Origin of the sequence: Streptomyces sp. NPDC006487 (genome assembly GCF_042870555.1) — a bacterium.
GTDB lineage: Bacteria > Actinomycetota > Actinomycetes > Streptomycetales > Streptomycetaceae > Streptomyces.
Genome location: NZ_JBIAHN010000025.1, coordinates 1 through 55,930, shown reverse-complemented (window position 1 = coordinate 55,930; position 55,930 = coordinate 1). Strand labels below are relative to the sequence as shown.

The following is a 55,930-nucleotide window of genomic DNA, read 5'->3' as shown; positions in this document are numbered from 1 at the left end:
GCGCACCGAGCTGGGCCGCCTGGTCCGCACCCTGAACGGGGACGGCCCCCTCCCGCCGCTGCGCCCCGCCTGGTGACGCGAACGCCGGAGGGGCCGGGCAGCCTTTCGGCTGCCCGGCCCCTCCTGTGTTCCGTCCGACGGGTTCAGACGCCCGCGTACGAGTGCTTTCCGCTCAGCAGGATGTTCACGCCGTAGTAGTTCCAGATCCAGCAGGCGAACGCGAAGAGCGCGAGGTACGCGGCCTTGCGGCCCTTCCAGCCGGCGGTGGCACGGGCGTGCAGGTAGCAGGCGTACGCCACCCAGGTCACGAAGGACCAGACCTCCTTGGGGTCCCAGCCCCAGTAGCGGCCCCACGCGTCGCCGGCCCAGATCGCGCCCGCGATGATCGTGAAGGTCCACAGCGGGAAGACGGCCGCGTTGATGCGGTACGAGAACTTGTCGAGCGAGGCCGCCGACGGGAAGCGCTCCCAGACCGAGGTGGCGAACTTGCCCGGCTTGCCGCCGCGCGCGAGCTTCGCCTCGTAGGAGTCGCGGAAGAGGTACATGACCGCGCCGGCCGCGCCGATGTAGAAGACGGCGCCGCAGATGATCGCGGTGGAGACGTGGATCAGCAGCCAGTACGACTTCAGCGCGGGGACCAGCTGGTCGCTGTCGGTGTAGAGCACCGTGGTGGCGATGCCCAGGTCGAGCAGGACCGTGGTGACCAGGAACAGTCCGAGCCAGCGGACGTTCTTCTTCAGCGCCAGGAGCAGCAGGTACGCGCCGACGGCCACCGTGGAGAAGGTGATCGAGAACTCGTACATGTTGCCCCAGGGGGCGCGCTCCACCGACATGGCGCGGGCGCCGACCCCGCCCGCCGCGAGCAGGAAGCCGAGGGTGGTCAGCGAGATCGCGATGCGCCCGTACAGGTCGCCCTGGACGGTGCCGCCGGCCGCGCCGGGGCCGTCCGGGACGTCACGGGTGCCGGCGGCGCTGCGCGTGACCACCTTGGGCTTGTCGAGGACGGCGGTACCGGCCTTGCCCCGCACCTGGACGGCGGGCGCGGCGGCCCCGGCCGCGGGGGCGTCCCCGGACCGGGTGAGCGCGGCGGCCGTACGGGCCACCTTGCTGCGGCTGCCGAAGATCCACTCGGCGATGTGGGCGAAGAAGGCGAGGGTGTAGACCGCCATGGACGCGTAGATCAGGTTGTTGCTGAGGTGAGCCAGACTCTCGTTGGCTGCGGCCGCGAGCTGCATCACGCGCGCTCCCCTTCGACTTCTTCGGCTTCTTCGGCAGGTACGGCAGGTTCGGATTCTGGTGCGGTATCGGCGGCGGCCGACGGGGGCGCCGCCGTGGGCGCCTGTTCGTGGAGCGCGCCGGCCAGGGCCGCCAGCTCCTCGGGGAGCTTGGCGGACTCGCTGCGGCCGAGGCCGGCCATCTCGACGACGGTCACGCCGTCCTTGCCGCGGAACGCACGCACCCAGATCCGGCGGCGCTGGATGAAGAGGGAGCCCGCGAGTCCGGCGATGGCGGCGACGGCGCCCGCGAGGGCGAGGCCGCTGCCGGGCTGGTGGGTGATCGAGAAGGTCGCCCAGCGCTCGATGCCCTCGAACTTCACGGTGCCCTGCCCGCCGGGCAGTTCCATGGTCTCCCCGGGCAGCATCCGCTTCGCGAGCGGCTGACCGTCCTCGGACTTGAACTGCTCCATCTTGGAGGTGTCCAGCTGGTACACGTTCTGCGGCAGGCCCGAGTCCACCCCGAGGCTGCCGTGCCACGCGTTCAACGCGAGCGCCGGGAAGTCCAGCTCCGGGAACTGCGAGAACATCGTGCCCTGGCCGGCGCCCGCGAAGGTCGGCACGAACATCGCGGCGAAACCGAGCTGTGTCGGCTTGCCGTCCTTGTCCTTGTAGCCGTCGGTGACCTTGACCGCGCCCGTGGAGGTCAGGTTGCCGTCCTGCGGCAGCATCGGCACGGCGTCCTTGTAGACCGTCTTGCCGGTGGAGTCGGTCACCGAGATGACCGGCGCGTAGCCGTGGCCGAGCAGGTAGACCTTGGAGCCGTCCACCTCCAGCGGCTTGTTGACCTGGATCTCGCGCTTCTCCGGCTTGCCGTGCGCGCCGTCGCTGAAGGTGACGTACGCCTTGAAGTCGCGCGGGGTGCCCTTCTGCGGGCCCGTGCGCTCGAAGGTGGCGTCGAACTTGTCCAGGGTGAAGGAGAAGGGCGGCAGGTCGTCGGGGTCGAAGAGGCCGCCGGCCTTGAAGTCGTCGTACTGGGTGAGCGTGTTCGAGAAGCCCTGCCCGCGCAGGACCAGCTTGCCGCCCTCGGACTTGAAGTACTGGCCCCAGGCGAAGGCGATCAGCATGACGATCAGCGCCACGTGGAAGATCAGGTTTCCGGCCTCGCGCAGGTAGCCCTTCTCGGCCGCGACCGATCCCGCGCCGGTCTCCGTCCGGAAACGGCGGCGGCCGAGCAGACCGTGCGCGGTGGCGAGCACCTCGTCCGGGGAGCCGTCCGTGCGCCACGTCGTGTACGCGGGCATCCGGTTCAGCCGCTTGGGCGCGGCCGGCGGCCGGCCGGTGAGCTGTCCGACGAACTGCCAGGAACGCGGCAGGATGCAGCCGATCAGCGAGATGAACAGCAGCAGGTAGATCGCGGAGAACCACACCGAGCTGTAGACGTCGAAGAGCTGGAGCTTCTCGGCGACTCCCACCCAGGAGGCGTGCTCCTTCTTCCAGGCGGCGACCTTCATCAGGTCGACCTGGTTCTGCGGGACCAGCGAGCCGGGGATGGACGCCAGCGACAGCATGAAGAGCAGGATCAGCGCCACCCGCATGGAGGTGAGCTGCCGCCAGAACCAGCGGGCCCAGCCGAGCACCCCGATGCCCACGGGGCCGCCGGGGGCGTCCTCCAGAGGGGCGGTGGACAGCTGCGCGCCGGCCGCGGCCTCGGCGGAGGCTTCCGCGGAGGATTCGGCCGAGACGTCGGCGGAAGCGGAATCCTCGGACTCCGGGGCATCGTGCGGCGCCTCGGTGGACGCCTTGTCGGTCGTACTCATGTCCGTGTAGTCCTCAGATCCCCACCGTGAAGCCGCTGGTCCAGCTCTGCATGTCGCTGACGATGCTGCTCCACAAACCTGTGACGAGCAGCAGGCCGGTCAGGATCAGCATGCCGCCGCCGATGCGCATCACCCACGCATAGTGCTTCTTCACCCAGCCGAAAGCGCCGAGCGCCTTGCGGAAGGCGAGGGCCGTGGCGATGAACGGCAGCCCCAGTCCCAGACAGAAGACCACGGTCAGCAGCGCGCCGCGGCCCGCCGTCGCCTGCTCGATGGAGAGGGTGCCGACGGCCGCGAGGGTCGGGCCCATGCAGGGGGTCCAGCCGAGGCCGAAGAGCACGCCGAGCACGGGCGCGCCGATCAGGCCCACCGCCGGCTTCTTGTGGAAGCGGAACTCCCGCATCGTCAGACCGGGGATCGCGCCCATGAAGAACAGGCCGAGCAGGATCACCAGCCCGCCGAGCACCTGGGAGATGACGTCCTTGTTGGCGTCCAGGGTCCGCCCGAAGTAGCCGAACAGTGCGCCGGTCGAGGTGAACACGGCCGTGAAGCCGAGGACGAACAGGGTCGCGCCGCCCAGCATCCGGCCGCGCCGGGCCTCGGCGAGGTCGGCTCCGCCGACGCCGGTCACGTAGGAGAGGTAACCGGGGACCAGCGGCAGCACGCAGGGCGAGAAGAAGGAGATCAGCCCGGCGAGCAGCGAGATCGGCAGGGCCAGGAGCAGGCCGCCGTTGAGGACGGTCGTGTTCACGCCGGTCGATTCGGCGGCGAGCACGGTCCCGGAGAGCGCGGAGAGCGCGGAGAGCTCGGTGACCACGAGGTCACTTCTCCGCGAGCAGCGGCTTGATCATCGCGCGCAGCTGCTGCTCGTTGACCGCTGCCAGGGTGCGGGCGGCGATCTTGCCCTCCTTGTCGAGGACGATCGTGGAGGGGATGGCCGCCGGGTTGAGCGATCCCTTGGGGAAGCGCAGGACCAGCTTGCCGTCCGGGTCGTAGAGGCTCGGGTAGGTGATCCCGTAGGTCTCTTCGAAGGAGGTGGCGTTCTGCTTGCTGGTGTCCCGGGTGTTGATGCCGACGAAGGCGACGTCCTCGCCCGCGTCCGCCATCTCCTTGGAGACCTTGGCGAAGTACTTGGCCTCGGCGCGGCACGGCGGGCACCAGGAGCCCCAGACGTTGAGGACGACGACCTTGCCCTTGAGGGTGGTCGTGTCCAGGGTTGCGCCGTCGACGGTTCCGCCGTCGAGCTTGGGGGCGTCGATGCGCTTGCCCCGGGCGACGGTGGAGACACCGCTGGAGCCCGTCACGTAGTTGCCTCCGGCGGAGCCGGAGGATTTGCTGCCGCCGTCCGCATCGCCGCACGCCGTGAGGGTGAGTGCGCCGGCGAGGGTCACCGCGGTCAGCAGGATGGCGCGGCCGCTGGTCGAGCGGCTGCGGCGGGGGGCGCGGCTAAGGCTCATGTGAAAAGTTTCGCATGTGCGGTTTGCGGATCTTCCGCGCCCCCCGGGGGGTCTGTTAAGCCGCTGGTCAGGTGCTGACCCGGGCCGGGTCAGACCGCCGCGAGATACGTGCCCCAGCCACCGGTCGGCGACTGACCGGGTCCCAGGGTGCGCAGCTTGGCCAGAACCTTGGGGTCCTGGACGTCCAGCCAGTCGGCGAACTGCCGGAAGGATACGAGACGTACGTCCTTTTTGTCCGCCATGCCCTTGAGGGATTCCTCGACGGCGTCCATGTAGATGCCGCCGTTCCATTCCTCGAAGTGGTTGCCGATGAACAGCGGAGCGCGGTTGGTCTCGTAGGCCCGCTTGAAGCCGCCGAGGTAGGCGGCGGTGGCCTGGGTGCGCCAGGCCGGGTAGTTGGACGGGACGCCCTTGGTGGTGCTCTTGGACTGGTTCGCGAGGATGTTGTAGTCCATCGACAGCACCTCGAAGGAGTGCCCGGGGAACGGGAGCGACTGCAGCGGCAGGTCCCACAGGCCCCCGCGCTTGACCGGCCACTGCTGGAGGCCGCCGGGCGAGCTGGAGTCGTAGCGCCAGCCCAGCTTCTGCGCGGTCGGCAGCAGGTTGTCCTGGCCGAGCAGGCAGGGGGTGCGGGCGCCGACCAGTTCCTTGCGGTAGTCGAAGGGCAGCGGTTCGAGGTCGGTCCAGCCGGTGTTGGTGCGCCAGTTGGTGACGAAGGACACGGCCTGGTCGATCTCGCTCCGCCAGTCCTCGGGGGTCCACTTGCCGACCGAGCCGGAGCCGCCGCAGAAGTGCCCGTTGAAGTGGGTGCCTATCTCGTGGCCGTCGAGCCAGGCCTCGCGCACGTACTTGAGGGTGTTGCGGACGTTCTCGTCCTTGAGGTAGCCGATGTCGGAGGCGCCGACGGGGTTGTTCGGGGGCTTGTAGAGGCTCTTCTTCGACTCGGGGAGCAGGTAGATGCCCGAGAGGAAGAAGGTCATCGCCGCGCCGTGGTCCTTGGCGAGCTTGAGGAACCGGGGGAAGAGGCCGTTGCCGATCTCGCCCGCGCCGTCCCAGCTGAACACCACGAACTGCGGCGGGGTCTCGCCCGGCCGGAGGGGTACGGGGGCGGCCGGCTGGTGCGGCTGCGGCCCGGTGTCGGCGGTGGATCCGTCGCCGATGGGCTTGACCACCGGGCCGGAGGGCGGGGCCGCGCCCGTCGGGTTGGCCGGGCCCGGATTGCCCGTACCGGACGGACCGCCGACGCTGCAGCCGGCGATGCCGGCCGCCGCGGCGGCTCCAAGTCCGAGTCCGAGCACTCCCCTTCGGCTGAAGCCGCGCATATCGCTCATGAAATGTCATACAAGCGGACATTTCAGCGAAGTCGAGAGAGGACACGGCCTCGTCCAGCAACTTGTATGAAATTAGGCAGAGTCTTGACCAAACGGGCACGGTCCGAGGGGTTGCGCCCTGCCCGCACGGCGCCGGACACACGGCACCGGGCCCGGCCCCGAGGGGCCGGGCCCGGTCGTCCGTACCGCCGACGCGGCCGGGGCTTACGCCCCGAACGCCTTGGACTTGCCCTTCACCGGCTTCGCCCCCGCGAGGAGGTGCGCCGGGACCAGGTCCCGGGCCGGCTCGCTGTAGCCCACCGACACCAGCCTGTCGCCCTGGTACGTGAACGAGGTCAGCGAGGCCAGCGTGCACTGGCGGCGGCGCGGGTCGTGCCACAGCCGCCGCTTCTCCGCGAAGCTCCGTACGATCCAGATCGGGAGCTGGTGGCTGACCGCCACCGCCTCGTGGCCGCGGGCCGCGTCACGGGCGGACTCGATCGCGCTCATCATCCGCACGACCTGCTCGACGTACGGCTCGCCCCAGGACGGCTTGAACGGGTTCGTCAGATGCTTCCAGTTCTCGGGCCTGCGCAGCGCGCCGTCCCCGACCCCGAAGGTCTTGCCCTCGAAGACGTTGCCCGCCTCGAGGAGGCGTCCGTCGGTCGCGAGGTCCAGCCCGTGCGACTTGGCGATCGGCGCGGCCGTCTCCTGGGCCCGCTCCAGCGGGGAGGCCACGACGTACGTCACGTCCCGGTTCTCCAGGTGCTCCGCGACCCGGTCCGCCATCTTGCGGCCCAGCTCGGAGAGGTGGTAGCCGGCGCGGCGGCCGTAGAGGACCCCGTCCGGGTTGTGCACCTCGCCGTGGCGGACCACGTGAACGACGGTGATCTCGTTGCCCTCGGCGGGGACGCCGCCTCCGGCACCCGTTGCGGCACTCGTTCCGGCGCTCATGCGGTGGCCTCCGCGGCGGCCCGGGCGGCGGCCGGCAGGGCGGCCGCGATGCGCTCGATCGCCTTGTCGTCGTGGGCGGTGGACACGAACCACGACTCGAACGCCGACGGCGGCAGGTAGACGCCCTGCGCCAGCATCGAGTGGAAGAAGCCGTTGAAGCGGAAGGCTTCCTGCTTCTTCGCGTCGTCGTAGTTGCGGACCTCGTCCTCGGTGAAGAACACCGAGAACATGTTGGAGGCCGTCTGCAGCCGGTGCGCGACGCCCTCCTTGGTGAGCGCCTCGGTGACCAGCCCCTGGATCTGGAGCGACACCGCGTCGACCTTCTCGTACGCCGCCCCGTCCAGCAGCCGCAGCTGCGCCAGACCGGCGGCCGTCGCGATCGGGTTGCCGGACAGCGTGCCCGCCTGGTAGACGGGACCCGCCGGCGCCAGGTGGCCCATGACGTCCGCACGGCCGCCGAACGCCGCGGCCGGGAAGCCGCCGCCCATGACCTTGCCGAAGGTCATCAGGTCGGGCTTGACCCCGTCGACGCCGTACCAGCCGGCGCGCGAGGTGCGGAAACCCGTCATGACCTCGTCGGAGATGTACAGGGCGCCGTTCGCCCGGCACAGGTCGGCGAGCCCCTGGTTGAAGCCCTCCCCCGGGGTCACGACGCCCATGTTGCCGGGCGCGGCCTCGGTGATCACACAGGCGATCTCGCCCGGGTGCGCGGCGAAGGCCGCCCGGACCGATTCCAGATCGTTGTAGGGGAGCACGATCGTGTCCCCGGCCTGCGCGCCCGTCACCCCGGGGGTGTCCGGCAGCGCGAAGGTCGCGAGCCCGGATCCGGCCGCGGCCAGCAGCGAGTCCACGTGCCCGTGGTAGCAGCCGGCGAACTTCACGATCTTGGCGCGGCCGGTGAACCCGCGGGCGAGACGGATCGCGGACATGGTCGCCTCGGTCCCGGAGGACACCAGGCGGACCTGCTCCACGGGCTCGATCCGCGCGACGATCTCCTCGGCGAGCGCGACCTCCCCCTCACCGGGGGTGCCGAAGGAGGTGCCGCGGACGACGGCGGCCTGGATGGCCTCCACCACGGCCGGGTGGGCGTGGCCGAGGATCATCGGCCCCCACGAGCAGACGAGGTCGACGTACTCGCGCCCGTCGGCATCGGTCAGGTACGGACCGGTACCGGACACCATGAACCTGGGCGTTCCGCCCACGGCGCGGAAGGCGCGCACGGGAGAGTTCACGCCGCCAGGCGTCACGAGGGACGCGCGGTCAAAGAGAGTCTGCGAGACTTTGGCTTCATACGGGTACGGGTAGCTCACACCAGCCATGGTCTCATCAGGCCGCGACTGACTTGCGGACGGGCGTTTCACCGCGCCGCCCCGGGGGAGGTCACTGCCATGATGATCAGGCTGCGTGGCGGGGGTCACGGGGCCGGGGCAGGCAAGACACGTCGGGTGGAGATATGCAACGCGGTGGTGGACCGGGCGAGGGCACGGACGGCCTGGACCCGCAGCGCGCCCGGGAACGTCGCCGCGGCAAGCACCGCCGTCGCGCCACGGACGCGGCAGAACACGTACCGGGCCCCACGCAGGACCCCGACGGCCTCCCCAGGGGCCGCGGCATGGGCGTGACGTACAAGTACTTCGGCGCCCCCGACGGGGCCACGGCCGCGCGCGTCCCGGTGACGATGCGGCCGGAGGAGCTCGGCGGCGACGAGCTCGGCATGGGCGGCATGTTCAGCAAGATCAAGCCGGAAACCGTCGCCGCGATGGTCCTGACCGGCATCGAGGGCATACCCCTGCACAAGGTGCCCCCGCTGGAACTGGTCGTCCTCCACCCCGACTACGCCGTCGTGAAACTCCCGATGACCGTCGTCGACCCGCTGCGCGGCATCGGCGAGGAATCCGTCGGCGCCGCCGCCTTCATCTGGTCCACGGTCCCCGACCGCGGCGGCCCCCGCGACGCCTTCAACGTCTACCAGCTGCTCCACGAATGGCAGGACTTCTCCCACCGCCTCCACGAGGCGGGGCACCAGCCGTACTGCCTCGTGTGGCCCTGATCCGGCCATTCACCCACTGCGGGCGGCCCGGTGGGCGGCCCTCGGCGAGGGCTTCCCGCCCGCGGCGCAGGTAATCGCCCGGGCCCGTACAACCCGGCGGGATCTTCGGGTGTCTCCCTTGCGAGCAACCGTCTTTCGCCTGGGGGATCCGTGCACCTGCCTGCTTCCGTCCGTTCCGCGCCCGGCCTGCGCCGCCGGGGCCTGTCCGCGCTGGCCGTCGCCGCCGTCGTGGCCGGCACCGTCCCGGCGCTGACCGGCACCGCCCACGCGGCGGACCTGCCGCCGTGGACCGGCTGGTCGAGCATTTCCAAACTGGGTTCCGAGTCGTACACGCAGGGACTCGTCCAGCGGGACGACAACTCCGCGGTGGTGCTCTACTACCAGTACGTCCTCGTCTCCGGAGCGCGGCGGCCCGTGCTCCATGCAGCCGTGCGCCCGGCCGGCCGCGACACCTGGGAGACCCCGAAGCAGCTGTCCTCGGCGGCCGAGGAGCGGGGACAGGCCACCCTCACCCTCGTGGGCGGTGACGTGGTCGCCACGTGGACCGAGTACCCGGACCACAGGGAGCCCGGAGACTGGGGCAAGGTGCCGACCCGGCTCGTCACCTCCACCCTGAAGAACGGCGCGTGGTCGGCGCCCACCATCCTCGTCGACCGGGACCGGGGGCACCTCCTGACGGAACCCGACCTGGCCGCCGGCGCCGACGGCACCCTCGCCCTCACCTGGCAGCAGCGCAAGGCGAACGGCACGGTGTGGTCCGTCTGGGCGGCCACCCGCACCCCCGACGGCACGTGGTCCGCCGCGGCCCAGGTGAGCAACGCCGCCGCGGACGGCGACACCGGGGCAGAACAGCCCGAGGCCACCGTCGACTCCGACGGCACGCCCGTGGTCGCCTTCCGCCAGCTGACGGAAACCGGCGGCTCCAGCATCCGTACGTCCACCCGCCCGGCCGGCGCGGCCGGCTGGACGGCGCCCGCTCCGATCGCGGACTCCGCCACCGTTCTGGGAGCACCGCGGCTGGCCGGCGGCGCCGGCCGCCCCGTGGCCCTGGCGTGGACCGAGGACCTCAAGGCCGAAAACGACAGGCTGCTCCACACTGCCGTCCTGCCCGACACGAAGGCCGACTGGCGACGGGCGCCGGACCTCAGGGTCGGCCCGTACCCGTGGGCCCTGCCCTCCGAGCCCCTGGTCGAGCCCGACGGCGACGTGACCCTGATCTGGTCCGCGCCGCAGGGGGACGACCCCGACGTCGCCGTGGCATCCGCCACGCTGACCCACGCGGACGGAAAGTGGTCCCGCGTCACCACCCTCTCGTCCTCGCCGAATTGGGCGACCTTCCAGGACGCCTCGGTGGGCAAGGACGGCACCATCAGGGCCCTGTGGAAAATCTCCGAGGAGCTGCACCAGGCACACTTCAAGGACGGCGTGTGGTCGGCCGGCACCCTGCTGTGGGGCTCGCAGGGCGCCGACGACGTGGAGGGCCGGATCGCCGCAGGGCCGGACGGCCAGGCGACCGCCACCTGGGACATGGGCGGCGAGAGCGAGATCACCGCTCTCCGCAGCGCCCGCACCACGAACGCACCCCTGACGGTCCGTAGCGCCTACGTCCCGTCGCAGAACGACCGCAACTACGGCGACTGGCGCGCGTCGTGGCAGCTCAGCCGGCCCGTCTACTCCTACACCGTGACCCTCACCGGGGCCGACGGGACCTTCCGGCGCACCATCAAGGGCGGCACGACGCCGAACCCCTCGGTGGCCTGGGACGGCTACGGGGACGACGGGACCACCCTCACCCCCAGCGGCCCCCTGAAGTGGACCCTCAAGGCCACATCGATGGCCGGGGACACCAGCGAGCAGACCCTGGCCACGGGCACGGTCACCGTCTACAACGGCGCCTCCGCCCTCCGCGACATGGGCAGCGCCTCCGGCAAGCCCGACGGCACCGGCGACGCGCTCGTCATGACCACCGACGGCGGTATCCGCTCGATCTTCGGGAACCGCGCCACCGGCGCCTTCAAGGGCACCGCCACCGGCTACGGCTGGCCCGCCGGCACGCTGCCCATCCCGGTCAAGGGCCCGGACCTCAGCCTCTGCAACGACCTGCTGGTCCGCAACTCCAAGGGCGAGCTCCGCCGTTACACCGCCAACTGCGGCAGTACCTTCACGCCCAAGACCCCGAAGACGCTCATCGGCGGCGGCTGGAACCAGTACGACGTGCTGACCTCCCCCGGCGATGTCGCCGGTGGCGGCCCGGCCGAACTCGTCGCCCGCAACGCCTCGACCGGTGCCCTGTACCGGTACGCCCGCGCCAAGGACGGCACCTTCGCCCCGCGCGTGCAGATCCCCGGCTCGTACAAGGGCTACAAGAAGATCCTCGGCGCCGGCGACCTCAACGGCGACCGGTTCGGCGACCTGATCCTCCAGGACAAGTCCAACCGGCTGTGGCGCATGAACGGCAGCAGCAAGGGCACCTTCAGCGCGCCCGTGAAGCTCTCCGACAGCTGGGGTTCGACCTACAACTCCGTGGTCGCCGCAGGCGACCTGAACGGCGACGGCCGCGCCGACCTGCTGGCCCGGGACACCTCCGGCGCCATCTGGCGGATCCCCGGCACCGGCAAGGGCACCTTCGGCAGCCGCGTGAAGGTCGCCACCGGCTGGCAGATCTACAAGGGCCTGTACTAAGAGGTCCGTACTCCCGGCGGGTCCCGGCCCCGGCGCTGCCCAGTGCGGCGCCGGGCCCGGTCCCCGGCCGCAGGGGCGCGGCCTCAGGCCGTCAGGACGATGCGGCCGCGCGTGCCCGGGTCCGCGAGGTGGGCGTGCGCCTTGGGGGCCTCCGCCAGGGGGAAGGTGCGCGCCACCCTGAGCGTCAGGTCGCCCGTGTCGACCAGCTTCACCAGGCGGGCCAGGTGCGCGCCGTCCGCCGCCACCTCCTGCTCCACCACGCGGACGCCCCGCTCCGCCGCCGGGGCCGCGTGGGGAATCAGGCCGACGTAGGCGCCGCCGTCGCGGACGAAGGCCAGGGCCGGGCCGCCGAGGACCGCCGTGTCCACGACACCGTCCACCGCGGCGGCCGGAGCCGAGCCGCGCGGGACGAAGTGGGCCGCGCCCAGGGACCGTACGAGTGCCTCGTCATCGGGTCCCGCCAGGGCCGTCACCACGTAGCCGGCCCGCGCCGCCAGCTGGACCGCGAGGCCGCCGACCGCCCCCGCCGCGCCGGTGACCAGGACCGCGGCCCCGGCCGGGAGTTCCAGCAGGTCCACCGCACGGGCCGCGGTCAGGCCGCTCAGCGGCAGCGCCGCAGCCGTCACCGTGTCGACCGTGACCGGGGCCGGAGCGAGCGCCGACGCGTCGAGCACCGCGTACTCCGCGTGCGTACCGAGCGGCTTGACCGGCCCGTAGTGCAGGCCGACCACCCGGTCGGACACCGCCCAGCCGGCCACGTCCGCGCCGAGCTCGTCGATCTCGCCCGCCACGTCCCAGCCGAAGCCGAGCCGCTGCCCCTCGCCGCCGAAGACCCCGGCCCGTACCGCGCCGTCGACCGGGTTCAGGCCGGCCGCCCGGACCCGTACGCGGACCTGCCCGGCGCCCGGCTGCGGGACCGCCACCCGTACGACCTCGATCCGCTCGGGGCCGCCGAAGCCCTCGGTCACTGCCGCCAGCATCGTCGTGCTCATCGCCATCGCCTCTTCCGCAGGTTCGCTCACTCGTTCGTTCTTTCCGGCGTTTCCGGTGAGAACTAACCTAGGGAGAGTTACTCTCGAATCGTAAGTACGTACCCCGGAGTGCGTACCCGACCCGGAAGTGGGGCACCCATGGCCACCCGTACCGCCGAGGCCCGCCGAGAAGAGGCCCGTGAGGCCTACGACGCCTTCCTCAAGGAGTGCCCCACCAGTCAGCTCCTGGCCCGCATCAGCGACAAGTGGGTCGGCCTCATCGTCAGCGCGCTCGCCCAGGCCGAGGACCGCACCATGCGCTACAGCGAGCTCGGCCGCAGGATCCCCGGGGTCAGCCAGAAGATGCTGACCCAGACCCTGCGCTCCCTGGAGCGCGACGGCCTCGTCGCCCGCACCGTCACCCCCACCGTCCCGGTCCGCGTCGACTACCGGCTCACCGACCTCGGCGGCAACCTCGGCCGCCTGCTCAGCTCCGTGAAGGAGTGGGCCGAGAACCACTTCGACGAGGTCAACGCCCATCGCGAGCTGCACGACGCCGCCACCGCGGCGGCGATGGACGCCTAGCCGGGCCCCGGGCCCGGTCGCGGCACCCGGCCCTGCGGACCTGCGTGCGCGGCCCCGTAAATCGCCCGCGGACCAGCGCCCGGCGATGGCATGCTGACCTCGTGAACGGACCCGGCATTCAGCTCACCCTCGCCCCCGAACTGCACGTGTTCGCCGCGCCCGCGCGCCGCGGCGCCCGCGTGCCGACCACCACCGACGGCGTCTCCAGCCTCGGCCACGTCGTCGAATCGGCCGGTGTCCCCCTCACCGAAGTCGGCCGGATCCTCGTCGACGGAGCCGAGACGCCCCTCGCCCACGTGCCCCGGGCCGGCGAATCCGTGGAGGTCTTCGGCGTCGACCGCCCCCAGCACCTCCCCGGCGTCCCCGGAACCACGCCGCTGCGCTTCCTCCTCGACGTCCACCTCGGCACCCTCGCCCGCCGCCTGCGACTGCTGGGCGTCGACGCGGCGTACGAGAACGAGGACATCGGCGACCCCGCCCTGGCCACCCGCTCCGCCGCCGAGCAGCGCGTCCTGCTCTCCCGCGACCGCGGACTGCTGCGCCGCCGCGAGCTGTTCGCCGGCGCGTACGTCTACAGCGACAACCCCGACGAGCAGGTCCGCGACATCCTGGGCCGGTTCGCCCCGGCCCTCGCGCCCTGGACCCGCTGCACCGCGTGCAACGGCACCCTGCGCGAGGCCGACAAGGACAGCGTCGGCGACCGGCTGGAGAGCGGCACGCAGCGCTCGTACGAGGTCTTCGCCCAGTGCGCCGACTGCGAGCGCGTCTACTGGCGCGGCGCCCACCACGCCCGGCTGGAGCGCATCGTCGACGAGGCCGTGGCCGAGTTCGGCGGCGTCGGCACCCCGTAGCCGCGCGCACTCGTGCCCGCGCGGCAGGACCCGTACGCGGCAGGACCCGTACGCCGCAGGACCCGTACGCCGCAGGACCCGTACGCGTAAGAACACGTACGGGTCAGAACGCAGACGGGTCAGAACACACACCGGTCGGACCGCGTCCGGTCGGGACACGTCCCGGTCAGAACGCGTACGTGTCCCCCGTGTCCAGGGCCAGCACCACGTGCTCGTTGTTGGCGTGGTTCCGGTCGGTCGCGCCGCCGTTCCACCAGGTGTCGACCCGCACCACCACCTCCGCGGCCGGCTCCTTCAGCCGCAGCGCCAGCCCGATGTGCCGCCCCCGCCCGTGCAGCGGCAGCTCCCCCGTCTCGCACACCACCTCGCTCAGCCCGGCCCGCGCGCAGCCCTCCGCCAGCTCCTGGCGGTCCGCGAGGTCGGCCGACAGGCGCAGCCGTACGGTCGCGTTCGCCAGGGCGGACGGACCCTCGTTCTCCGGGACCAGCAGGATCCGCAGCCGGCCCCCGGTCAGGGCGACCCGCCCGTGATAGGCGACGTCCGCCTCGGCCTCGGGCCCGACTCCTGCCCGGGCCCCGGCCCCGGCCCCGGCGAGGGCGTTCCCCACACCGCTCCCCAGCCCGCCGAGCAGCACCAGCAGCCCGGCCATCACCACACTCCGTACGGCACCTCGGCGCACCGCGACCACCTCCACGCGCGGACGCTAGCCCTCCCGCCCGTCCGATGGTCGGACCATCACACGAACGAGGGCGAGCCCACCTCCCCGTTCGCTCATTCGCCCCTCGGCTCCGCATAGGGTTCCGGCCATGCTCATCGCCCGTTCCGCCGCCCTCTTCGCCCTCGCCGCACTCCTGGAGATCGGCGGTGCCTGGCTCGTCTGGCAAGGCGTCCGCGAGCACAAGGGCTGGGCCTGGATCGGCGTCGGAGTCATCGCGCTGGGCCTCTACGGGTTCGTCGCCACCCTCCAGCCCGCAGGCGACTTCGCCCGCGTCCTCGCCGCCTACGGCGGGGTCTTCGTCGCCGGATCCCTGCTCTGGGGCGTGGTCGCCGACGGGTACCGGCCCGACCGGTGGGACATCGCGGGCGCCCTCGTCTGCCTCGCCGGCATGGCCGTGATCATGTACGCCCCGCGCGGCCGGTGACCTGCACGGCGACCGGCCTATGCTGGCCAGTACCCACCCGTACGAACACACGAACGCACGAGGAGCCCGCATGAGCACGGCCACCCGAACCGCCGTAGTCACCGGCGCGAGCAGCGGCATCGGCGCGGCCACCGCCCGGCAGCTCGCCGCGGCCGGCTACCACGTCGTCCTCACCGCCCGCCGCAAGGACCGCATCGAGGCCCTCGCCGCCGAGATCACGGCCGCCGGCCACGAGGCGACCGCCCACGCCCTCGACGTCACCGACCGCGCCGCCGTCGACGCCCTCGCCGCCTCGCTCCAGCGCTGCGACGTGCTCGTCAACAACGCCGGCGGCGCCCTCGGAGCCGACCCCGTGGCCACCGGCGACCCCGCCGACTGGCGCACGATGTACGAGGTCAACGTCATCGGCACGCTCAACGTCACCCAGGCCCTGCTGCCGGCCCTGACCGCCTCGGGCGACGGCACGGTGGTCGTCCTCTCCTCCACCGCCGGCCACGCCACCTACGAGGGCGGCGCCGGATACGTGGCCGCCAAGAACGGCGCCCGCGTCCTCGCCGAGACCCTCCGCCTGGAGATCGTCGGCCAGCCCGTCCGCGTCATCGAGGTCGCGCCGGGCATGGTCAAGACCGAGGAGTTCGCGAAGACCCGCTTCGGGGGCGACGCCGAGCGGGCGGAGAAGGTCTACGCCGGCGTGGCCGAGCCCCTCTCCGCCGACGACGTGGCCGACACCATCACCTGGGCGGTGACCCGCCCCAGCCACGTCAACATCGACCTCCTGGTGGTCCGCCCCCGCGCCCAGGCCTCGAACACGAAGCTCCACCGCGAGCTGTAACCCGTAGAGCGGGCTACGGCACCAGCCCGGCGCTCTTCAGGTGCGGCATCAAGGCCGCCGGCTTCAGCCCGGCGGCCTTCGCCGCGTCCAGGGCCCGCTTCAGGTCCGCGCCGAGCGTCGGCGTGAAGTGCAGCAGCACGATGTCGCCGGCCTTCAGCTGCGGCGTGGCCGGCGTCTCGCTCCACGTCGTGAAGTCGTGCGTCCACGTGATCAGCGCCTTGACCCCGCACGCCTTCGCGGCGAGCCGGACGTCGTCGTCGACGGCCCCGTACGGCGGCCGCAGCAGCTTCGGCTCCCGCCCGAACGCCGCGGCGGCCTGCTCCCCGGCCCCGCACACCTCGGCGTCCTTGCCGGAGGCGTCGAGCGACGTCAGATCAGGGTGATTGACGGTGTGGTTCTCCACGTTCACCGACCGCCCCTGCGCGACGAGTCCGGTGAAGTACTGGGCGTCGTACGAGTACGCCCCCGGCAGCAGGAACAGCGACGCGGGCACCCGCTGGTCGACGAGCGTCCGGGCAACGGCCGGATCGTGCGACCACCCGTCGTCGATGGTGATGAACACGACCTTCTCCGCGGTCGGCACGTGCGACACCACGGGCGGCAGCCCCACCGCCCGCGAGGCCGCGGCGGCGGCCGGAGCTGCGGACTCGGCCCCGACGGCGTCGGCTGCCTGAGCGGCACCAACGGTGAGCGACAACGACGCGAGCGCGGCAAGAACCGCACGGGATCTCCACATGCGGGACACCTTGGTCTAGACCAACTCCCAACGTCAAGACCCCGGACGGCGACTTCCTCCAGCCGAATCCGACTGCGCCTTAACGGAGTTGACGACTCCGGCGGGGAACTCCCGGTGGACCTCCCCCTCGACGGAGCCGAGCCCTCACGCACGACACGGAGGGGTCCGGACCGTGAACGGTCCGGACCCCTCCGCTCCCCCCGACGTCCGCGCCCGGGCATCAGCCCTTGATGCAGATGACCTGCTTCAGCTTGGCCACGACCTCGACCAGGTCGGTCTGCTGGTCGATGACCTGCTCGATCGACTTGTACGCGCCCGGGATCTCGTCCACGACGCCCGAGTCCTTGCGGCACTCCACGCCCTTGGTCTGCTCCGCCAGGTCGCGCGCCGAGAACCTCTTCTTCGCCGCCGTCCGGCTCATCTTCCGGCCCGCGCCGTGCGAGGCCGAGTTGAAGGACTTCTCGTTGCCGAGACCCTTCACGATGTACGAGCCCGTACCCATGGAGCCGGGGATGATCCCGTAGTCACCGCTGCCGGCACGGATCGCGCCCTTCCGGGTGACCAGCAGGTCCATGCCGTCGTACCGCTCCTCCGCCACGTAGTTGTGGTGGCAGCTGATCTCCTGCCCGAAGGAGACCTTCGCCTTGCGGAACTCCCTGCGGATCACTTCCTTGGACAGGCTCATCATCACGGCACGGTTGTACTTGGCGTACTCCTGCGCCCAGAACAGGTCCTCCCGGTAAGCCCGCATCTCAGGCGTGGCCGCGAGGAACACGGCGAGGTCCCTGTCGACCAGTCCCTGGTTGTGCGCAAGTCCGCGGGCCACTCCGATGTGGAAGTCGGCCAGCTCGTTCCCGATGTTCCGGGAGCCGGAGTGCAGCATGATCCACACCGAACCGGATACATCGAGACAAAGCTCCCAGAAGTGGTTGCCGCCTCCCATGGTTCCCAGTTGCCGCAAAGCGCGCTCATGACGGAACTTCACCGCGTCCGCGAGGTAGTCGAACCGCTTCCACAGATCCGCGACCCCCTCCACGGAGACCCCGTACAGCCGCCCCGGATCCACCGCCTCCCGGTGCATCCCCGCCCCCACCGGGATCGCCCTCTCGATCTGCGAGCGCAGCCCGGACAGGTCCCCCGGGAGGTCGTTCGCGGTCAGCGAGGTCTTGACCGCCGACATGCCGCAGCCGATGTCCACTCCCACCGCAGCCGGGCAGACCGCGTCCTTCATGGCGATGACCGAGCCGACGGTCGCGCCCTTGCCGTAGTGCACGTCCGGCATGACGGCGAGGCCCTTGATCCAGGGAAGGCCGGCGGTGTTCTGGAGCTGGCGCATCGCGCTGTCCTCGACCGACGCCGGGTCGGTCCACATCCGGATGGGAACCTTCGCCCCGGGCACTTCTACGTATGACATTTCATCCTCAACACCCCGTCAACACCACAAAAGTCTCTCAACGCAAAAAGCCTCGCTCATGGCCTCAAATACGACATGAGACCGGCGCCGGCACCAGCGTGTGCGATAGACATTGTGTCCATCCGCGCCCCAGCCGCGGCAACGCATTTTCCCGAAGGGAGCCGGTGGAACGTGCAGCGCAAGACGGTACGAGTACGTGGAGTCCTGCCAGCCATCGCGATGCTCACCGCCCTCGGGGCCGGCCTCACCGCCTGCACCGACGGCGGCGCCGGAATCGGAACCTCCAGCGACGCGAAGCCCGGTGCGAACGCCGGGACGGGTGCGCAGCCCGGCAAGTACCGCAGCCTGCCCATGCCCTGCAAGGCCGCCGACGCCAAGAAGGTCAAGGCCATGCTCCCGGCCGCCGAGGGCCTCACCCCCGAGGCCCTCGAAGCGCTCTACGCCGGGGTCGCGGACGCCTCGTACGACGCCGACCGGCGCGTCGGCTGCCGGTGGACCTCGCAGACGCCGGCCGAGACCCGGCTGCTGTCGGTGGGCTTCGAGCGCGTGGTCTCGTACGACCGGGCCACCACGAGCGACGACGACAAGGCGCGGCAGGTCTACGGCCGCAAGCTCACCGCCGCCAACCTGCCCGCCCCGGGGCCGTCGGCGAGCCCGACGCCGACCCCGTCCGGGTCCGCGTCCGGGTCCGGGGCCCCGACGCCCGGTGCCCCCGGTGCGAAGCCGAGCACGGGTGCCGGCACCAGCCCCGGCGCGAGCACCAGTCCTGGTGCGTCCGCCGGCCCGTCCACCAGTCCGTCCGCCCCGCCCGAGCTCGGCTCCCGCGTCCTCGAAGGGCTCGGCGACGAGGCCTACCTCGAGGACAAGCTCGCCGCCGCCGGGGCCACCGCCGCACAGGCGCGCACGGTCCGCATTGTGTTCCGTACCTCGAATGTCATCGTCACCGTGGAGTACAGCATCCAGCCCTCGCTCCCCGGCACGGTCCCGCCCAGCGGTGAAACCCAGGACAAGTCACGGCAGTTGGCGCAGGCCCTCGTGGATCGGTTCGACGACTAGCCGGTCCCGTCCCAGGGGGGCGTGCGGGGCCGTCGTGACGGCGCGCACAGCAGACGGGCGCCGGGTCGGGCTACGGTTGCTCGGGTCCCGCGCCCGCAAGAGGGACCGTCCGAGCCCGCACGAAGACCCACAACGTCTGAAGGAATCATGCACCGATCAGCCTCGCGCCTCACCCGCGTCCTCGCCTGCGCAGCCGTCCCGGTGATCCTCACGGTCGCCGGCTGCTCGTCCGACTCGGGCGAGAAGTCGGGTGCCGACAGCGGCAAGAAGTCCGGAGCATCCTCGTCCGCCGAGCCGAGCGCCAAGGCCTCCAAGGAGGCGCTGGAGAAGGCCGTGTACGCCACGCTGCCGGAGCCGTGCAAGGCGGTCGCCGCGAAGACCATCGAGACGATCGTCCCGAAGGCGAAGGACGCCAACGGCACCGCCGCCAAGTCCAACGACCTCACCAGCCGTGCCACCTGCACCTGGAACGGTCTGGACGAGGCCGGTCTGAAGGGCTCGCAGTACCGCTGGCTCTCGATCTCCCTGGTCCGCTACGACTCCCTCGCCTCCGTCGGCACCGGCAGCAAGCGCGCCGAGGACGAGTACGCCAAGCAGGTCGAGAAGGCGAAGGCCGTCGAGGGCGCGGAGAACGTGAAGCCGGAGGAGGCGGGCGGCATCGGCGACCAGGCCACCTCCGTCACCTTCACCACCAAGAAGGACGGCGACTTCTTCAACACCTCGGTCATCGCCCGCGCGCACAACGTCGTCATCACCCTCGACTACAACGGCACGGCCTACGAGGGCGCGGCCGCCCCGGACCAGGCCAAGCTGCTCCAGGACGCCATCGCGGCGACGAAGGAGACCGTCGCCTCGGTCGCGGCCGCCAACGAGGCGAAGCAGCCGGAACAGTCGGCTCAGCCGGAGCAGTCGCCCTCCGCTTCGCCTTCGCCTTCGAACTCCTAGGACGCACCGCGCCGTCGGCGGACCGGGCCCGGAAGCCCCGGGTCCGGACCGCCGACGCCCCCTTGTCCGTACGCGCGTACGCTGTGCCCTGCCGTAGCTCGACAAGGGGAGGGGATCGCGGGTGGCCGCGATGCAGCTGACTCGTACGCACCGGATATTGATCGGTGTCGTGGTCGCCGGAGCCGTCGTCATCGCGGGGATCGGATTCGCCGGTTCGTACTCCGCCGTGCGCGCCCTGGCCTTGAAGAAGGGCTTCGGCTCCTTCTCGCTGGTCTTCCCGATCGGCATCGACATGGGCATCTGCGTCCTGCTCGCGCTGGACCTGCTCCTGACGTGGATCCGGATCCCGTTCCCGCTGCTGCGTCAGACGGCGTGGCTCCTGACGGCGGCGACGATCGCCTTCAACGGCGCGGCCGCCTGGCCCGACCCCCTCGGCGTCGGCATGCACGCGGTGATCCCGATCCTCTTCGTGGTCACCGTGGAAGCAGCCCGCCACGCGGTCGGCCGGATCGCGGACATCACCGCCGACCGGCACATGGAAGGCGTCCGCCTCACCCGCTGGCTCCTGTCCCCCGTCCCCACCTTCAAGCTGTGGCGCCGGATGAAGCTCTGGGAGCTGCGCTCCTACGAGCAGGCCGTCGGCATGGAACAGGACCGCCTGATCTACCAGGCCCGCCTGCAGGCGCGCTACGGCCGCGCCTGGCGCCGCAAGGCCCCCGTCGGAGCCCTGATGCCGCTGCGCCTGGCCCGCATCGGCGTCCCCCTCTCCCAGACCGCCCCCGAAGGCCTGGCCGCGGCGGGCATCGACCCCCTCCTCATCCCGCCGCCCCCGGCCGCCGACCCGGCGGCTCCGGCCCTCACGGCCGGCGCCGAGGGCGCGCAGCGGCCGGCCGCGGCGACGGCCCTGGCCGTTCCCGCCCTCGGCCCGGCCGGCCCGGACGCCGACGCCGACACCACCGACACCACCGACGCCGTCGGCGCCGAGGGCCCGGCCGGTACCGGCGCGGCGCAGCACCAGCAGCAGCAGCCCGCCGGGCCCATGGCTCCGCAGGGCCACCCCGACGCCGCGCCCTTCGTGGTGGATCCGACCGCGATGCCGGCCGCGCACAACAGCGCGTGGTTCGCGGCACCCCGCGCGCCGCAAGCCGCGTACGAGGGCGGCTACAACCCGCAGTACGTCGAGGGCCTGGAGCCGACCCCGGTCATGCCCCCGGCGGGCCCGGAGCAGGAGCCGGCGCAGCGGGAGCCGGAGCAGGAGGAGCTGCCGATACCGGGCCCGCGCCAGGAGGAGGCCTTCCCGGAGGGCGAGCCGCCGAGCGACGACGACGTGAAGTTCGCGGAGGCGGCGTACGAGGTCTTCCGCTCCCACCTGGAGGAGAACGGCGAGGTCCTGACCGCCGAGCAGCTCGACATACTGCTGGCCGACCGGTACGGCGTGGTGCACCCGCGCAGTGCCTCGCTGATCCGCAAGATCTTCCCGCAGCTCAAGCAGCGCTACCAGACCGAGCTGGAGAACGAGCACATCGCGTGATCGCCGCCGCAGGACACGGGAAGGGCCCGCACCCCCGAGGGGTGCGGGCCCTTCCCGTGTCGCACGGCCTCAGACGGCGAGCAGCTTGCGCACCCGCTCCGCCCCCACCGCGAGCAGCAGCGTGGGCAGGCGCGGCCCGGTCTCCCGGGTCACGAGGAGGCGGTAGAGCAGCGCGAAGAACGTGCGCTGCGCGACCTTGAGTTCCGGCGTCGGCTTGGCGTCCGGCTCGAGGCCGGCCATCACCTTCGGCACGCCGTAGACGAGCGTGGTGAGGCCGTCGAGGGACCAGTGCGAGTCGAGCCCGTCCACGAGACGGCGCAGGGACTCGCGCCCCTCGTCGTCCAGGGAGGACAGGAGCTCCACGTCGGCCTCCTCGCGCACCAGCGTCCGCTGGTCGGCGGGGACCTGGGTGGTGATCCAGTTCTCGGCGCGGTCCAGGCGCGGGCGCACCTCGTCGAGCGAGGTCAGCGGCCGCTCCGGCTCCAGGTCGCTCAGGATGCGCAGGGTCTGCTCGTCGTGTCCTGCGGTGATGTCCGCCACCGAGGCGAGCGTCCGGTAGGCCAGCGGGCGCGGGGTGCGCGGCAGCTCGTGCGAGGCGACGCGTACGGCGCGGGCGTGGGCGGCGGCGTCGGCGGGCAGCACGGAGCCGTCGGCGACCTTGGCCTCCAGCTTGTCCCACTCGTCGTAGAGCCGCTGGATCTCCTGGTCGAAGGCGATCTTGAAGGACTGGTTGGGCTTGCGGCGGGCGTAGAGCCAGCGCAGCAGCTGAGGCTCCATGATCTTCAGTGCGTCGGCCGGGGTCGGGACGCCGCCCTTGCTGGAGGACATCTTGGCCATGCCGCTGATGCCGACGAAGGCGTACATCGGTCCGATCGGCTGCTCGCCGCCGAAGATGCCGACGATCTGGCCGCCGACCTGGAACGAGGAGCCGGGCGAGGAGTGGTCGACGCCGGAGGGCTCGAAGATCACGCCCTCGTAGGCCCAGCGCATGGGCCAGTCGACCTTCCAGACCAGCTTGCCGCGGTTGAACTCGCTGAGCTTGACCGTCTCAGTGAACTCGTCCTCGGTGCAGACGTAGGTCAGCTCGGTGGTCTCGTCGTCGTAGGACGTCACCGTGGTGAAGTCCTTGCCGCACTCGGCGCAGTACGGCTTGTACGGGAAGTACTCCGTGCCCTCCGCGCTGCCGTCGTCCTCGGCGGCCGCGCCCGAGCCCTCGGCGGCTTCCAGCTCGGCCTCGTCGACCTGCTTCTGCTGCGGCTTCTTGCCGCCGGGCTTCCCCTTGGTCCGGTACTGGTCGAGGATCGCGTCGATGTCGCCGCGGTGCTTCATCGCGAACAGCACCTGCTCGCGGTAGGTGCCCGCGGTGTACTGCTCGGTCTGGCTGATCGGGTCGTACTCGACGCCCAGCTCGGCCAGCGCCTCGACCATGGCGGCCTTGAAGTGCTCGGACCAGTTCGGGTACGCGGATCCCTCGGGGGCGGGCACGGCGGTCAGCGGGCGGCCGATGTGCTGGGCGTGCGACTCCTCGGTGACGCCGGGGATGCCCTTGGGGACCTTGCGGTACCGGTCGTAGTCGTCCCAGGAGATCAGGTGGCGCACCTCGTGGCCCCGGCGGCGGATCTCGTCCGCGACCAGGTGCGGGGTCATGACCTCGCGGAGGTTGCCCAGGTGGATCGGGCCGGAGGGGGACAGGCCGGACGCGACGACGATCGTTTTACCGGGGGCTCGGCGCTCCGCCTCGGCGATGACCTCGTCCGCGAAACGGGAGACCCAGTCGGTCTCGGTGCTGCTCTGCGCGCTCTGAGCCACGACACGTCCTTCTATCTCGAATGCTGGCTTCTCGCCATTCTCCCAGACGGAAGGGAGCGCTCCGAGGTTTATCGGCGCCACCTCATCCCCCGTATATCCCGGGATGTGGACAGCCCCCGCGTGGGATACTCGGTCCTTGTCTGAACCCCCAACCGAAACCCCAGTGCACGCATCGGCACGACCTCACAGGAACGGCAGCTCATGGCCTCGGTCCCTTCCCTCGCTTCCTCCGTCAACCAGCGCGTCGCCGACGCACTCGCCTCCGCCCTGCCGGACGCCGGTGCGAGCGACCCGCTGCTGCGACGAAGCGACCGGGCCGACTTCCAGGCCAACGGCATCCTGGCGCTCGCGAAGAAGGCCAAGGCCAACCCGCGCGAGCTGGCGACGACCGTGGTCGAGGGCATCGACACCGGTGACCTGATCAAGGAGATCGAGGTCTCCGGGCCCGGCTTCCTCAACATCACCATCACCGACCGGGCGATCGTCGAGACGCTGACCGCGCGCGCCGCCGACGACCGGCTCGGCGTGCCGCTCGCCGCGAAGCCGGGTACGACGGTCATCGACTACGCGCAGCCGAACGTGGCCAAGGAGATGCACGTCGGTCACCTGCGGTCCGCCGTGATCGGCGCGGCGATGGTGGAGATCCTCGAATTCACCGGTGAGAAGGTGGTCCGCCGCCACCACATCGGCGACTGGGGCACCCAGTTCGGCATGCTCATCCAGTACCTGATGGAGCACCCGCACGAGCTGGACCACAAGGCCGAGAAGGGCGCGGAGGTCTCCGGCGAGGAGGCCATGTCCAACCTGAACCGGCTCTACAAGGCCTCGCGCACGCTCTTCGACTCCGACGAGGAGTTCAAGACGCGGGCCAGGGCGCGGGTGGTGGACCTGCAGGCGGGCGAGCCGGAGACCCTTTCCCTCTGGCAGCGGTTCGTGGACGAGTCGAAGATCTACTTCTACTCCGTCTTCGACAAGCTGGACATGGACATCCAGGACCCCGACGTGATCGGCGAGTCCGGCTACAACGACATGCTGGTGGAGACCTGCAAGCTGCTGGAGGAGTCGGGCGTGGCCGTCCGTTCCAACGGCGCGCTCTGCGTGTTCTTCGACGACGTCAAGGGCCCGGACGGCAACCCGACCCCGCTGATCGTCCAGAAGTCCGACGGCGGCTTCGGCTACGCCGCGACCGACCTCTCGGCGATCCGCGACCGGGTGAGCGAGCTGGGCGCGACCGAGCTGATCTACGTGGTCGACGCGCGGCAGTCCCTGCACTTCAAGATGGTCTTCGAGACGGCCCGCCGCGCCGGCTGGCTGAACGAGGACACCAAGGCCGTGCAGCTGGCCTTCGGCACCGTGCTGGGCAAGGACGGCAAGCCGTTCAAGACCCGCGAGGGCGAGACGGTACGGCTGGTGGACCTCCTCGACGAGGCCGTCGACCGGGCGACGGCGGTCGTCCGGGAGAAGGCCGAGAAGATCGGTCTGAGCGAGGAAGAGATCCTCGAGAACGGCCGGTACGTGGGCATCGGCGCCGTGAAGTACGCGGACCTGTCCACCTCGGCCTCGCGCGACTACAAGTTCGACCTGGACCAGATGGTCTCGCTGACCGGTGACACGTCCGTGTACCTCCAGTACGCGTACGCCCGCATCAAGTCGATCCTGCGCAAGGCGGGCGAGGCGGGCGACCGCAAGCCGGTCGCGCACCCGGAGCTGGAGCTGGCGCCGGCCGAGCGCGCGCTGGGCCTGCACCTGGACCACTTCGGCGAGCTCATCGCCGAGGCGGCCGCGGAGCACGCCCCGCACAAGGTGGCCGCGTACCTCTACCAGCTGTCCTCGCTGTTCGCGACGTTCTACGAGCAGTGCCCGGTCATCAAGCCCGAGCCCGAGCTCGTCGTCGGCGAGAACCGCCTGTTCCTGTGCGAGCTGACCGCTCGCACCCTCAGCAAGGGCATGTCCCTCCTCGGGATCCGCACCCCCGAGAAGCTCTGACCCGGGACCACGTCGCACCGGCGGCCCCCGCCTCCCCCACCGGGAGACGGGGGCCGCTGCGTTTCCCCGTTCCTCCGCGGCGCCGGTTCACCCGTACGGTCCGATTCCGGCCACCCCGGCCGGGTAGGGGACGGGCCGTCCAACCCCTACCCACCCCGACGGAGGGCCCCGTGCCCGACATGAACGGCCCCTACAAGCCCGGCACCCCCTGCTGGATCGACCTGATGGTTCCCGACCAGCAGGCCGCAATCGACTTCTACGCCGACCTCTTCGGCTGGCAGGGCGAGGTCGGGCCGCCCGAGACCGGCGGGTACGCCGTCTGCACCCTCAAGGGCAAGCCCGTCGCCGGAATCATGAAGGCGATGAACCCGGACGGCACCACCCCCGACCCGATGCCCCCGACCGTGTGGACCACGTACCTGGCCACGGACTCCCTCGACTCCACCCTGAAGTCCGTCACCGACGCGGGCGGCACGGTCATGATGGGCGCGATGGACGTCATGGACCTCGGGCGGATGGCCGTCATCGTCGACCCGACCGGCGCCGTCGTCGGCCTGTGGCAGGCCGGCACCTTCGACGGTGCGGGCATCGTCAACGAGCACGGCGCACTCATCTGGAACGAGCTGAGCACCGGCGACGTCCCCGCCGCGTCCGCGTTCTACGGCTCCGTCCTGCCGGTCACCACGACCCCGTCCGAGATGCCGGAGGCCGCTGGATACACGGAGTTCCAGGTCGGCGGCCGCGCGGTGGCCGGAATGATGGACCTGAAGGACCTCCCGCCGGGCACCCCGCCGAACTGGATCCCGTACTTCAGCGCCGACGACGTCGACGAGATCCAGGCCGCCGCCACCCGCGCCGGAGGCTCCGTCATGGCCCCGGCCTTCGACATGGCGGCCGGCCGCATGGCCGTCCTGGCGGACCCGCAGGGCGCGGTCTTCTCGGTGATCAAGGCCCGCCCGGAGATCGTCGACTGACGGGCACGCGGCCAGGTGCGTGACGGGGCTCACAGGGAACGTTTCCCCCGTGAGCCCCCTCCTCTGTGTGCCGGATCGTTGCCGGAGCGTTCCACCACCGAGGGGGCCACACGATGAAGGACACGACACGCATGCGCACCGGGCGCGCGCTCGCCGCGCTGCTCGCCGCCGACGGGCTGGTCCACCTGTACTGGGCCACCGGCCTGACCTGGCCCGCCCCCGACGAGGGGACCCTGTCCCTGGCCGTGCTCGGCTCCGAGGTGTCCTTCGGCCCGCCCGTCGTCCTGCCGCTCGCCGCGCTCACCCTGACCGGCGCCGCCGCCGTGCTCGCGCACGCGCACGGCCGGGGAGGGCGGCCCGCCCGTCTGGTGACGGCAGCCGTCGCCGCCGGGCTGGCCGTACGGGGCCTCGCGGGCCTGGGCTGGGCCGCCGACCTCCTTCCCACCCCCGCGGAAGGCCCCTTCCGGGCCCTCAACCTCGCGCTCTACACCCCCGCCTGCCTCGGCTTCGGCTGGGCGGCGGCCCGGCTGGCACGGGCCCGGTGAGCGCGCCCGCCGGCCCCGCCGCGGGCCCCCTCACCCCCGCCGCCCGCGACCGCGGGGTCGCCCTCGCGCGCGCGGCCCGCAGCGGAGACACCCTCGCGCTCCACGACCTCCTCGACCACCTGACCCCGTACATCGCGCGGATCTGCCACCCGGTCGCCCTCGCGGACGGCCCGGACGCCACGCAGGAGGCCCTGCTCCGCGTCTTCCGGTCGCTCCGCACCCTCCGTGACCCGGAGACCCTGTACGGCTGGGTCCGGTCCATCGCCGTCCGCGAGGCCGTCCGTACCGCCCGGCGCGCCGCCCGCGACCGCCCGGCCGAACTGGCCGACGTACCCGCCCGCGACGACCCGCAGCTCGCCACCGACATCGAGGACGTCCTGACCCGCCTCTCGCCGGCCCACCGGGCCGTCCTCGTACTCCGCGACGTCGAAGGCCTCGACGAGGAGTCCGCCGCCGCCCTGCTCGGCGTCCCGCCGGGCACCGCCAAGTCCCGGCTGCACCGGGCCCGTACGAGCTTCCGGAAGGCGTGGTCCTCATGACGTACGAACTGGATCCGGTCGCCCGACTCCGCATCATGGCGGCCGGCGTTCCGGGAGCCCGGGTCGTCGAAGCGACCCTCCCCGCCCCCTTGCCGGAGGTCTGGGCGGTGATGTCGGACCTGGAGGGCGAGTTCGGCCGCTTCCAGCCGGACATGCGCACCGTGCGCGTGCTCCGGGTCACCGGCGACCGCGTGGAGGCCCTGGCCCGCAGCAAGTACGGTCTGCGGGCCCACTTCCGCGGTGTCCTGCGCCCAGGCTGGTGCTGGCTCCAGAGCCGCTTCCTGATCATCGGCATGGCCGCCGCCCCGACCCCCGACGGCGCCACCCGAGTGGCCCTGACGGGCGGCGTACGCGTACCGGGCCGCGCGGCGATCGTCCCGGTGGGCGCGGAGCGCGAACTCCGGGAGGCGATGGCCCGGTTGGCGGGCCGGGTCAGCGGCGCAGTCGGGGCATGAGGCGATCGCGCCAGCGGCTGCCCTCGGCCACGGGCGGCCGCACCGGAGCGGCGGCCGGGTCCGCCTGTTCCTGCGGGAGCGGCCCCAAGGGGGGCCTCGCGCCCTCGGTGTTCGCCGCCATGGCGGAGGCCTCCTGCCGCACGGCCTCTGCCACCTCCCGGCAGTCCGCCTCCTGCCGGGTCAGACCAGCGGCACCGAAGCAGTCCGCCGCCCGCTCGAAGACGGGCACAGCCTCACCCATCCGGTACAGCAGGGCCAGCCCCACCGCCCTCCGCTGGGCGGCCCTGGCCTCGTCAGCCGGTCGTCCCGTGCCCGCGAGCAGGTCGTGGGCACGCTCCGCCGCTGCCAGCCCCTCCTCCAGCCGCCCGGCCTTCAGGTACAGCATCCCCAGGTCACTCAGAGCGGGAGCCTGCCGGGCGTGGTCGCCGACCTCCCCGAAGAGGGCGACCGCTTCCTCCAGACCCACGACCGCCTCCTGCGGCCGTCCCGCCTCCACGAGTGACTCGGCGAGGCAGGTGAGGGACCAGGCCACCCCGGCCCGGTGACCGAGCTCCCGCCTTACCGCGAGGGCCCGTTGCGCCACGGCCAGGGACTCCTGCCGGTGACCGGACCGCCACAGCACGACCGCCAGGGAAGTCGACCAGGAGGCCTCCCGATGGCGGTCCCCGGTCTCCCTCATCAGCCCGATGGCCTGCCGCAAGAAGTCGACGGACTCGTCGGTGCGCCCCATCCGGGAGTAGATGTAGGAGAGACGTGCCAGCGGTGGGCCCTGATCGTGCAGGTTCCCCAGCTCACGGAAGATGCGCAGGGCATCCTCGCTCGCCTCCCGGGCCTCCTCCAGCCGGTTCATTTCGCTGTACGCCTGGCCCAGGTCGGCCAGCACCTTGCCCTCGCCCTCGCGCAGGGTCCCGCGGAGCAGCGACAGCGCCTCCTCCAACTGCTCCACACCCTCCTCCGATCGCCCCCCGTCGACGAGTGCGCTGCCGTAGTTGGACAGCGCCACACCGAGGATGAACCGATCGCCTCTCCGGCGCGCGGCCTCCACCACCTGGCGCGTCATCACCAGGAGGTCCCGTATGTGGCCGTAGACCTTGAGGTACTCGCCCAGGTCCACGGACATGAGGAGGGCGTCCTTGCAACGCCCGGCTTCGGCCGCGAATGCCACGGTGGCCGAAGCCACGAGGCGTTCCGTTTCGAACCAGTGCAGAGCCGCCGCCGAGGAGAAGCCCCGGCCGGTCTGCGGACTCCCGTCCAGGCCGAGGGCTGCCCGCGCAGCACCGAGTTCGGCGATCAGCCAGGCCAGGAAGCGTTCGACCGCTCGCTCCCGGCCGTCCTGCTGCGCACGCTCCTCCCCGCGCTCCAGGGCGTAGAGCCGCACCAGGTTGTGCATCCGCCACCGCCCGGAGCCGACCGGCTGCTCCGCCAGCAGGCTGGCCCGTACGAGCGCGGCCAGCGCGGGCCGCAGTTCGGCCCCGGCGGCCGCCGTGATGTCCTCGAATGCGACGCCACTTCCGGTGACCAGGGCGGCGTGGAGCGTGGAACAGTCCGGTCCCGGCACCACCGTCAGCAGCCGGAAGAGCCGCGCCTGGTCCGCCGGAAGCCTCGCGTAGGAGAGGTCGAACGCGGCCCGGACCCCGACCGGCACGTCACCGTCGACGTGCAGCGTCTCCAGCCGGTTCCGCGCCCGCGCCAGCTGCCGCGCCAGCTCCGCCGCCGGAAGCCCCGGATCCCCCGCCAGCAGCGCACCCGCCACCGTCAGGGCCAGCGGCAGCCGCCCGCAGTGTTCCGCGATCCGCCCCAGCGCCTGCCGCTCCCGCGCCGGCCGTGGATCCTCCGGCCAGGTCCGCAGCAGCGCGCCGGCGATCAGTTCCGCGGCGGGCTCCACCCCCAGCTCGTCCAGCCCGACCACCCGCGCGGCGAAGCCCGGCGCGACCAGCCGGTGCCGCGAGGTCACCAGCAGCCGGTGCGTGCCGTCGGGCGGCACGAGGTCCTGCACCTGGGACACCGCCCCGGCGTCGTCCGCGACGATCAGCACCCGCTGCCCGGCCCGCGCCAGCGAGGCCAACCGGGCCCGGTACAGCGCCACCTGTCCCTCGGGGGACGGCGGCACGTCGGCGTCCCCGACCCCCAGGCCGCGCAGCATCTCGCGCACCGCCTGCGACCCGCTCACCGCGCCGTTCGGGGCGTAGCCGTGCAGCTGGAGGAAGAACACCCGTTCATCGAACCACCCGTACTCCAGCGCCCGATGGGCCGTGGCAACGGCCAGCGCGCTCTTGCCGACCCCCGGCAGCCCGGCCACGACCGTCACCGGAGCCCCGCCCTCGTCGAGCAGGTCGGTGAGCACTCTGACGGAGTTCTCCCGTCCGACGAGCGCCGCGGGCGGAGCGGGCAGCCCCGGTGCGGCCGGGGTTGGGGGACCCACGGACGGCGTGTGGGTGACGTAGTCCCCCGCCACCGTCACCTGCGTGATCCGCGCATGCCCCTCGGCCCGAGCCCGCTGCTCGGCGCTCACGGAGCCGGGTCCGGATCCGGCTGCTGCTCACCGCCGCCGGCGGCCGTCTGCTGTACGCGGGAGTCCCCGTCGGCGCGCGCCCACTGGTCCACCGGCCCGGAGGCTCCACCGCCGGTCTGCGTGACCCGGCTGGTGCCGGAGGCGCGGGCGCGCTGCCGCAGGGAGTTCCCGCCCTCCCCGCCGCCACCGGCCCACCAGCCGCCGACCAGCGCGCACACCGCGGCCATGGCACCGCCGAATCCGGCGGCCGCCGACACCCGGTCGGAGTCCTTCTCCGGCAGCCAGCCGAAGGGGTCCCACACTCCCAGCCGGAACCCGATCAGGAAGGCGATCCCCGTCCCCCCGACGACCACAACCCACCGCAGCGGAAGCGACATTGACCCCCCTCGGCCGAACTTTCCCGAGAGCCGAAGCTAGCAGCCGAGCCCCCGGAATTCGCACCAGACGACCTTCCCGGGCGCCCGCGGCAGCACGCCCCAGGCATCGGCCAGCGCCCCCACGAGGAGCAGCCCGCGCCCGGCCGTCCGCTCCCGGATCCGCGACAGCCCGGGCCCGCTGTCGTGCACCTCGACGCGGACCGTCCCGTCGTAGGTGAGCAGCCGCAGCAGATAGCCCCGCCCGCGCGGGACCCCGTGCCGCAGCGCGTTGGTCGCCAGCTCGCTCACGCAGAGCAACAGGTCGTCCTGCCGGGAGGTCCTGCACCACGCGTGCAAGGTGTCACGTGTGAAGTGGCGTGCGGCGCCGATGGTTTGGGGTGAGCGCAGGTAGAGGCGCTCCTGGACCAGGGCGGGTTGAGTATGCAGATTCACGTGCCGATCGTCGCGTTACGTGACTAGCGTGGAGCAGTACGGCAACCCGTACTCAGTGATGAGTACGGGTTGGCACGGGGTAGTGCAGCCGCAAGGGTGGGGAGTTCATCGTCATGCCACCGAGGAAACGCGCACGGCCGAACGCGACGACCATGAAGATGGTCGGCAAGCAGGTGGCCGCGGCCCGCATCGCCAAGAACCTGACGCAGACACAGCTCGGCGAGCTGGTCCGCCTGGACGCGGAGACCATCGCCTCCATCGAGCAGGGCCGGCGGGCGCTGATGCCGAACGTCGCGGAGCTGATGGACCAGCATCTGGGGTTGCCGGGGACGCTGACCGTGGCGGCCAATGAAATGCCGCTGGTCGACGTAACGCCGCCATGGGCCGAGGAGTACATGGAACTCGAGCGTCGGGCGATCGCCCTGTCCTGGTACGAGTGCATGCGCTTCCCCGGCCTCCTCCAGACCGAGAACTACGCCCGAGCCCTGTTCCGCATCCGCGTTCCGGCGCGCGCGGAGGAGGAGATCGAGAATCTCACCGCTAGGCGCGTCAAGCGCCAGGCGATCCTGCACCGCAAGGTGCCGCCGAGCCTCAGCTTCATCGTCTGGGAGGCCGTCTTCAAGGACCGCATCGGCGGCGACGAGGTGTACGCGGAACAGCTGCGCCACCTGATCGCTTGCATGAGCCTTCCAAACGTCACCCTGCAGGTGATGCCCTTTGGCCGCACCACGCACGCCGGCCTCAACGGGCCATTCACCATCCTGGAAACGCCAGAGCATCAGCAGCTCGCCTACTCCGAAGCGCAGCACGGAAGCCTGCTGATCTCGGCCCCAGATGACGTCAGCATCCTGGCGCGCAAGTATGCAATGCTGCGAACTCAGGCCCTCAACACCGAGCAGACACAGGGCCTGTTGGAGCGCCTGCTAGGAGAGCCGTGAGCCCCACCACCGCACTGAAGTGGTTCAAGTCCAGCTACAGCGACACCGACGGCGGCCAGTGCGTGGAGGTCGCCACCTGCACGGACACCATCCACGTCCGGGACTCGAAGGTCCCGAACGGCCCGGTCCTCGACCTGACCCCCACCGCCTGGGCCGCCCTCACGGAGTGGACCGCTCGCTGATCAGCGCCGCCAGGCCGTCCAGGATGCGGTCCAGGCCGAAGCGGAACTGGAAGTCCGGCTCGTCGGCGCCCGAGAACGCGTCGGACTCCAGCAGGCGCGTCACCGCCGGGTGCGTGTCCGGGCGGGTCATCACCCGCAGGGTGCGTACGTAGCGGCCCAGTACCTGGTCCGGTGCGACGCCTGACTTCACGCTGGCGTCCATCATGTCCGCGACCATCGTCGCCTCGTTGCGGACGAGCCCGCCGATGAGGATGATCGCCGAGACCTTCTCGCCCTCCCGCAGCGCGGTCCCGGTCATCGCCGCGAGCCCGCGTTCCATCCAGGCGAGCTGGTTCGGGCTGACGGGCGCCCCGGTGAGCGGGATGCGCACGATCCAGGAGTTGGCCATCAGGACGGCCCGCTGCGCGTACGCCCATTCGGTCAGCAGCTCCCGCCAGCCCGCGACCCCGGAGGGGGCCGGCGGGGCGCCGACACCCGCGTCGGCCATCAGGATGTAGAGCTCTTCCTTCGCCGTGACGTACCGGTAGAGGGACATCGTCGAGACGCCGAGCTCCTTGGCCACCCGGCCCATGGAGACGGCGTCCATCCCCTCCGTGGCGGCGAGCGCCACCGCCGCGTCCACGATCCGCTGGAGGGTGAGGGTGGGGCGCGGGCCCTTGCCGGGGCGTTCGCGCAGGCCCCAGGCCATCGCCAGGCTCGCCGGGAGCCCGGTGCCGTCGTCTTCCGGTTCGTTCGCCATCGCCGCTCCCTCCTCCACCGTCCGTCATGAGTCGTTGACGCACATCCTAGTTCTGTGTATTACTTACGCAATGGCGCGTAACCCATACGCAGAACCTAGAACGGAGTCCGGCATGGACGACTTCGGCATCCACGCCACTGCCCTGACCAAGTCCTACGGCGCCCTGCGCGTCCTCGACGGCATCGACCTCGCCGTCCCGCGCGGCAGCGTCCTCGCCCTCCTCGGCCCCAACGGCGCCGGGAAGACCACCACCGTCCGGATCCTCGCCACCCTCACCGAGCCCGACTCCGGCACCGCCCGGGTCGCGGGCCACGACACCGCGTCCGAGCGGGCCCTGGTCCGCCGATCCCTCAGCCTCACCGGGCAGTTCGCGGCCGTCGACGACCTCCAGACCGGCGCCGAGACCCTCCGCATGATGGGCCGGCTCCGCGGAATGCGGCCGCGCGCCGCCCGGGAGCGGGCCGACGAGCTGCTGGAACGCTTCGGGCTCACCGAGGCCGGCGGGCGCACCGCGAAGACCTACTCGGGCGGCATGCGCCGCCGCCTCGACCTCGCGGCGAGCCTGGTCGCCCGGCCCGAGGTGATCTTCCTGGACGAGCCGACCTCCGGGCTCGACCCGCGCAGCCGCCAGGACCTGTGGGACCTCGTACGGGAACTGCGCGCCGACGGCACCAGCGTGCTGCTCACCACCCAGTACCTGGAGGAGGCCGACCGGCTCGCCGACCGCGTGGCCGTCCTGGCCGGCGGGCGGATCGCCGCCGAAGGCACCCCCGCGGAGCTCAAGTCCCGCGTGGCGGGCCACCGCCTCGACCTGACCCTCGCCAGCCGCGCCGCCTACGACGCCCTGACCCCGCGCGCGCTCCGCCTCTCGGCGGGAGAACCCGCGGCCGTCGCGGAGGGCCTGACCCTCGCGCCGCAGGAGCTCGGCCTCAGCCTGCCCACCGACGGCAGCGCCGCCCACGTCCGGTCCCTGCTCGACGAACTCGACCCGGACCGCACCGCCGTGGACCGCTTCTCGGTCCGCGGCGCCACCCTCGACGACGTGTTCCTCACCCTGACGGGAGCCGCTCCGTGACCACTTCCGCCCCTGCCGCCGCCGCAAAGACCGTCGCGGCCCGCCCCCTCGCTCCCCCGGCCCGCCCCGGCTTCATCGTGGCGGCCCGCAGCCTCGCCGGGCGCAGCCTGCGCATCAGCAGCCGCCAACCGGACGTCCTGATCACGGCGTTGATGCTGCCGGTCATGCTGATGCTGATCTTCGTCTACTTCTTCGGCGGAGCCATCGACACCGGGACGGCCTACGTGACCTACGTGGTCCCGGGAGCGATGCTGCTCTGCGCGGGCTTCGGCGCGGCGAGCACCGCCGTCAGCGTCGCCACCGACATGAAGGAAGGCGTGATCGACCGCCTCCGGTCCCTGGACATCGGCGGCGCCCCGATCCTGGCCGGGCACGTCGCGGCCTCGGTCCTGCGCAATCTCGTCTCCACGGGCCTGGTCCTGGCGGTCGCCCTCGCCATCGGCTTCCGCCCCCAGGCCTCGCTGCGCGGCTACCTGGCCGCGGCCGCGCTCCTGGTCGCGTACATCACCGCGATCTCGTGGCTGGCCGCGACGCTCGGGCTGCTCGCCAGCACGCCCGAGGCGGCGGGCGGCTTCACCTTCCTGATGATGTTCCTGCCGTACCCGTCCAGCGCGTTCGTCCCCATCGACACCATGCCCGGCTGGCTCCACGGCTTCGCCGACCACCAGCCGCTGACCCCGGTGATCGAGTCCCTCCGGGCCCTGCTCCTGGCCCAGCCGGCGGGCGACGCCCCCTGGGTGGCCCTGGCCTGGTGCGCGGCCATCGGTGCGGTGTCGGTGACCCTGGCGGCCTTCGTCTTCGAACGGCGGACGCGGTAGCCGCCCGCCGCGGCCCGTCCATGAACACGAACGGGCCGCGGTGACCGGATCCCCCGTACGTCAATGCGTCAGCGGGTAGGAGTGTCTGCCCGTCGCCGCGTCGATCTCCGTATGGGCCTTCTGCAACATCTGGGACGCGATGTCCATGAGCGCGCGAGCGCCCGCGATCTCTTCCCCGACCCGCAGTTGCTCCGGGTCGGAGGGGTGGCGCATGGCGTAGCCGTGCGCCCGTATCTCGGAGCCGTCCCCGAGCCTGACCAGGGCCGCCGCACTGGTGCGGTGGCCCTCCTCGGTGAATTCGAGCTCCACATGCCACCCGACGAGCGTGGACATGATCCATCACCTCCAGGGGTCACCCTGTCTCCAGGGTGCGCCTGCCCGGGGTGCCGTGCGAATCGGGAAGGTCCGGGGCTACCGCTCGGCCCGAAGCCACTGCGCGACCTCCGTCGCCCAGTAGGTCAGGATCGTGTCCGCGCCCGCCCGCTTGATGCCGAGCAGGGTCTCCAAGATGGCCCGGTCGCGCTCGATCCAGCCCTTCTCCGCCGCCGCCTCGATCATCGCGAACTCGCCGCTGATCTGGTACGCCGCCACCGGAACGTCCACCGACTGCGCGACCCGGTAGAGAATGTCCAGGTAGGGCCCGGCCGGCTTGACCATCACCATGTCGGCGCCCTCCTCCAGGTCGAGGGCGAGCTCGCGCAGCGACTCCCGGGCGTTCGCCGGGTCCTGCTGATAGCTCTTGCGGTCGCCCTGCAGCGAGGACGCGACGGCCTCGCGGAAGGGACCGTAGAAGGCGGACGAGTACTTGGCCGTGTACGCGAGGATCGAGACGTCCTCGTGGCCCGTCTCGTCCAGCGCGTCGCGGATGACGCCGACCTGGCCGTCCATCATCCCGCTCGGCCCCACCATGTGGACGCCCGCGTCGGCCTGGACCTGCGCCATCTCGGCGTACCGCTCCAGCGTCGCGTCGTTGTCCACTCGGCCGTGCTCGTCCAGGACACCGCAGTGGCCGTGGTCGGTGTACTCGTCCAGACACAGGTCGGACATGATCACCAGATCGTCCCCCACCTCCGCCTTCACGTCACGGATCGCGACCTGGAGGATCCCGTCCGGCTCGGTGCCCGCCGTGCCCCGCGCGTCCTTGTTTTCGTCGGCCGGAACACCGAAGAGCATGATCCCCGAGACCCCGGCCTCGACCGCCTCAACGGCGGCCTTCCGCAGCGTGTCCCGGGTGTGCTGGACCACGCCCGGCATCGCCGAGATGGCGAGCGGCTCGCTGATGCCCTCCCGGACGAACGCCGGGAGGATCAGGTCGGAAGGGTGCAGCCGGTACTCCGCGACCATCCGCCGCATCGCCGGGGTGGTGCGCAGCCGACGGGGCCGCGAGCCGGGGAAGGATCCGTACGTGCTCATCTTCTAGTCGCCTCTTCGAGCTTCGACAGCAGTCGGGACCAGCCTAGGCCGTGCCTCCGGCCCGCCCCGCCCCGTTGCGTTCCTTCCAGGCCCAGAGCGCGTTCGCCCGGTGGTCCGGCGAGAAGAGCGGGCCGATCTCCTCCACCCTCGCGTACGCCTGCGGGGTGTCCGGATGGTCCCGCAGCGCCAGTCCGTAGGCGCCGATCATCCGTGTCAGCCAGTCCTCCACGTCCAGGAGGGACACCAGCAGGTCCGTGGCATCGGCGGTACGGTCGCCGGACTCCGCCATCCTGTCCGCCGCCGATTGCCGCATCGGGCTCCCCGGGTCCCGGACCAGGTCGCGGAGCACGCCGTGCATCGCCTCCACGTCCTGCTGTGCCCACAGCAGGCTCAAGGCGGCGGAGTACCTCACCTCGTCCTCCGGGTCGCCCGCCAGGATCCGCAGGGCCTCGCGCTCCGCGACCGACAACGGCCCGTCGGACCAGCCCATGCAGTCCACCGCCCGCAAGCGCACCGCCGGATCCGGGTGGACGGCGTACCTCAGCCCGAGGGCTTCCAGCCCCGGGTGCCCCACGTTCTGTTCGGTGAGGGCCCACAGCACCACCGCGAGGACCTCGGGATCCGGCTCCACGTCCGCCCAGGCGGCGAGGAGTTCCCGGTCCTCCTCGCCGTACGGGTACGCGTCGGCCTCCAGGCCAAACTGCCGGGTCAGCAGCCAGTCGGCGGCGAAGCGCCGGTGGACCGGGGACGGGTGGTGCCGCAGGGCCGTCACCACCTCCCGGCTGCCCTCCGCGAGGCGGTCCACGAGCCGGAAGGAGGCCGCGGACCAGTCCACGTGCGAGGAGTCGGTGTGCCGGACGGCGCGGGCCACCAGTTCCTCCAGGGGGACCGGTACGCCGAACACCCCTTCCAGGGTGGTCAGTACGGCGCCGTGTCCCGCGCGCACCGTCAGCCCGCCGAGCGTGACCTGCTCGACCTGGACCCATTCCTCCTCGATCGTCGAGATGTCCGCCGGGCCCGCCGCCCCCGTCAGCCGCCGCAGCTCCGCCTCCGCGCCGGCCCCGTACCACCGCCGGGCCGCGTCCAGCAGCCGTGCCCGCTCCGCCTCAGGCAGGCGCTCCCCCGGGTCGGGGAGGTCCCTGGACCACAACAGCGCGCCGACCACCGCCCGGGAGCCGCTCTCGACGGCCCGCAGCAGCGGGGTCGTACCGTCCGGCAGCACCCGGTCCGGGTCCGCGCCGGCCGCCACCAGAGCCTCGGCGGCCTTGTACGCGTACGCCGCCACCGCCGCGCACAGCGGCGGCAGTCCGTCCCCCTCGGGGGCGTCCGGATCCGCGCCGCCCGCCAGCAGCCTCCGTACCGCCTCGGCGTCATCCGCCCGTACCGCGTCCCCCAGTGCCGTCATGCCCGGAACCTGCCACACGGCCGGGGAACGCACCACGCCATTACGCGGGCGACGAGGGGCCCGGGTCAGGCCGGTTCCGCCACTTCCACCGCCACAGCCCGTCCGCCCGGTGGTCGTGCTCGTACTCGGGGCCCAGCGGGCCGACCTTCGCATAGGCCTCCGGGGTGCGCGGGTCGTCCCGTACCGCCAGGCCGAGGGCCGCCCCCAGCCGGACGTCCAGATCGTCGGAGTCGAGGCATCGCACCAGCAGCTCGGCGACCTCCGGCACACCACGAGTGACGGACCCGAGGCCCCGTAGGGTCCGGCGCACGACCTCCGGGTCCGGATCCCACAGCAGGTCCGGCAGGAGCTCCAGGTCCTCCTGCTCCGGCTCCTCGCCGGCCAGCACCCCGGCGGCCGCGGCCCGCACCTCGCCGTCCCCGTCGCGGCACAGCTCCCGCAGCGTCCGTCGCACGTCCGGGGACAGCACCCGCGGCGCGTCCTCGGACGCCCACCAGTCGAAGAGACCCGGCACCCAGCGCCGCACCCCCGGGTCCGGGTGCCCGGCGCGCCGCAGTCCGATGGCCTCCCGGCTGGGCACCTCCGCCTCGCCCAGGACTTCCAGAACCCGCGCCAGTACGCCCGCGTCGGTCTCCTCGGCCTCGCGCTCGACGAGGATCCGGTTGCACTCCTTCTCGTACCAGCCCGCGTGCGCGGTCTCGGCCCACCCCCACAGCCGGTACCGGACCACGTCGACCACGAAGGCCCGCCGCAGCGGATCCGGATCGTCCCGGAAGGCCACCACCTGGCCCCAAGTCTGCGCGCTGACGCGGCGGTTGAGGACGTACAGCGCCGCGTTGCGGTCCACGTGGTCCCTCGCCGGGGACCGGACCCCGCGGGCCACCAGCTCCGCCACCGGCGCCAGGACGCGGAAGGCCCACTCCAGATCGGTCAGGACCGCGCCGTGTCCGGCCCGTACGCGCCGCCCTCCGAGGGTGATCTCGGGGACGGTGTTGCACTCCGAGTCCGTCACCCACGCGACGTCCGCCGGGCCCGCCACCCCCGTCAGCCGCCGCAGCTCCGCCTCCGCGCCCGCCCCGTACCACCGCCGGGCCGCGTCCAGCAGCCGGCCGCGCTCCGCCTCCGGCAGACGCGCGCGGGCGTCGTGGCCGAGCAGCGCCGCCACCATCCCCGGGGAGCCGCCCTCGACGGCCCGCAGCAGCGGGGTCGTACCGTCGGGCAGCACCCGGTCGGGGTCCGCGCCGGCCTCCACCAGCGCCTCGGCCGCCTCCTGGTCGTACGCCGCCACCGCCGCGCACAGCGCGGCCACCGCCTCATCGGGATCCGTGGGTTCCGTCACGGCCCGAACATGCCACAGGGCCCGGGTGCGCATCGCACCCGGGCCCTGTCACCTAACACCGCTAACGCGCACATCAGGTCGTACGACGCCTGCGCGCCCCCGGCCGTCGCTCGCTCGGCCGGTACACGTTCTCCCCGGCCTCCTTCGCAGCCTCGCGGCGCGCGGCCCCGTACTCCGCCAGGGCCTCCGCCAGCTTGCCCACGCTCGGCTCCGGCGACAGCACGTCGACGCGGAGCCCGTGCTCCTCGGCCGTCTTGGCCGTGGCCGGGCCGATGCACGCGATGACGGTGACGTTGTGCGGCTTGCCGGCGATGCCGACCAGGTTGCGCACGGTGCTCGACGAGGTGAAGAGCACGGCGTCGAAGCCGCCGCCCTTGATCGCCTCACGCGTGTCCTGCGGGGGCGGCGAGGCGCGCACGGTCCGGTAGGCGGTGACGTCGTCGACCTCCCACCCGAGCTCGATCAGCCCGGCGACCAGGGTCTCGGTGGCGATGTCGGCGCGCGGCAGGAAGACGCGGTCGATCGGGTCGAAGACCGGGTCGTACGGAGGCCAGTCCTCCAGCAGTCCGGCGGCGGACTGCTCGCCGCTGGGCACCAGGTCGGGCTTGACGCCGAACTCCACCAGCGCGGCGGCGGTCTGCTCGCCGACGGCCGCGACCTTGATGCCGGCGAAGGCACGGGCGTCGAGCCCGTACTCCTCGAACTTCTCGCGGACGGCCTTGACCGCGTTCACCGAGGTGAAGGCGATCCACTCGTAGCGGCCCGTCACGAGCCCCTTGACCGCCCGCTCCATCTGCTGCGGGGTGCGCGGCGGCTCCACGGCGATGGTCGGCACCTCGTGGGGGACCGCGCCGTACGAGCGGAGCTGGTCGGAGAGCGAGGCTGCCTGCTCCTTGGTGCGCGGGACGAGCACGCGCCAGCCGAACAGCGGCTTCGACTCGAACCAGGACAGTTCCTCGCGGCGCGCGACGGCGCCGTGCTCCCCGACCACGGCTATGACGGAGCGCGCTCCCTCGGGCGAGGGGAGGATCTTGCCCTGCTTGAACACCTGCGCGATGGTCCCGAGGGTCGCGCTCCACGTCCGCTGGCGGGTCGTCGTACCGGCCACGGTCACGGTGAGCGGGGTGTCGGGCTTGCGCCCGGCGCCGATCAGCTCGGCCGCCGCCGCCGAGACGGTCTCCAGCGTCGCGGAGACGACGAGGATGCCGTCGCTGGCACCCACCTCGCTCCAGCAGCGCGCGGAGGCGGTCCGCGCGTTCACGAACCGCACGTCCGCGCCCTGCTTGCCGGCCAGCGGGACACCGGCGTACGCGGGCACGCCGACGGCGGTAGCGACGCCGGGGACGACCTCGAAGGGGATGCCGCCGGTGGCGCAGGCGAGCATCTCCTCGGCCGCGTTCCCGTCGAGCCCGGGGTCGCCGGTGACGGCACGGACGACCCGCCTGCCGGAGCGCGCGGCCTCCATGACAAGATTGGCGGCATCTCGGATGACCGGGACCCCGGCGGCTGCTGACTTCTCGTCAGCAATCGTCAGCTGTGGCGTGTCCACCCCCGCGCGCGCATGCGTCCGTACGACCTCGAGCACCTCGGGCTCCGCGATCAGTACGTCCGCGGCGGCCAGGGCCTCCACGGCGCGAAGCGTCAGCAGTCCCGGGTCGCCCGGGCCGGCACCGAGGAAGGTGACGTGCCCCTGGACGGCGACGGACGGAAACGCGGAGGTGGTTGGGCTTGTGGGGTTCAAAGCGACCGCTCCCCCATCAGACCGGCCGCGCCCTTGGCCAGCATCTCGTCCGCGAGTTCGCGGCCGAGCGCCATGGCCTCGTCGTACGACTGGGGCACGGGACCGGTGGTGGACAGCTGCACCAGCGTGGAACCGTCGAGGGTCCCCACGACTCCACGCAGGCGCATCTCATTGACAATCTGCCCGTCGGCCAACAGGTCGGCGAGCGCGCCCACGGGGGCACTGCAGCCGGCCTCCAGGGCGCCGAGCAGGGCGCGTTCGGCGGTCACGGCGGCCCGGGTGTACGGGTCGTCGAGCTCGGCGAGCGCGGAAATCAGGTCCGTGTCGGACGCCAGGCACTCCACGGCCAGGGCACCCTGGCCGGGCGCGGGCAGCATGTTGTCCACGGAGATCAGGTCGGTGGCCTCGTCGCCGCGGCCGATCCGGTTGAGCCCGGCTGCGGCCAGCACGACGGCGTCGAGCTCGCCGCTGCGCACGAAGCCGATCCGGGTGTCGACGTTGCCGCGGATGGCGACGGTCTCGATGACCTTGCCCAGCGACTTGGCGTAGGCGTGCAGCTGCGACCTGCGCCGCGGCGAACCGGTGCCGATGCGCGCACCGTCGGGCAGCTGCTCGAAGGTCAGACCGTCGCGGGCGACGAGCGCGTCGCGCGGGTCCTCGCGCTGCGGCATCGCCGCGATGACGAGGTCGTCGGGCTGCGTGGTGGGCAGGTCCTTCAGCGAGTGGACGGCGAAGTCGACTTCGCCGCGCACCAGGGCTTCGCGCAGGGCGGTGACGAAGACGCCGGTCCCGCCGATCTGCGAGAGGCTCTCGCGGGACACGTCACCGTAGGTCGTGATCTCCACGAGCTCGACGGGCCGGCCGGTGATCGCCCGGACCGCCTCGGCGACATGCCCGGACTGGGACATGGCCAGCTTGCTGCGCCGCGTGCCGAGCCTCAGCGGCTGGTCGAGACGTGGATTCATGATGCCCGTCCTGAGTCGTGGTTCTTGTCAGCCTCGTCGGCCCGGCTGACGGAGGCCACCGTCTGCGGGTCGAGATCGAAGAGTTCGCGCAGCGCCTCGGCGTACCCGGCGCCGCCGGGCTCGCTCGCGAGCTGCTTGACGCGCACGGTCGGCGCGTGGAGGAGCTTGTCGACGACGCGCCGCACGGTCTGGGTGACCTCGGCCCGCTGCCGCTCGTCGAGATCAGGCACACGCCCGTCGAGCCGTGCCACTTCCATGGCGACGACCTCGGCGGCCATGGCGCGCAGGGCGACCACGGTGGGCGTGATGTGCGCGGCCCGCTGAGCCGCCCCGAAGGCGGCCACTTCCGCGGCCACTATCCCGCGTACGGCGTCGACGTCGGCGGCCATGGGCGCATCGGCGGAGGCCTCGGCGAGCGACTCGATGTCGACCAGCCGCACTCCGGGGATCCGGTGCACGGCGGCGTCGATGTCGCGCGGCATGGCCAGGTCGAGCAGCGCGAGCCGTACGGGCGCGCCGTCCTGGCTCCGCACGGTCCTGCGCGGCTGCCGCTGCGCGGCGGCCTCGCCCTGGTCGGCCCAGGTCCCGTGCAGCTCCAGCGACCCGGCGTCCACCCCGGCGAGCGTGGCCCGCCCATCGGCGGTGCGCCCCGGATCGGAGGCCAGCGCCTCGAGCCCCACAGGACACCCGTCCCGCTCCTCGACGACCACCTTGCTCCGCACGGCCCCGGCATCGGCGATCCGCCGCCCCTCACCCGCGAGCACGGCAAGCCGCGCGACGAGCGCGGCGTCGACCGAATCCAGCCCCGCCGGGGCCCCATCCAGCCCCGCCGGCGTTTGAGGCGCAGGGGTCCGGGGACTGGTCCCCGGCAACGGCGCCGCACCCGGAAGCGGGTCCGGGGCGAAGCCCCGGGGAACGGCGGAAGGGCGGGTAGGGGACAGCCCCGCAGGGCGCTCCTCCATGGCCACCGCCACGTCGTCCCCGGTCAGCACCAAGCCAGTGGCACCCGTACAGGAAATGACGACATCAACCCGACCGAGCTCATCGGCAACCGCCGACATCGGCACGGCGCAAGCCGCAACCCCGGTGCCCGAGGCAACCAGAATCTCTGCCAACCGCTCCGCCCGCTCGGCGGTCCGGTTGGCGACCACGACCTCGGCCACACCCACCCGCGCCAAGGTCGCCGCGGCGAGCGAAGACATCGACCCGGCCCCGATGACGAGCGCCCGCTTCCCCGCGGCCCACTCCTCCACCGGCACCCGTACGGCGAGCTGCTCCAGCCCGAAGGTCACCAGCGACTGCCCCGCCCGGTCGATCCCGGTCTCGGAGTGCGCCCGCTTGCCGACCCGCAGCGCCTGCTGGAACAGATCGTTGATCAACCGCCCCGCGGTGTGGAGCTCCTGCCCCAGCGCCAGCGCGTCCTTGATCTGTCCGAGGATCTGTCCCTCGCCGACCACCATCGAGTCCAGCCCGCACGCCACCGAAAACAGGTGGTGGACGGCCCGGTCCTCGTAGTGCACGTAGAGATAAGGAGTGAGCTCCTCCAGCGCGACACCACTGTGCTGCGCCAGCAGCGTCGACAGCTCGGCGACACCGGCGTGGAACTTGTCCACGTCGGCGTACAGCTCGATCCGGTTGCAGGTGGCGAGCACCGCCGCCTCCGCCGCCGGTTCCGCGGCGAGCGTGTCGTGCAGCAGCTTGACCTTGGCATCGGCGGCCAGCGAAGCGCGCTCCAGCACGCTCACGGGCGCGCTGCGATGACTCAGCCCAACGACGAGCAGACTCATGCCGGCATCACCGCCGGGACGTCCCCCTCGGGTCCGCCCTTCCGTGCGACGGCGGCGGCCCGTCCGGCGGGCGGCACGACGGCGGCGGCCGGAGCCGCCCCGGTGCCGGTGCCCGCGGCGGGGCCGCCGGCAGCGGCCTGGGCCGCCGCTTCCTCGCCGGCCTTGCGCTGCTCGTGGAAGGCCAGGATCTGGAGCTCGATCGACAGGTCGACCTTGCGCACGTCGACGCCGTCGGGCACGGACAGCACGGTCGGCGCGAAGTTCAGAATGGAGGTCACCCCGGCGGCGATGAGCCGCTCGCTGACCTGCTGGGCGGCCCCCGCCGGGGTCGCGATGACCCCGATCGAGACGCCGTTCTCCTCGATGATCTTCTCCAGCTCATCGGTGTGCTGCACGGGCATCCCCGCCACCGGCTTGCCGGCCATGGCCGGGTCGGCGTCGATGAGCGCCGCCACGCGGAACCCGCGCGAGGCGAAACCGCCGTAGTTGGCCAGCGCGGCGCCGAGGTTGCCGATGCCGACGATGACGACCGGCCAGTCCTGGGTCAGCCCGAGCTCGCGGGAGATCTGGTAGACGAGGTACTCCACGTCGTACCCGACCCCGCGGGTCCCGTAGGAGCCGAGGTAGGAGAAGTCCTTGCGGAGCTTCGCGGAGTTGACTCCGGCGGCCGCGGCCAGCTCCTCGGAGGACACCGTGGGCACCGATCGCTCGGAGAGCGCGGTGAGGGCACGCAAGTACAGCGGAAGCCGGGCGACAGTGGCCTCGGGAATACCTCGGCTGCGGGTCGCCGGTCGGTGAGTTCGGCCAGTTGCCACGATGCTCCTGCGGGATGAGCGGGGCTGCAGGTGGCCACTTGTCCCAGGACCACCCCGTCGAATGCAGGCTATGTCTTTGTGAACGCGTGCACAAAGATTGTGTCCGCTTTGTCCGAGCAAAGTGACCGGGGTCACGCGCCTTGGGCGTATGGGCCGGGAACCGACGACACGCCGAACCCGTTCAATTCCCGAAGGGGGCAAAACGGTACACACTCCTCACCAATACGCCCCCGAGACCCCATAAATCGCCCATGATGGTAACCGCCCGACGGCTCAAGCCTGCAATGCCCGTCGGAGCCGGTCAGGGTTCACCCTCCAGAAGGTGTGCTGTTCGCCGTCCACCAGCACGACCGGAATCTGCTCCCAGTGCAGGCGGTACAACTCCTCGTCCTGCGAAATGTCCTTCTTCTCCCACTGTGCGCCCGTCTCGGCGCAGACTTTCTCGACCACTTCCTGGGCGTCGTCACAGAGATGACACCCCGGCTTCCCGATGAGCGTGACCACCCGCTCCTGCGGACGCTTCTTTCCGGCACGGCGCAGCAAAGGACTCATGCACCCATTCTCCCGCGCCCGGAAGCCGACCGTCCCCGGCGCGCGTCCATCAGGTCGGGCCGGGCGCACCGCGTCGGGCCGGGCGCACCGAAGAGTTCACACCACCGATTCCCATCGGTTCGGGAACTCCCGAACACAGTGGCTATGCTCGCGTCATGGCCGCTCTGGGATGGCTCACCCCCCGTAGGCGCTCCGCCACCGCGCGGAGCGTGCTGGCAGGCGAGGCCTCGGCCGAGGCCGCCCGCAAGACCGCGCTGGCCGACGAACCACGGGGCGGACCGGAGTTCGCGAGAACCACGGAAGCGGAACGCGCTGCGGAACCCGCCGCCGAGGCGGAGTCCGAAGCTCCGCAGGAGCACCCCGAGGCCGCCGAGCCGGAGTTTCCCGTTGCCGGCGACGACCTGGCCGCCGCCTTCTTCGATCTCGACAACACCGTCATGCAGGGTGCCGCGATCTTCCACTTCGGCCGCGGCCTCTACAAGCGGGAGTTCTTCCGCCGCCGCGAGCTCGCCCGCTTCGCCTGGCAGCAGGCCTGGTTCCGGCTCGCCGGGGTCGAGGACCCCGAGCACATGCAGGACGCCCGTGACAGTGCGCTGTCGATCGTCAAGGGACACAAGGTCTCCGAGCTGATGTCCATCGGCGAGGAGATCTACGACGAGTACATGGCGGAGCGGATCTGGCCGGGCACCCGCGCCCTGGCCCAGGCACACCTCGACGCCGGACAGAAGGTCTGGCTCGTCACGGCCGCCCCCGTGGAAACGGCCACGATCATCGCCCGCCGGCTCGGCCTGACCGGAGCCCTCGGCACCGTCGCCGAGTCCGTGGACGGCGTCTACACCGGCCGGCTGGTCGGAGAGCCGCTGCACGGCCCCGCCAAGGCGGAGGCGGTCCGCGCCCTGGCCGCCGCCGAGGGCCTGGACCTCGAGCGCTGCGCGGCGTACAGCGATTCGCACAACGACATCCCGATGCTGTCGCTGGTCGGACATCCGTACGCGATCAATCCCGACACAAAACTGCGCAAGCATGCCCGCTCCAAGGACTGGCGCCTGCGCGACTATCGGACCGGCCGCAAGGCCGTGAAGATCGGCGTCCCGGCCGCCGCGGGCGTCGGCGCGATCGCGGGCGGCACGGCCGCCGCCATCGCCCTGCACCGCCGCCGCAAGTAGCGGCCGCGGGGCCCCGCCCGGCCTCCCGCCCCACCAGGCCCGGCGCCCTCCCCCGCCCGGGACATTCGCTCACCTCTACCCGCGCCCCCGGCGCGGCACTCCGGCCTGCCCTACTCGGTCGTGAGCCACCGTGGAAGCAGGCATTCCGCGCATCCAAGTGATCAAGAATCGATCACCATCCGTGCCTGAATATGCCCTCGACACGCAACAGAAGTGTCGTAACCGGTGATTTGAGCAACTGGGTGTAGCGCTGCCTGTACGAAGCGTTATTCTCCTCAAACGCATGCCACCGCCATCTGTCGCCACGACGGGTGAACGGTCCCGCACTGCACGTGATGGAAGCTCTGCCTCTGGGAGTCCCGTGTACCCACCTGTCGGGGTTGACGCCTCGGGCCTGGCTACGCTGCGCGCAACGGTCCTCGACCAGCTGCGCGGCTTCGTCCCCACCGCGTACACCGTCCCCGCATTCGCCACCGCGGTCCCCGCCGGACTCGGCCCGGCCGGTCCTTGCTATGCCCTGACCGACGGCGGGGCAACGGTGGGCAGACGCGGTCGCGCCGGCGGCTCGTCCGCCGGGGGCGCAGCCGCCGGGACCACCGCGCCCGCAGCCCGCCGCCCCACCGCGGACAGCGACCAGGCCCGCATGATGGACCTGGTCGAACGCGCCCAGGCCGGCGAAGCCGATGCCTTCGGTCGCCTGTACGACCAGTACAGCGACACCGTCTACCGCTACATCTATTACCGCGTCGGCGGCAAGGCGACCGCGGAGGATCTCACCAGCGAGACCTTCCTGCGGGCGCTGCGCCGCATCTCCACCTTCACCTGGCAGGGCCGAGACTTCGGCGCCTGGCTCGTGACGATCGCCCGCAACCTGGTCGCCGACCACTTCAAGTCGAGCCGCTTCCGCCTGGAAGTCACCACCGGCGAAATGCTCGACGCCAACGAGGTGGAACGGTCCCCCGAGGACTCCGTCCTGGAGTCCCTCTCCAACGCGGCCCTGCTGGAAGCCGTACGGAAACTCAATCCGCAGCAGCAGGAGTGCGTGACCCTGCGCTTCCTGCAGGGCCTCTCGGTCGCCGAGACGGCCAGGGTGATGGGAAAGAACGAGGGTGCCATCAAGACCCTCCAGTACCGCGCGGTCCGCACCCTGGCCCGCCTGCTCCCCGACGACGCCCGCTGACCCCGCCCTCCTCTCACATTTCGGTACTCCTCCCTGATGACCTTGATGACACCGACGACTCCGACGACCCCGAAGAGATCGACGGCACCGTCGAATCCCACGACGCTGTGGTCCGATCATCCTTCGTCCGTAACCCAAGTGCCGCGCCGCTCGTTGTGGGGAATGCAGGCTCCCTGTGGACACGCCCTGCCCGAAGCCGCTCACTCGAAAGGGTGGATGTGCTCAAGGAAGGCAACCTTCCGGACACCTTGGGGAGTCGATCGTCATGACGAGAGGAGGTGCCGCCAGTGATCGCGAACGTGACTCCGCACCGGCGGGCGAACGCCTTCGCCCAGGCCCTGGAGGAGCGGACCCCGTCCGACCTTTCGGAACCGGACCCGGCGGCCGAGCAGTCCGAGGCACCTGCCGAACCTGCCGACCACGACCGGTTGTTGGCCCTGGCGAGCGTGCTCGGCGAAAGAATGCCGCGCCCGGTGCTGGACCCCGAGGTCAAAGTGGTGCAACGAGCCCAGCTCATTGCCGCCATGGAAGCCAAGGTGATGGAAGAGAGGGCCGGGGGCGGCGTGGCCGCCGACCCTCAAGTGCCCGAACAGCGGACCGGCCGCGGCGCCCACCGGGCGACCTCGCTCCGGAAATTGCGGCCCCGCTCCCGCTGGTCCAAGGGCATCGCGGCAGGCGGTCTCACCGTAGGTGTGGCCGCGGGGGCCTTCAGCGGAGTGGCCGCTGCCAGCACGGACGCCCTGCCGGGTGATCACCTGTACCCCGTGAAGCGGGGCATGGAGGACATCCGGCTCGGGATGGCCGACGACGATTCGGACCGGGGCGAGCTCTATCTCGACCAGGCCTCGAGCCGCCTGTCGGAAGCCCGCCGGCTCATGGAGCGCGGCCGTCTCGGCGCACTCGACCACGAGTCGCTCGGCGCGATCCGCCGAGCCCTCGCTGGCATGAAGCACGATGCCTCGGAGGGCCACCGGCTGCTCCAGGCCGCCTACGAACGGGACGGCTCGCTCGGCCCGATCCAGGCGCTGTCCTCGTTCTCCCGCTCGCACCGGGACGCGTGGGCCAAGCTCCGGGGCAACCTCCCGGCGCAGCTCACGGACGTGGGCGGTGAGGTGGAATCGGTCTTCCAGGCCATAGACCAAGACGTGGCGCCGCTCCAGAGTCTGCTCCCGAAGCCTCCGGAACAGACCCGCGGCTCCGGCCCCTCCACGAAGCCGAGCACACCGGCGGGCAAGCAGCAGGCGACGCCCCCTCCGGGCACCCCGTCCGCGGCCCCCACGCCGTCACCCTCGGGTTCCCCGAAGACCTCGCCCCCGGGCGGCGGCGGTCTCCTGGGCGGCACGGGCGACCTGCTGAACCCGCCCGCGGGCCAGTCCACCCCGTCCGAACCGGGCACCACCCCGACCCCCGCCCACCCGGACATCACCCTCCCGCCGCTCCTCCCCGGCCTCCTCCCGGGCCTGGGCATCAAGGCGGAGGACGCCGACCAGTAGCGACCGGCACCGGTCGGCAGCGACTGGCGACACGTGACGAAAGCGCCGGCGGGACTGGATTTCCAGTCCCGCCGGCGCTTTCGTCATGCTCGGCCGTACGGCGCGGAACGGCGCGGAACGGCGCGTCAGAAGAAGACGGACCTCCGCTGCACCAGCAGCTTGTACAACGTGTGCTGGATCTGCTCCCGCACCTGATCCGTCAGGTTGAACATCAGCATCGGGTCCTCGGCGGCCTCCGCCGCGTACCCGTCCGTCGGAATCGGTTCCCCGAACTGGATCGTCCACTTCGTCGGCAGCGGCACCGCCCCCAACGGCCCCAGCAGCGGGAACGTCGGCGTGATCGGGAAGTACGGAATCCCCAGCAGCCGCGCCAGCGTCTTCGAATTGCCGATCATGGGGTAGATCTCCTCCGCCCCCACGATCGAGCAGGGCACGATCGGCGTCCCCGCCCGCAGCGCCGTCGACACGAACCCGCCCCGCCCGAACCGCTGGAGCTTGTACCGCTCTCCGAACGGCTTCCCTATCCCCTTGAAGCCCTCGGGCATCACGCCCACCAGCTCCCCGGCCTCCAGCAGCCGCTGCGCGTCCTCCGCGCACGCCAGCGTGTGCCCGGCCTTGCGCGCCAGCTCGTTCACCACGGGCAGCATGAACACCAGGTCCGCGGCCAGCAGCCGCAGGTGCCGCTGCGCCGGGTGCTGGTCGTGCACGGCGACCTGGAGCATCAGGCCGTCCAGCGGCAGCGTCCCGGAGTGGTTCGCCACGATCAGCGCGCCGCCCTCCTTCGGGATGTTCTCGATGCCCTTGACCTCGACCCGGAAGTACTTGTCGTACAACGGCCGCATCAGGGACATCAGGACCTGGTCCGTCAGCTCCTTGTCGTAGCCGAAGTCGTCGACCTCGTACTCCCCGGTGATCCGGCGCCGCAGGAACGCCAGGCCGCCGGCGATCCGCCGGTCCCAGCCGTCCCCCGCCTCCACCCGCTCCGGTGCGGCCTCCACCACCGGCTCCGCCACCGGTTCCGCGACGGGCGCGAGCGGCGCCTCCGGCGCGACCCGTACCCGCCGGGCGGGCGAGGACCGCCGACGCGGCCGGTCCTCGTCGAACGGAATGACCTTGGCGTCCGCCACTATCGCTTCGCTCCATCCATGTCCACGTCCAGCAACCCGGCCACCCGGTCCACGGCCCGGCCCACCCGCTCCGGCGGCAGCAGCCCGCCGCCCCGGCTCCGCGTGAAGTCGGCGAAGGTCTCGGCGGTCGTATACATCGGCTCGAATCCCAGGACCTCGCGCATCTGCGTGGTCTCCACGACCCGCCCGTGCGTGAGGAGCCTTATCTGCTCGGGCGAGAACTCCGTCGCCCCGACCGCCCGCAGCGCCGCACCCACCCAGGTCACCGCGGGCAGCAGCAGCGGCACCGTCGGCCGTCCCAGCCGCCGCGCGCACTGCGACAGCAGCAGCACCCCGTCGCCGGCGATGTTGAAGGTCCCGCTGAGCCCGCCGGGCCCGCTGGTCTGCGAGGCCAGCCGCAGCACGTCCAGTACGTCGTCCTCGTGCACGAACTGCAACCGCGGGTCGTAGCCCAGCACGGTCGGGATCAGCGGCATCGAGAAGTACTCGGCGAGCGCCGAGTCGGCGAAGGGCCCCAGGATGTTCGCGAACCGCAGCACGCACACCGCGACGTCGGGCCGCCTGCGCGCGAAGCCGCGTACGTACCCCTCGACCTCGACGGCGTCCTTCGCGAAGCCGGCGGAGGGCAGCGACTTCGGCTGCGTGGTCTCGGTGAAGACGGCCGGATCCCGCGAGGTGCCCCCGTACACACTGGTACTGGACTTCACCACGAGCCGCCGCACCGTCGGGGACTTCTGGCAGGCTCCCAGGAGCTGCATCGTCCCGATGACGTTGGTTTCCTTGACGGTGCTGTACGAGCCGGAGCCCGCGCCCGTCGCCGCTCCCCCGGTGACCGCGAGATGGACCACCGTGTCCACGGCGTTCTCGGCCAGCACCCTGGCAATGGCCGACTGCCTGATGTCCGCACGGACGAACTCGGCCGAGCCGAGCCGGTGCGGCGGGGTCACCGCGTCGACCGCGATCACCCGCTCCACTTCCGGGTCCCGCTGGATCCGCCGCACGAAGCGGCCTCCCAGTTGCCGGGCAGCCCCGGTGACCAGCACGACCTTCCCCACGAGCTCAGCGCCTCCCTCGAAGAAGTCCCCCGGCTGCACCGCAGCCCCTCCACCAGAATGGTGGAGGGGCTGCGGTAAACACGTACAGCTACCGTTTACTTCTTGTTACGGCGCTGGACGCGGGTGCGCTTGAGCAGCTTGCGGTGCTTCTTCTTAGCCATCCGCTTGCGCCGCTTCTTGATAACAGAGCCCACGACTACCCTCGCTCACTTCTCTTCATTCGGTGCGGGGCGTCGGGGCCCACACGACCTACGTCGGCCTAGCCTACCCGCCCGAGCTCTGAGCTTGTAATCCGCATGCCCCCGAGGGGTCACCGTGGGCTCCCGACCCTCACCTTCAGGCCGATTCCACCCCCACGAAGGACTCGCGGAGGTACTCGTGCACCGCGTTTTCCGGGACCCGGAAGGACCGGCCCACCCGGATTGCGGGCAGATGTCCGTTGTGCACCAAGCGGTACACGGTCATCTTCGACACTCGCATCACCGAGGCGACCTCCGCCACGGTCAGGAACTGAACCTCACTGAGAGGCCTCTCGCCAGCAGCCATGACACACCTTGACCTTCCGCGCATGACGGGCACCGGCTTCCCCTCCGGTTACGCCCCGTCGTCGCACGCTCACTCCCCAGAGTAGGGGCGTGTGATACGAGTGGGGAAGAGGAGCTACGTCCACTCCTGCCGAGCCGACAGACTCGCCCGATTGAGTACATAGCGAGTGAGCGGTCGGTAATAGTCCGCACGCACCGCGTCATCAAGCGGAACGGCCACCGAGACCTGCCCCTCGGCTTCCCCCACGAACAACGCGGGATCATCGGTATCGGCCAGCCCGATCGCCTCCACACCGAGCTGACCTGCGCCGCAGACCCACCCGTGGTCCCCCACCACCAGCTCCGGCAACGGCCCGCCGGCCTCCGCCAGCGCCCCGAGCGCGATCCGAACCGGCAGCGGCGAATGGGAGTGCGCGCCGGTGTCACTCCCGTCCGGCCGCGCGCCGTCTTCCCGCACCAGTGCGACCCCTCGTACGTAATCGATGCGGTGCGTGCGTACGCCGAACCGGGTCTGCATGTCGACAGGTGCCCCCCGCGCCGGAGTGAGGACATCACATCCTGCCGCCGACAACGCCCCCGCCAAGGTGGCGTAGAACCCCAGGAGCCGGTGCGGGTGCCCGGTACCGAACAACACCGGGGCCCGCGCCTCCGCCGCCGCCCGCAGCCGCCCCGCGAAGGCCTCCAACCCCGCCACCGTCAGCTCGGGATCGATCACGTCCGGCCCGCTGACGTGCGCGGGATCCGCCGAGACCCCGCACTTCAGCGCCATCAGCCGCAGCAGGTCACCCTCACCCCACCCCCACGCGGGATCCAGTCCCAGCAGCACCCGCGGATCGCGCGCCGCGAACAGCCGATAACTGCGCAGGCTTTCCTCCCGAGAGGTCGCGACGGGCCCGGCCAGGCGGGCGGCCAGCAGATGCGCACGCAGCGCGCCGGTGCTCAACACCCTCCCGATGCTCCCGCACAGACTCTGACGGGTCGCCAGTTCCGGCCAATCCCCCCACCGTTGGCGTAACCCTGCGAGGCAGGGATCAGGCCAGCAGCCCGCGCAGCGGGAACACCGCCCGCCGCGTGGCGAGCACGGCCTGATCGATCCGGTCGGCGGGGTCGTACCCGGCATCCCAGTCCCGCAGGCCCGGCACCCGCCCATCCGTCATCCGCCCGGGCGCCACCGCCCCCGTCCGCGCATACGCCGCATCCCGCCAAGACCCCGGCACAGCCGTCTCAGGATCGATCGGCCGATGCCCGGCGATCGCCACCAGATGCGTCCACGACCGCGGCACGACGTCGACCACCGAGTACCCGCCCCCACCGAGGGCCAGCCACCGCCCACCCTCCCCACAGGAGTGCGCCAGCTCGTGACACGCCTCCATCACCGCCCGCTGCGCGTCCAACGACACCGCCAGATGCGCCAGCGGGTCCTCGAAGTGCGTGTCCGCCCCGTGCTGCGTCACCAGCACCTGCGGCCGGAACTCCTCCAACAGCTCCGGCACCACCGCGTGAAAGGCCCGCAGCCACCCCTCGTCCCCGGTGCCGGCGGGCAGCGCGATGTTCACCGCCGACCCCTCCGCCTCGGGCCCGCCTGTCTCCTCCGGCCAGCCCGTCTGCGGGAACAGCGTCCGCGGATGCTCGTGCATCGAGATCGTCAGCACCCGCGGGTCGTCCCAGAACGCCGCCTGGACCCCGTCCCCGTGGTGGACGTCCACATCCACGTAGGCGACCCGCTCGGCCCCCAGCTCCAGCAGCCGCGCGATCGCCAGTGCCGCGTCGTTGTACACGCAGAACCCGGCCGCCCCGCCCGGCATCGCGTGGTGCAGCCCGCCGGCGAAGTTCACGGCGTGCTCGGCATCCCCGCGCCAGATCGCCTCGGCCGCCGCCACGGACTGCCCGGCGATCAGCGCGGACGCCTCGTGCATCCCCTGGAACGCCGGATCGTCCGTGGTCCCCAGCCCGTACGAGCCGTCGGCGACCCCGGGGTCGGCGGACACCTCTCGCACCGCCGCGACGTACTCCTCGCGGTGCACCAGCCGCAGCGTCGACTCCCCGGCCGGCCGGCCCGCCCGTACCTCCAGCTCCCGGTCGAGCCCGAAGGCCCGTACCAGGCCCATCGTCAGCTCCAGGCGCACCGGATCCATCGGATGGCCCGGCCCGAAGTCATACTTCGTTACCGCCTCGTCCCACATCAACAACCCGCGACCGCTCATGCCGGACACCGTATCGAGCGGGCTCCGTACCGAACGAGCGGGCATGGAAAAGAGTGACGAGGACCAGCACCATCGGCACCAGCATCGCCCCCCGGTAGCTCCAGGCGTCCCCGATCCCGCCCACGAGCGGAGCCCCGATCAGGAATCCGACGTAATTGAAGATGTTGAGCCGCGCGATGGCGGTGTCGGAGGATCCCGGGAACAGCCGGCCCGCCGCGGCGAAGGTCTGCGGCACGATCACGCACAGCCCGAACCCCAGCAGCGTGAAGCCGAGCATCCCCACCCACGCCCCGGGCGCCACCGCGACCACGCCGAACCCGGCCGCCGCGACGACCGTCCCGATCCGGACGACGGCCACGGCCCCGAAGCGCCGCACCCCCAGGTCCCCCACGGCCCGCCCGAGCAGGGTGGTCACCATGTAGACGTTGTAGGGAACGGTGGCGAGCTGCTCGGAGCTGCCCAGCACGTCCTGGAGGTACTTGGCGCTCCAGTTCGACACCGTCGAGTCCCCGATGTACGCGCACGCCATCACCAGGCACAGCGGCAGCAACAGCTTGAACCCGCCCGGCCCGAGCCCCTTGGCCTCGGCGGCGCCGGCCTTGGCGTCCTGGTCCACGTAGAACCGGCTGGCGAGCAGCGCGAGCGGCAGCAGGACCACCACGGCGGGCAGGTACGAACTGAACAGCGACAAGTGCCAGTGCGCCCCTGCCCACGCGGCGGACGCCCCCAGGATCCCGCCGAGGCTGTAGGAGGCGTGGAACCCGAGCATGATGCTGCGCCCGTACGCGCCCTGCAGGCTCACCCCGAGCATGTTCATGGAGGCGTCGAGCGCCCCCACGAACAGCCCGAACGCCCCGAGGGACACCGCCACGTGCCACATCTCGCTGCCGGCGCCGACCCCGAGCAGTGCGAGCAGCACGAGCGGCTGCGCCCACCGCAGTACGGTGCTGGGCGCGACCCGCTTCACCAGGTGCTCGGTGACCACGCTGGACACACCGGCGAGGATCGGCACGGCGGCCAGGAAGGCCGGCAGCAGTGCGTCGGATATGCCGTACCGGTCCTGAATGGCGGGGATCCGCGTCACGAGCAGCGCGAAGGCCACGCCCTGCACGAAGAAACTGAACCCCAACGCCCCGCGCCCGCGGCGCAGCCGCACGTCTGCTGTCATGGCGGCTCAGCGTAGGCGCCGGTGCTACCGGTGGGTAGAGCGATCACATATCGATTGGGTCAGTGCGAGAACCCGCCGCCGTAACCGCTGTATCCGGAGCCGGCGCCCTCCGCCAGGCCCAGCAACCCGGCCAGTTGGTTCATGTCGCCGAAGTATCCGGTGGCGCCGGGCAGCCGGTCGGCGGGCACCATCGCGGTGTACGCGAGCACGTCCATCCCCGCGGCCAGCGCGGCCTGGACACCCAGCGGGCTGTCCTCGACGACCACGCAGCGGCCGGGCGCCACACCCATCTGGTCCGCGGCGTGCAGGAACAGATCGGGGGCGGGCTTGCCCTTCCCCACGTCCTCCGAACTGAAGATCCACTCCTCCTCGAACCATTCGTCGAGCCCCGCCGCCCGGTGCCCGACCCTGATCCGCTCGTGGCTCCCGGAGGACGCGAGGCAGTACGCGGTCCCGCTCTCGACCAGAGCCGCCAGCACCCCCTCGACCCCGGGCACGGGCTTGAGCTCCCGCTCGAAGGCCGCGAAGGTACGCGCGTGCAGGGTGCTGTCGAAGTCGGCGGGCAGGTCCTGCCCGGTCCGCTCCCGCACGAGGTCGTGGACCCGGTGGACCGCGGCTCCCATGTAGTCGCGGAGCGACTCCTCGTACGAGGTCGGGTGGCCCAGCTCGGTCAGGTACCCGGCGAGGATGCTGTTGGCGAGCGGCTCACTGTCCACCAGCACGCCGTCGTTGTCGAAGATGACGAGGTCGTAGCCCATGCGACAACCCTACGAGCCGTCAGGCCCAATCCATCCGGACCCCATGCCGGGCATCCGCAGGACATCCAAAGATCCTGTGCCGGCCTCCCCCTCACCCATTCCGGTGACACGAACCCGTCCGCCGCCCCACCGGCTCATCGAAGAGCCGGAGAAGGGCCGGATCCGGCCCCTGGTCACCACCAATGATTCGGCCCGTGAACGCAGAAAAGCCCCGTACCGGTTACCCGGTACGGGGCTTTTCTCAAAAATTGTTCGGCGGCGTCCTACTCTCCCACAGGGTCCCCCC

55 protein-coding genes (1 of these 55 cut by a window edge) are annotated in these 55,930 nt (G+C 71.7%); 22 read left to right on the top strand and 33 right to left on the bottom strand.

Features of this window, described 5'->3' with window-relative positions:
• Positions 1 to 76 carry the 3' portion of a MarR family winged helix-turn-helix transcriptional regulator gene (locus ACFYM0_RS34700; RefSeq protein ID WP_388508725.1) on the top strand. 401 nt of this gene lie to the left of the window's left edge, so the window shows 76 of its 477 coding nt (coding positions 402–477); its start codon lies off the left edge, out of view; the stop codon is at positions 74 to 76.
• A 67-nt stretch (positions 77 to 143) separates the two neighbouring features.
• Here ACFYM0_RS34700 and ccsB read toward each other — a convergent pair whose 3' ends face one another.
• The 7 genes from ccsB to hemL all read right to left on the bottom strand — a co-directional run bounded on the left by ccsB (position 144) and on the right by hemL (position 8,074).
• Positions 144 to 1,235 (bottom strand): c-type cytochrome biogenesis protein CcsB, encoded by a 1,092-nt coding sequence (gene ccsB, locus ACFYM0_RS34695; protein WP_388508808.1) that lies wholly within the window; start codon positions 1,233 to 1,235, stop codon positions 144 to 146.
• A complete protein-coding gene (locus ACFYM0_RS34690; protein ID WP_388508722.1) occupies positions 1,235 to 3,034 on the bottom strand; it encodes a cytochrome c biogenesis protein ResB in 1,800 nt (599 codons plus the stop codon). Before ACFYM0_RS34690 ends, ccsB begins: the two co-directional genes overlap by 1 nt.
• A 13-nt stretch (positions 3,035 to 3,047) precedes the next feature.
• A complete protein-coding gene (locus ACFYM0_RS34685; RefSeq protein WP_388508719.1) occupies positions 3,048 to 3,851 on the bottom strand; it encodes a cytochrome c biogenesis CcdA family protein in 804 nt (267 codons plus the stop codon).
• 4 nt (positions 3,852 to 3,855) lie between these two features.
• Positions 3,856 to 4,491: a TlpA family protein disulfide reductase gene (locus tag ACFYM0_RS34680; protein ID WP_388508717.1), complete on the bottom strand. Its 636-nt coding sequence runs from the start codon at positions 4,489 to 4,491 to the stop codon at positions 3,856 to 3,858.
• Between the two features lie 89 nt (positions 4,492 to 4,580).
• Positions 4,581 to 5,813, bottom strand: a complete 1,233-nt coding sequence (locus tag ACFYM0_RS34675; protein ID WP_388508805.1) for a hypothetical protein — start codon at positions 5,811 to 5,813, stop codon at positions 4,581 to 4,583.
• 213 nt (positions 5,814 to 6,026) lie between these two features.
• Positions 6,027 to 6,755 carry a histidine phosphatase family protein gene (locus ACFYM0_RS34670; protein WP_388508713.1) on the bottom strand — a complete coding sequence of 243 codons (729 nt, stop codon included), beginning with the start codon at positions 6,753 to 6,755 and terminating at the stop codon, positions 6,027 to 6,029.
• Positions 6,752 to 8,074 (bottom strand): glutamate-1-semialdehyde 2,1-aminomutase, encoded by a 1,323-nt coding sequence (gene hemL, locus ACFYM0_RS34665; RefSeq protein ID WP_388508710.1) that lies wholly within the window; start codon positions 8,072 to 8,074, stop codon positions 6,752 to 6,754. Before hemL ends, ACFYM0_RS34670 begins: the two co-directional genes overlap by 4 nt.
• A gap of 293 nt (positions 8,075 to 8,367) precedes the next feature.
• Between hemL and ACFYM0_RS34660 the strand changes: the two genes are divergently transcribed.
• Positions 8,368 to 8,805: a hypothetical protein gene (locus ACFYM0_RS34660; RefSeq protein WP_243340142.1), complete on the top strand. Its 438-nt coding sequence runs from the start codon at positions 8,368 to 8,370 to the stop codon at positions 8,803 to 8,805.
• Positions 8,806 to 8,955: 150 nt separating this feature from the next.
• Complete coding sequence (locus tag ACFYM0_RS34655) at positions 8,956 to 11,487, top strand: FG-GAP-like repeat-containing protein (protein ID WP_388508707.1); 2,532 nt, start codon at positions 8,956 to 8,958, stop codon at positions 11,485 to 11,487.
• An 83-nt stretch (positions 11,488 to 11,570) separates the two neighbouring features.
• Here the strand turns inward: ACFYM0_RS34655 and ACFYM0_RS34650 are convergent, their stop codons facing one another.
• Positions 11,571 to 12,467 (bottom strand): NADP-dependent oxidoreductase, encoded by an 897-nt coding sequence (locus tag ACFYM0_RS34650; RefSeq protein WP_388508803.1) that lies wholly within the window; start codon positions 12,465 to 12,467, stop codon positions 11,571 to 11,573.
• Positions 12,468 to 12,617: 150 nt separating this feature from the next.
• Here ACFYM0_RS34650 and ACFYM0_RS34645 point away from each other — a divergent pair, with 150 nt between their 5' ends.
• Together ACFYM0_RS34645 and ACFYM0_RS34640 are read left to right on the top strand one after the other, a co-directional pair.
• A complete protein-coding gene (locus tag ACFYM0_RS34645; protein WP_388508705.1) occupies positions 12,618 to 13,043 on the top strand; it encodes a winged helix-turn-helix transcriptional regulator in 426 nt (141 codons plus the stop codon).
• Positions 13,044 to 13,144: 101 nt separating this feature from the next.
• On the top strand, positions 13,145 to 13,894 hold the full coding sequence (locus ACFYM0_RS34640; RefSeq protein ID WP_388508702.1) for a Mut7-C RNAse domain-containing protein: 750 nt from the start codon (positions 13,145 to 13,147) through the stop codon (positions 13,892 to 13,894).
• Between the two features lie 166 nt (positions 13,895 to 14,060).
• Here ACFYM0_RS34640 and ACFYM0_RS34635 read toward each other — a convergent pair whose 3' ends face one another.
• On the bottom strand, positions 14,061 to 14,588 hold the full coding sequence (locus ACFYM0_RS34635) for a hypothetical protein (RefSeq protein WP_388508699.1): 528 nt from the start codon (positions 14,586 to 14,588) through the stop codon (positions 14,061 to 14,063).
• Positions 14,589 to 14,700: 112 nt separating this feature from the next.
• Between ACFYM0_RS34635 and ACFYM0_RS34630 the strand changes: the two genes are divergently transcribed.
• Together ACFYM0_RS34630 and ACFYM0_RS34625 are read left to right on the top strand one after the other, a co-directional pair.
• Positions 14,701 to 15,036: a YnfA family protein gene (locus ACFYM0_RS34630; protein ID WP_267820507.1), complete on the top strand. Its 336-nt coding sequence runs from the start codon at positions 14,701 to 14,703 to the stop codon at positions 15,034 to 15,036.
• 70 nt (positions 15,037 to 15,106) lie between these two features.
• Positions 15,107 to 15,868 carry an SDR family NAD(P)-dependent oxidoreductase gene (locus tag ACFYM0_RS34625; protein WP_388508696.1) on the top strand — a complete coding sequence of 254 codons (762 nt, stop codon included), beginning with the start codon at positions 15,107 to 15,109 and terminating at the stop codon, positions 15,866 to 15,868.
• Between the two features lie 13 nt (positions 15,869 to 15,881).
• On the opposite strand, the gene ACFYM0_RS34620 is transcribed toward ACFYM0_RS34625, so the two are convergent.
• Positions 15,882 to 16,604, bottom strand: coding sequence for a polysaccharide deacetylase family protein (locus ACFYM0_RS34620; protein WP_388508693.1), 723 nt, complete (start codon positions 16,602 to 16,604; stop codon positions 15,882 to 15,884).
• A 220-nt stretch (positions 16,605 to 16,824) separates the two neighbouring features.
• Positions 16,825 to 18,018: an RtcB family protein gene (locus ACFYM0_RS34615; RefSeq protein WP_388508690.1), complete on the bottom strand. Its 1,194-nt coding sequence runs from the start codon at positions 18,016 to 18,018 to the stop codon at positions 16,825 to 16,827.
• 171 nt (positions 18,019 to 18,189) lie between these two features.
• Between ACFYM0_RS34615 and ACFYM0_RS34610 the strand changes: the two genes are divergently transcribed.
• The 3 genes from ACFYM0_RS34610 (at position 18,190) to ACFYM0_RS34600 (ending at position 21,550) form a co-directional block, all read left to right on the top strand.
• Entirely contained in the window at positions 18,190 to 19,074 is an 885-nt protein-coding gene (locus ACFYM0_RS34610; protein ID WP_388508687.1) for a DUF3558 domain-containing protein, read from the top strand.
• A gap of 147 nt (positions 19,075 to 19,221) precedes the next feature.
• Positions 19,222 to 20,019, top strand: coding sequence for a DUF3558 family protein (locus ACFYM0_RS34605; protein WP_388508684.1), 798 nt, complete (start codon positions 19,222 to 19,224; stop codon positions 20,017 to 20,019).
• A gap of 121 nt (positions 20,020 to 20,140) precedes the next feature.
• Positions 20,141 to 21,550 (top strand): DUF2637 domain-containing protein, encoded by a 1,410-nt coding sequence (locus tag ACFYM0_RS34600; RefSeq protein WP_388508682.1) that lies wholly within the window; start codon positions 20,141 to 20,143, stop codon positions 21,548 to 21,550.
• Positions 21,551 to 21,619: 69 nt separating this feature from the next.
• Here the strand turns inward: ACFYM0_RS34600 and lysS are convergent, their stop codons facing one another.
• Entirely contained in the window at positions 21,620 to 23,359 is a 1,740-nt protein-coding gene (lysS, locus tag ACFYM0_RS34595; RefSeq protein WP_388508679.1) for a lysine--tRNA ligase, read from the bottom strand.
• Between the two features lie 201 nt (positions 23,360 to 23,560).
• On the opposite strand from lysS, the gene argS reads away from it, so the two are divergent.
• The 5 genes from argS to ACFYM0_RS34570 all read left to right on the top strand — a co-directional run bounded on the left by argS (position 23,561) and on the right by ACFYM0_RS34570 (position 27,858).
• Positions 23,561 to 25,345 carry an arginine--tRNA ligase gene (gene argS / locus ACFYM0_RS34590; protein ID WP_388508676.1) on the top strand — a complete coding sequence of 595 codons (1,785 nt, stop codon included), beginning with the start codon at positions 23,561 to 23,563 and terminating at the stop codon, positions 25,343 to 25,345.
• A 179-nt stretch (positions 25,346 to 25,524) separates the two neighbouring features.
• Positions 25,525 to 26,319, top strand: a complete 795-nt coding sequence (locus ACFYM0_RS34585) for a VOC family protein (protein ID WP_388508801.1) — start codon at positions 25,525 to 25,527, stop codon at positions 26,317 to 26,319.
• Between the two features lie 113 nt (positions 26,320 to 26,432).
• Positions 26,433 to 26,864, top strand: a complete 432-nt coding sequence (locus ACFYM0_RS34580; protein WP_388508673.1) for a DUF3995 domain-containing protein — start codon at positions 26,433 to 26,435, stop codon at positions 26,862 to 26,864.
• Positions 26,861 to 27,403 (top strand): RNA polymerase sigma factor, encoded by a 543-nt coding sequence (locus ACFYM0_RS34575; protein ID WP_388508670.1) that lies wholly within the window; start codon positions 26,861 to 26,863, stop codon positions 27,401 to 27,403. Before ACFYM0_RS34580 ends, ACFYM0_RS34575 begins: the two co-directional genes overlap by 4 nt.
• Positions 27,400 to 27,858: a hypothetical protein gene (locus tag ACFYM0_RS34570; protein ID WP_388508667.1), complete on the top strand. Its 459-nt coding sequence runs from the start codon at positions 27,400 to 27,402 to the stop codon at positions 27,856 to 27,858. The genes ACFYM0_RS34575 and ACFYM0_RS34570 overlap by 4 nt, the downstream gene beginning before the upstream one ends.
• Here ACFYM0_RS34570 and ACFYM0_RS34565 read toward each other — a convergent pair.
• The 3 genes from ACFYM0_RS34565 to ACFYM0_RS34555 are packed head-to-tail and all read right to left on the bottom strand — an operon-like array spanning position 27,836 to position 31,179.
• Positions 27,836 to 30,370, bottom strand: coding sequence for a tetratricopeptide repeat protein (locus ACFYM0_RS34565; protein WP_388508664.1), 2,535 nt, complete (start codon positions 30,368 to 30,370; stop codon positions 27,836 to 27,838). The genes ACFYM0_RS34570 and ACFYM0_RS34565 overlap by 23 nt on opposite strands.
• On the bottom strand, positions 30,367 to 30,747 hold the full coding sequence (locus ACFYM0_RS34560) for a hypothetical protein (RefSeq protein WP_388508662.1): 381 nt from the start codon (positions 30,745 to 30,747) through the stop codon (positions 30,367 to 30,369). Before ACFYM0_RS34560 ends, ACFYM0_RS34565 begins: the two co-directional genes overlap by 4 nt.
• A 36-nt stretch (positions 30,748 to 30,783) precedes the next feature.
• Positions 30,784 to 31,179 carry an ATP-binding protein gene (locus ACFYM0_RS34555; protein WP_388508659.1) on the bottom strand — a complete coding sequence of 132 codons (396 nt, stop codon included), beginning with the start codon at positions 31,177 to 31,179 and terminating at the stop codon, positions 30,784 to 30,786.
• Positions 31,180 to 31,331: 152 nt separating this feature from the next.
• Between ACFYM0_RS34555 and ACFYM0_RS34550 the strand changes: the two genes are divergently transcribed.
• Positions 31,332 to 32,117: a Scr1 family TA system antitoxin-like transcriptional regulator gene (locus ACFYM0_RS34550; RefSeq protein ID WP_388508656.1), complete on the top strand. Its 786-nt coding sequence runs from the start codon at positions 31,332 to 31,334 to the stop codon at positions 32,115 to 32,117.
• Entirely contained in the window at positions 32,114 to 32,299 is a 186-nt protein-coding gene (locus ACFYM0_RS34545; protein WP_388508653.1) for a DUF397 domain-containing protein, read from the top strand. The genes ACFYM0_RS34550 and ACFYM0_RS34545 overlap by 4 nt, the downstream gene beginning before the upstream one ends.
• Here the strand turns inward: ACFYM0_RS34545 and ACFYM0_RS34540 are convergent.
• A complete protein-coding gene (locus ACFYM0_RS34540) occupies positions 32,277 to 33,038 on the bottom strand; it encodes a TetR/AcrR family transcriptional regulator (protein WP_388508650.1) in 762 nt (253 codons plus the stop codon). The genes ACFYM0_RS34545 and ACFYM0_RS34540 overlap by 23 nt on opposite strands.
• Positions 33,039 to 33,150: 112 nt before the next feature.
• Here ACFYM0_RS34540 and ACFYM0_RS34535 point away from each other — a divergent pair, with 112 nt between their 5' ends.
• Entirely contained in the window at positions 33,151 to 34,113 is a 963-nt protein-coding gene (locus tag ACFYM0_RS34535) for an ATP-binding cassette domain-containing protein (RefSeq protein WP_388508647.1), read from the top strand.
• A gap of 74 nt (positions 34,114 to 34,187) precedes the next feature.
• The gene (locus ACFYM0_RS34530) at positions 34,188 to 34,931 is read left to right on the top strand and encodes an ABC transporter permease (protein ID WP_388508798.1); all 744 of its coding nucleotides are present in this window, start codon (positions 34,188 to 34,190) and stop codon (positions 34,929 to 34,931) included.
• A gap of 60 nt (positions 34,932 to 34,991) precedes the next feature.
• Here ACFYM0_RS34530 and ACFYM0_RS34525 read toward each other — a convergent pair whose 3' ends face one another.
• The 9 genes from ACFYM0_RS34525 to ACFYM0_RS34485 all read right to left on the bottom strand — a co-directional run bounded on the left by ACFYM0_RS34525 (position 34,992) and on the right by ACFYM0_RS34485 (position 44,948).
• Positions 34,992 to 35,264: a DUF1876 domain-containing protein gene (locus tag ACFYM0_RS34525; protein WP_327254338.1), complete on the bottom strand. Its 273-nt coding sequence runs from the start codon at positions 35,262 to 35,264 to the stop codon at positions 34,992 to 34,994.
• Between the two features lie 78 nt (positions 35,265 to 35,342).
• Positions 35,343 to 36,344, bottom strand: coding sequence for a porphobilinogen synthase (gene hemB / locus ACFYM0_RS34520; RefSeq protein ID WP_388508644.1), 1,002 nt, complete (start codon positions 36,342 to 36,344; stop codon positions 35,343 to 35,345).
• Positions 36,345 to 36,387: 43 nt separating this feature from the next.
• Entirely contained in the window at positions 36,388 to 37,749 is a 1,362-nt protein-coding gene (locus ACFYM0_RS34515) for a HEAT repeat domain-containing protein (RefSeq protein ID WP_388508641.1), read from the bottom strand.
• Positions 37,750 to 37,789: 40 nt separating this feature from the next.
• The gene (locus tag ACFYM0_RS34510) at positions 37,790 to 39,088 is read right to left on the bottom strand and encodes a HEAT repeat domain-containing protein (protein ID WP_388508638.1); all 1,299 of its coding nucleotides are present in this window, start codon (positions 39,086 to 39,088) and stop codon (positions 37,790 to 37,792) included.
• Positions 39,089 to 39,161: 73 nt separating this feature from the next.
• Positions 39,162 to 40,829 (bottom strand): uroporphyrinogen-III synthase, encoded by a 1,668-nt coding sequence (locus ACFYM0_RS34505; RefSeq protein ID WP_388508636.1) that lies wholly within the window; start codon positions 40,827 to 40,829, stop codon positions 39,162 to 39,164.
• Positions 40,826 to 41,794, bottom strand: a complete 969-nt coding sequence (gene hemC, locus ACFYM0_RS34500) for a hydroxymethylbilane synthase (RefSeq protein WP_266905827.1) — start codon at positions 41,792 to 41,794, stop codon at positions 40,826 to 40,828. The genes ACFYM0_RS34505 and hemC overlap by 4 nt, the downstream gene beginning before the upstream one ends.
• Positions 41,791 to 43,581 carry a glutamyl-tRNA reductase gene (locus ACFYM0_RS34495; protein WP_388508633.1) on the bottom strand — a complete coding sequence of 597 codons (1,791 nt, stop codon included), beginning with the start codon at positions 43,579 to 43,581 and terminating at the stop codon, positions 41,791 to 41,793. The genes hemC and ACFYM0_RS34495 overlap by 4 nt, the downstream gene beginning before the upstream one ends.
• Complete coding sequence (locus ACFYM0_RS34490) at positions 43,578 to 44,396, bottom strand: redox-sensing transcriptional repressor Rex (RefSeq protein WP_327254333.1); 819 nt, start codon at positions 44,394 to 44,396, stop codon at positions 43,578 to 43,580. The genes ACFYM0_RS34495 and ACFYM0_RS34490 overlap by 4 nt, the downstream gene beginning before the upstream one ends.
• Positions 44,397 to 44,669: 273 nt before the next feature.
• A complete protein-coding gene (locus ACFYM0_RS34485; protein WP_388508630.1) occupies positions 44,670 to 44,948 on the bottom strand; it encodes a glutaredoxin family protein in 279 nt (92 codons plus the stop codon).
• Between the two features lie 155 nt (positions 44,949 to 45,103).
• Here ACFYM0_RS34485 and ACFYM0_RS34480 point away from each other — a divergent pair, with 155 nt between their 5' ends.
• The 3 genes from ACFYM0_RS34480 to ACFYM0_RS34470 all read left to right on the top strand — a co-directional run bounded on the left by ACFYM0_RS34480 (position 45,104) and on the right by ACFYM0_RS34470 (position 48,787).
• Positions 45,104 to 46,114 carry an HAD family hydrolase gene (locus tag ACFYM0_RS34480; protein WP_388508627.1) on the top strand — a complete coding sequence of 337 codons (1,011 nt, stop codon included), beginning with the start codon at positions 45,104 to 45,106 and terminating at the stop codon, positions 46,112 to 46,114.
• Between the two features lie 361 nt (positions 46,115 to 46,475).
• A complete protein-coding gene (locus tag ACFYM0_RS34475) occupies positions 46,476 to 47,294 on the top strand; it encodes an ECF subfamily RNA polymerase sigma factor, BldN family (RefSeq protein WP_243340126.1) in 819 nt (272 codons plus the stop codon).
• Between the two features lie 287 nt (positions 47,295 to 47,581).
• Positions 47,582 to 48,787: a DUF5667 domain-containing protein gene (locus tag ACFYM0_RS34470; protein ID WP_388508624.1), complete on the top strand. Its 1,206-nt coding sequence runs from the start codon at positions 47,582 to 47,584 to the stop codon at positions 48,785 to 48,787.
• Between the two features lie 125 nt (positions 48,788 to 48,912).
• Here ACFYM0_RS34470 and ACFYM0_RS34465 read toward each other — a convergent pair whose 3' ends face one another.
• The 8 genes from ACFYM0_RS34465 to ACFYM0_RS34430 form a co-directional block, all read right to left on the bottom strand.
• Positions 48,913 to 49,914, bottom strand: coding sequence for a lysophospholipid acyltransferase family protein (locus ACFYM0_RS34465; protein WP_388508621.1), 1,002 nt, complete (start codon positions 49,912 to 49,914; stop codon positions 48,913 to 48,915).
• Positions 49,914 to 50,969 (bottom strand): NAD-dependent epimerase/dehydratase family protein, encoded by a 1,056-nt coding sequence (locus ACFYM0_RS34460; RefSeq protein ID WP_327257606.1) that lies wholly within the window; start codon positions 50,967 to 50,969, stop codon positions 49,914 to 49,916. The genes ACFYM0_RS34465 and ACFYM0_RS34460 overlap by 1 nt, the downstream gene beginning before the upstream one ends.
• Positions 50,970 to 51,064: 95 nt before the next feature.
• Entirely contained in the window at positions 51,065 to 51,163 is a 99-nt protein-coding gene (locus ACFYM0_RS34455) for a 30S ribosomal protein bS22 (protein ID WP_003948845.1), read from the bottom strand.
• A 142-nt stretch (positions 51,164 to 51,305) separates the two neighbouring features.
• Positions 51,306 to 51,515 (bottom strand): helix-turn-helix domain-containing protein, encoded by a 210-nt coding sequence (locus ACFYM0_RS34450; protein ID WP_162688852.1) that lies wholly within the window; start codon positions 51,513 to 51,515, stop codon positions 51,306 to 51,308.
• Positions 51,516 to 51,629: 114 nt separating this feature from the next.
• A complete protein-coding gene (locus ACFYM0_RS34445; RefSeq protein WP_388508618.1) occupies positions 51,630 to 52,460 on the bottom strand; it encodes a phosphatase in 831 nt (276 codons plus the stop codon).
• An 85-nt stretch (positions 52,461 to 52,545) separates the two neighbouring features.
• On the bottom strand, positions 52,546 to 53,718 hold the full coding sequence (locus ACFYM0_RS34440; RefSeq protein ID WP_388508615.1) for an acetoin utilization protein AcuC: 1,173 nt from the start codon (positions 53,716 to 53,718) through the stop codon (positions 52,546 to 52,548).
• The gene (locus tag ACFYM0_RS34435) at positions 53,669 to 54,886 is read right to left on the bottom strand and encodes an MFS transporter (protein WP_388508612.1); all 1,218 of its coding nucleotides are present in this window, start codon (positions 54,884 to 54,886) and stop codon (positions 53,669 to 53,671) included. Before ACFYM0_RS34435 ends, ACFYM0_RS34440 begins: the two co-directional genes overlap by 50 nt.
• A gap of 59 nt (positions 54,887 to 54,945) precedes the next feature.
• On the bottom strand, positions 54,946 to 55,644 hold the full coding sequence (locus ACFYM0_RS34430) for an HAD family hydrolase (protein WP_388508609.1): 699 nt from the start codon (positions 55,642 to 55,644) through the stop codon (positions 54,946 to 54,948).
• Between the last annotated feature and the right edge of the window lie 286 nt (positions 55,645 to 55,930).

Excerpts from the sequence above, each read along its gene's own strand:
- ACFYM0_RS34675 (WP_388508805.1), bottom strand. The coding sequence starts at position 5,813 with ATGCGCGGCTTCAGCCGAAGGGGAGTGCTCGGACTCGGACTTGGAGCC.
- hemL (WP_388508710.1), bottom strand. The coding sequence starts at position 8,074 with ATGGCTGGTGTGAGCTACCCGTACCCGTATGAAGCCAAAGTCTCGCAG.
- ACFYM0_RS34620 (WP_388508693.1), bottom strand. The coding sequence starts at position 16,604 with ATGTGGAGATCCCGTGCGGTTCTTGCCGCGCTCGCGTCGTTGTCGCTC.
- ACFYM0_RS34690 (WP_388508722.1), bottom strand. The coding sequence starts at position 3,034 with ATGAGTACGACCGACAAGGCGTCCACCGAGGCGCCGCACGATGCCCCG.
- ACFYM0_RS34430 (WP_388508609.1), bottom strand. The coding sequence starts at position 55,644 with ATGGGCTACGACCTCGTCATCTTCGACAACGACGGCGTGCTGGTGGAC.
- ACFYM0_RS34650 (WP_388508803.1), bottom strand. The coding sequence starts at position 12,467 with ATGCTGGCGGCAGTGACCGAGGGCTTCGGCGGCCCCGAGCGGATCGAG.
- ACFYM0_RS34560 (WP_388508662.1), bottom strand. The coding sequence starts at position 30,747 with ATGTCGCTTCCGCTGCGGTGGGTTGTGGTCGTCGGGGGGACGGGGATC.
- ACFYM0_RS34585 (WP_388508801.1), top strand. The coding sequence starts at position 25,525 with ATGAACGGCCCCTACAAGCCCGGCACCCCCTGCTGGATCGACCTGATG.
- ACFYM0_RS34570 (WP_388508667.1), top strand. The coding sequence starts at position 27,400 with ATGACGTACGAACTGGATCCGGTCGCCCGACTCCGCATCATGGCGGCC.
- ACFYM0_RS34550 (WP_388508656.1), top strand. The coding sequence starts at position 31,332 with ATGAAGATGGTCGGCAAGCAGGTGGCCGCGGCCCGCATCGCCAAGAAC.
- ACFYM0_RS34515 (WP_388508641.1), bottom strand. The coding sequence starts at position 37,749 with ATGACGGCACTGGGGGACGCGGTACGGGCGGATGACGCCGAGGCGGTA.
- ACFYM0_RS34680 (WP_388508717.1), bottom strand. The coding sequence starts at position 4,491 with ATGAGCCTTAGCCGCGCCCCCCGCCGCAGCCGCTCGACCAGCGGCCGC.
- ACFYM0_RS34440 (WP_388508615.1), bottom strand. The coding sequence starts at position 53,718 with ATGAGCGGTCGCGGGTTGTTGATGTGGGACGAGGCGGTAACGAAGTAT.
- ACFYM0_RS34625 (WP_388508696.1), top strand. The coding sequence starts at position 15,107 with ATGAGCACGGCCACCCGAACCGCCGTAGTCACCGGCGCGAGCAGCGGC.
- ACFYM0_RS34435 (WP_388508612.1), bottom strand. The coding sequence starts at position 54,886 with ATGACAGCAGACGTGCGGCTGCGCCGCGGGCGCGGGGCGTTGGGGTTC.
- ACFYM0_RS34605 (WP_388508684.1), top strand. The coding sequence starts at position 19,222 with ATGCACCGATCAGCCTCGCGCCTCACCCGCGTCCTCGCCTGCGCAGCC.
- ACFYM0_RS34630 (WP_267820507.1), top strand. The coding sequence starts at position 14,701 with ATGCTCATCGCCCGTTCCGCCGCCCTCTTCGCCCTCGCCGCACTCCTG.
- ccsB (WP_388508808.1), bottom strand. The coding sequence starts at position 1,235 with ATGCAGCTCGCGGCCGCAGCCAACGAGAGTCTGGCTCACCTCAGCAAC.
- ACFYM0_RS34645 (WP_388508705.1), top strand. The coding sequence starts at position 12,618 with ATGGCCACCCGTACCGCCGAGGCCCGCCGAGAAGAGGCCCGTGAGGCC.
- ACFYM0_RS34660 (WP_243340142.1), top strand. The coding sequence starts at position 8,368 with ATGGGCGTGACGTACAAGTACTTCGGCGCCCCCGACGGGGCCACGGCC.
- ACFYM0_RS34540 (WP_388508650.1), bottom strand. The coding sequence starts at position 33,038 with ATGGCGAACGAACCGGAAGACGACGGCACCGGGCTCCCGGCGAGCCTG.
- ACFYM0_RS34485 (WP_388508630.1), bottom strand. The coding sequence starts at position 44,948 with ATGAGTCCTTTGCTGCGCCGTGCCGGAAAGAAGCGTCCGCAGGAGCGG.
- ACFYM0_RS34670 (WP_388508713.1), bottom strand. The coding sequence starts at position 6,755 with ATGAGCGCCGGAACGAGTGCCGCAACGGGTGCCGGAGGCGGCGTCCCC.
- argS (WP_388508676.1), top strand. The coding sequence starts at position 23,561 with ATGGCCTCGGTCCCTTCCCTCGCTTCCTCCGTCAACCAGCGCGTCGCC.
- hemC (WP_266905827.1), bottom strand. The coding sequence starts at position 41,794 with ATGAATCCACGTCTCGACCAGCCGCTGAGGCTCGGCACGCGGCGCAGC.
- ACFYM0_RS34495 (WP_388508633.1), bottom strand. The coding sequence starts at position 43,581 with ATGAGTCTGCTCGTCGTTGGGCTGAGTCATCGCAGCGCGCCCGTGAGC.
- ACFYM0_RS34525 (WP_327254338.1), bottom strand. The coding sequence starts at position 35,264 with ATGTCCACGCTCGTCGGGTGGCATGTGGAGCTCGAATTCACCGAGGAG.
- ACFYM0_RS34480 (WP_388508627.1), top strand. The coding sequence starts at position 45,104 with ATGGCCGCTCTGGGATGGCTCACCCCCCGTAGGCGCTCCGCCACCGCG.
- ACFYM0_RS34535 (WP_388508647.1), top strand. The coding sequence starts at position 33,151 with ATGGACGACTTCGGCATCCACGCCACTGCCCTGACCAAGTCCTACGGC.
- ACFYM0_RS34450 (WP_162688852.1), bottom strand. The coding sequence starts at position 51,515 with ATGGCTGCTGGCGAGAGGCCTCTCAGTGAGGTTCAGTTCCTGACCGTG.
- ACFYM0_RS34580 (WP_388508673.1), top strand. The coding sequence starts at position 26,433 with ATGAAGGACACGACACGCATGCGCACCGGGCGCGCGCTCGCCGCGCTG.
- ACFYM0_RS34615 (WP_388508690.1), bottom strand. The coding sequence starts at position 18,018 with ATGTCATACGTAGAAGTGCCCGGGGCGAAGGTTCCCATCCGGATGTGG.
- hemB (WP_388508644.1), bottom strand. The coding sequence starts at position 36,344 with ATGAGCACGTACGGATCCTTCCCCGGCTCGCGGCCCCGTCGGCTGCGC.